The sequence below is a fragment of the Enterococcus sp. 9E7_DIV0242 genome (assembly GCF_002140975.2).
In the GTDB taxonomy this organism is placed as follows: Bacteria; Bacillota; Bacilli; order Lactobacillales; family Enterococcaceae; genus Enterococcus_L; species Enterococcus_L clewellii.
The window spans coordinates 3,952,672-4,010,342 of the sequence record NZ_CP147247.1; the positions used below are offsets into that span (position 1 = coordinate 3,952,672).

The following is a 57,671-nucleotide window of genomic DNA, read 5'->3' on the forward strand; positions in this document are numbered from 1 at the left end:
TTGCTGCAACAGAAACAAATTACAATTCAACGGAAGCTGCAGGGTATTGGTCGTTTATTAATGGAGACACATCTACAACGACGAACTTAAGGTCTGATAACTGGTACTTCCGATTTGGCAATGTTTCTACTGACTTTGATCAATCTAAATATAACGGGCTAAATACAAGTTATACCAATGTAGGTGGTCGATTTGCTAGAGCAAATTCGGCTGAGGTAACGATGTATGGTTACAATGTATTGGTAACAGGTAGTGAAAACTTCTATCTAGGAAGCATGATCGTTGAAGACAACACAGTTTGGAAAGGCACGAATGATCGTACCAACTATTCAGTTTGTTGGCATGTAGAAAGACAAAGTGATGGTTCAACAGGAATAAATGGTGAATTTACAATTGGTAAAAATGCTTTCGTCTATTTGAGAAATACAACGACTTATACTTCCTATCCAGCCGTCTATGCCCATTATTCTACTATAACTGTAGGAGAGGGTTCGTATTACAATGCAAGTATGCAAGGAAGAGCACTTTCTAATTATGCAGCGTTGAATGGAACGAATAGATACGCACAAAAGAAGTTTGTTGCGAAAGAAGGTTCCCACATTAATTTGTTGTCCAGAGGATCTGGTCCTGTTGTTAGATTGACTGAAACGACCAATGGAACAACAGCAAATATGGAATTTTTATCAGAACAAAATTCTGAGGTCTTTATCTATGGTAACACTTCAGATGGAGTCATCCAAATGAATGGTAGTGGAGCCAAATTTGAAATAGTCAGTCCAAAGCAATTTGAGATTCGAAATAGTTTAGCTTCGACAAGCGGAACTTCTGCTCGATTTTTGACTATCACAGCTGGAAATACCTTTGGAATTTATAATAGTGATATAAATTTGTGGAGAAATGCAACGGCTGTTTCAGCAACCTCTGATTACACCTACGAGAAGGTTAATTACTTTACAGGAGATGGAACAACATTTACGTCTTCTAACAGTGATCTTCAAAGCACTTTTGTACACAACGGTTTCCGAAGAATCAACGGGTTGAATGTGGCACCAGAAGTTGTATGGGACCCTGTAACGGATGCGCAAAAATCTTATCAAGCTAGGGTAAGTCTTGGTAATTTACCGACTGGAGCGTTTGATAATGATGGTGTTCCGATTATGGAAGAAGTGTTTGCGCAAACCGGACAGGCCTTGGTTACATTTACAGATACACGAGGCAATGTTCGAGCAAATATTCCAATAGATGGAAACAAGTATGCAAAATACACCGATACAGAGTTTCAAATCGCACCTTTAGAGATGAAAGCAACTGCAACAAGAGGAGAAACTTGGGTCAGTGAGGAAACTCCAGAACCTGTTATTGATGTCACGCCTCCGGAACCAGCAACACTTATGGATGAGAAAATTACAAATGCGACGAAACAGCTTTCAGCTGAAAATCTTGAAGTAGGAGCTAATGTTCTCATTTCGATAAATGGTGGAAGTTTGATAGGGGTTGGAACGGTTGGCAGTGATGGTAAATGGCTTTATAATTTGCCAGGCTACCTGAATGCTGGTGATACTGTGACTATCTATTTAGAAGATAATGCGGGAGATAATCCAACGACTATCACTCCACCTAGCACAAACAGTGCGGTGGGAAGTAATACAACTGGGAATATCAATCCATATCCTAGTGCGGTGTCTTATATTGATGCCATTTTCCAACCAGCAAAACGCTATACAGTTATAGATATCATCCCAGATGCCCCTAGTTTGATCAAGGGTTCAGCTTCTAGTGGTGGTACTACAACCTCTATTGGTGATGAAGTGACCTACACGCTGACTGCTAAAAATGATAAAGCAGATTCTGTAGATTGGAAAGACGTTGTCTTGGAAGATGTATTAGCTGCGGGGTTAGATTTTGATACTGCTGATCATGGGATCACGATTAAACAAATCGATGCTTCCGGCACAGAAACGACTATCCCGTTAGCGGCTGATACCTTTGACTACAATGAAACAACCCGTTTGTTGACGATCAAGCTTGGTGATATTCCTGCCAAGTACAGCTATGTCGTGACCTTTAAAGTAACGATAGGAAACGATGCTACAGTGGATCAGGATATCATGAATAAAGCAACGGCTAAAGGGTATTCGCCACAAGAATCGCTAGACCCATTTGTTCCGGGACCAATTACCGGACCATTCAAGGTGATCGATGTCACCTCAGATGAAGTCGGACTCCCGGGTGGGACGTTGTATGGCATCCTACAGTTGACTTCCGCACCAACAGTTATCGATTTCAAGACACACACAGTCACAATGAATGACACACGGGTGGAAGAACCGGAGTTGAACATGCCTCTGACCGTTTCTGATAGTCGGGGCAATCTGAAGAGTTGGACATTGACAGCGACATTAACGAAGGAAATGGCGCATATGGGGGATACGACAAAAATCCTACATGACGCAATTAAATTCAATAATGGCACGACAGAAGACGCTTTGGATGGGGATTCGACCTTGATTAAGACGTATACACATCCGTCTGCCGGAGATTACGTTGTCAGTAATGACTGGAGTTCCGGAGGAACCGGGCTCAAGCTGGAAGTTCCAGCCGGTTCGGTAAGAAAACTTGGACAATATCAGGCGGAAATCACTTGGCATTTAGGTGACACGCCTTAAACATGGGGAGGAGAAACATGAAAAACAACATCATTCATCTGATTCGACTCTCCATGCTCCTGTTGCTGACTACCGCTTTTACAGCTGGTGCACCAACCAGTATTGCGGCAGAGAACGGTGGAGCAGTCCAAACCAATGGAGTCATTCAGTTTTATGAAGAAACAACGAGTAGTACGACAATACCCAGTACGTCTACCTCAACACCTGTCACAGAGACGTCCTCTTCGGTGTTGCCAGTCACAAAACCTGCTGGGAAATATCCCTCTACAGGGGAACTGGTGAAAAAAAGTCTGGCTATCAGTGGGTCCGCACTTGTTGTCCTTGTGCTTCTGTTCTTTTTCTGGAAGCGCAGAAAGGATGAAAAGGAGGCAGACAGCCGATGAAACAGAAACTATTTTCAGTCAGTCTGCTTGCCCTACTTTCTTTCGGAGTGAGCCATTCCGGAACGATTGCTTATGCAGATCCTAGTGTGACGAACCATGGCGTTGTAGAATTTGAAGGCGACTATGGCAAGGATGTACGAGATCCGGAAAATCCCGGAACGATCGTTGATCCTGGCCCAAGTCCCAGCACCGACGGTCCTTTACGGATTGAGTTTGTGCCTCAATTAGGCTTTGGACAAAATAAGATCACGAAGGGCGACCGCCTCTATGAAGCGAATGCGCAGCTGTTCTTTGGAGACACCAATCCTAGAGGAAACTTTATTCAAGTCTCTGATTATCGGGGAACCGGCGGCGGCTGGACGCTTCAGGTGCGTCAGGAAACTCAGTTTCAAAATGCCAACACACTCAATAATGAGCTGAAGGGTTCAGTCATTTCCTTTGATAAATCCTGGGTCAACTCGACATGGGATTTGTCAAAAGCGCCGAGCGTGTCTAAAGATGTCGTACGAATCAACAACATCGGAGAAACGTATACATTGGCGGAAGCGTCTAAAGGCAATGGGGAAGGAACGTGGCTGATTGAATTTGGTGCCTCAGAAGAGAATACCAATGGTCAGACCAATACGTTAAGCCCTAGACTGACGCTAAACGGCGAACAGGTGGTAGACCCTGCATTTGAGAACAAGCCTGTTTATAAAAACAGTGCAGTCACTTTGTCTATACCGGAGGCAACTAAAATCGATCCGGTGCCTTATACTACGGTGTTAACTTGGATTCTATCTGAGTTGCCATAAATGCAACAAACAAAATACACACACATATCTTAGGAGGAAACACACATGAAAAACACACACAAATTATGCGGCGCTGCCCTATTAGCAGTAATTGGATTCGCAGTAGCAGCACCAAGCGCAACACAAGCAGACTGGAAAGGTGACGGTATCGTAGAATTCGAGAAAGATACAACACCAGATACAATTACACCACCGGATACTGACGGACCAGTATTGCCTTACCCACCAGTAAACCCAGATCCAGCGGATCTGAAAATCGTTGCGGTAACACCGTTAGACTTCGAAAAACATGCGATCCTAACAGACGGAAGTGACCAAACTTACACAGTAAAAGCATTCAACGATGCAGCTTTCGGCGACATGGAAAACTTTGTAGAATTCAAGGATGTTCGTTCCGTTGATGAAAACACCTACAAAATCGAAGCAGAATTGACAACACAATTCGCAAACGGAAGCAGTGTGTTGACTGGTTCATCAATCAAGTACAACAACGTTCGTGTATCAACAAACGGTTCAGCTGGTGCGATTGCATTGGCTCCAGAAGGCGTTGTAACGTCTCCTGCTGCTCTTGAATTGGGCAACAAAGTAACTTTCTTGGATAATACAAGCACAACTAAAGGTTTCGGACAATACAAACTAGCTTTCGGTCAACGTGGCTTAGCTGCAACTGACGCTGGTTCACCTGAACAATCAGTTAAATTGAATGTTTTGGGAACAAACGCTAAAAAAGTTGGTACGTATAAAGCTGAAATTACATGGTCAATCACTGCTGCGCCATAGATCGCAGAGTAAAAAAGAAAGACAGTAAAGTAATGAGTCCCCCCGATAGTATCGGGGGCTCATTTCTGATTGAAGGAAGGGAAATTATTTTGAACAAAAAATGGCCGGTTTTACTTTGTTTGGTATACATATTTTCATTCATTGGGTTTGGAATGACCGCTTATGGGGAAGAAACAGACGCTGATATCACGAATGCCGGAGGCTTCAGTTTTGAAGTGATCCAGCCGGAGAATCAGCGTGATAGCAGCAAAGGCTATTTCGATTTACGAATGACTCCAGGGCAACAGCAGACGGTCCAAGTCAAATTAGTCAATCCAACAGACATAGAAATAACAGTAAGTGTAAAGTTAAACGGAGCGAAAACAAATAAGAACGGTGTGATCGAGTATGGTCCGAATACCTTTGAAAATGATGCTTCATTAACGTATGATTTTGTAGACGTTGTGAAAGGTCCGGAAGAAATCAAGATTCCGGCAAACGGTGAGACAACATTGGATTTGGCAATCAGCATGCCGGCAGAACAATATGATGGTGTGATCACCGGTGGGATCGAGTTGCAGAACTTGAGCGCTGATTCGACTGAAAATCAAACAGGTTCTGTTATCAATAAGTATGCCTATTTGATTGGCATGGTGCTATCAGAAACGGATACCGAAGTTATGCCTGATTTAGCCTTGAATAAGGTCTATCCGGAATTAAGCAATTACCGCAATTCAATCTTTGTGAACTTTTCCAATACACAGGCAGTTATTGTCGATGATATGACGGTGGATGCACAAATTACAAAAAAAGGCTCTGATGACGTCCTTTATGATACGAAAGTAGCCTCCATGCGGATGGCACCCAACTCAATGATCGATTTCCCTATTTCGATGCAGGGTGACCGAATGGTAGCGGGCGATTATACAGCCAAAATCGTAGTAACAACAAAAACTGATCGTTGGGAATGGACCGAGGATTTCAAAATCACCGACGATGATGCCGATAAGTTTAACAGCGAGGACCTAGGGTTGCTTCAAGAGCAAGGGGTCGATTGGACACTGATTGCCATGATCGTAGGCGGCGTATTCTTAGTGGTTGTAATCATTTTCGTGTTGATTCGCCGATTCGGTAGTAAAAAGAGCAAAAAGAAGCGCGGAAAAAAACGTCCCAAAAAGAAGACAGGAAAAAAATGAGTGATGGATTTGGAGGATAGGTAAATGAGTGTATTAGATTGGTTGTTCATTGGCTTACTATCGAGCGCTATCCTCTTTCTATTATTTATGGTTTTAGTGAGCGTGGGTGCTTTACTGACCGGACGTAATGTAAAGAAGTTAAAGCAAAGAAAAGTCAAAAACAAAAAGAAACGAAAAAAATTGAAGCGTGCGATCCGTCAGATGCAGGAAAAGCGAAAGCAGCAATGGATAAATGTACTTCTGCTATTGGTTCTTTCTATTGGTCTGGGGGGAGGCGCCATCTATACGCGCCATTATCAAGGAACGACATTGGGCGAAAGAGATTCAGATGCGTTGACACAAGGCTATTATTTGGTAGATGAGATCAAAGGACAGCTGGAAGGTGCGGAGAGCGCAGAAAGTAAAACAAAGGTTGCCAAGAACATCAAAGACCTGTCCGGGCGACTTTCCAGCTATGGAACGCGTGTGGCCAGCCAACGGCTGACGTTAGAGAATCAGAGTATGTTGAACAAGCAATATAACTACATGATGGAGCTAGGCGTTAATCTGAATGCACAAACGGAAGAATTTCTGAGCGATCCGGAAAAACTGGCTGAGTTTGAAGCTGACTTGGAGAAAGTGCGTACGCATCAGCAACAAGTGTTGAAGCAGTTGAAAATCAGTGAAGATTCTCTAAAGAAAAAGGATAGATAAGAGTTGAGGTTCAGCGATGAAAAAGCCCAAAAAGCGGAAGCAAAGAATAGCCCCTTCGTCACCTACTCGCAGAACGAGCGCGACCACAAGTAAAAAAGCAGACAGCGCCAGCTTGTCTAGAAAAAAGAAAAGAACCATACAGAAAAAAAACAGCGACCGGCATCCCCAAAAGAAGACACGGCCGACTGCTCGTCAACGGAAAAAAGAACCTGAGAAAGCAATCAAAAGGATCCTGCTTCAATTAGGACTCAGTATCTTTTTGACGATCGGCTTGGTTTACCTCATCTCCTTATTCACTTTTACCATCCAACGGATGGAAGGCTATATGATGGCTCCAACAGTTACGGATAGAGAGGTCCTGTTTGTCAACAAGCTCGGAACGGTTCGCCGTTTTGATTTGGTGTTGATTGAGGATGAGCAGGGGATACGGTCTGTTCGGCGTGTTGTCGGATTGCCAACGGAAAGCATCTCCTATAAGAACGATGAGCTCTTTATTAATGGTACCTATCAAGTCGAGCGTTTTTTAGAGAAGAAGCTGTACGAGACCCATCAGATGGGGATGATTTTAACGAAAGATTTTACGATATCCCAGGTTACAGGAGAAGCCATGATCCCCAAAGAAGAATATTTTGTCTTGGGCGATAATCGAGCCTATGCGCAGGATAGCCGCGATTATGGGACGGTAAAGAAAACGCAGATTGTCGGTATTGTCAAAGCCCGACTATTTCCCTTTCACAAACTGAGTGGATTTTAGTTTCTCACTATAAGGAGTAACGTTATGGAACAGAAAAGGAACAGAAGAAAACGAAAAAAAGGGACGGGCAATAGACCCTACAAACAAAAGAGAAACGTACAGAAACAAGCGTCCAAGGAACCGCAGTCATGGCTGGTCAATGTTCTGATGGTGGTGTTTCTTGCCGGGCTTCTCTTTTTTTTATTTGCTTTCCAAAAGCACACCGTGGATGGGATTTCGATGGACCCAACCTTAAAAGATGGTGATCGAATCGTCATCAGGAAAACGAAAAAAGTACAACGCTACGAACTGATTACTTTTGAGCCAAAGGACCAACCGGGAAACTCATTTGTTAAACGAGTGATCGGGTTTCCGGGAGACCACATGAAGGTCGAAGAGAATACCTTGTATCTAACTAGCGGTCGATCCTTCGAAAATCAGAGTGATCTGCCGGATGGGACCCTCAAAGTATCGATTGCTTCCGAAGTCCAATATGCCTTGAGTGGTCTGACAGAAATCCCGGAGGATCACTATTTTGTTTTGGGTGATAATCGAGAGAAGTCAAATGACAGCCGCAGTTTTGGATTGATTACGCAGGATCAAATCGAAGGGGTCGTTGTTTTTCGTTATTTCCCATTTGCTTCGATTGGCTCACTTCGTTAAGTCGTTTGGCCGGTTGCTTGTGAGCCGTGGGTGAAAATTGAAAGAGAAAGGGAGACTTATGGATAGAAAAAGAAACACGTTTATAAAGGAAAAAGGGCGTTGGTTAGTGTTAGGCTTTGCCTTACCGATCATTGTATTGGTTATTGCGTATGGGCTGATTGGGATTTATCCGGGTAGTGAAAAAAGTATCATGGCCAGTGATTCCTTTAGCCAGCTGGGCAATTTCTTTGCCAGCTACAATACCATGTTAAAGGGAGAGGAGAGTATCTTCTATACCTGGTATGCTTCATTTGGATTGAACTACTGGTCGCTTATTTCTTATTACTTAGGCGGGGTGTTTACACCGTTGGTGTATTTCTTTGATAACCAGCAGATACCGGAATTTCTCTATTTCTTAACCTTGCTTAAATTCGGGTGTTCCGGTTTGGCGTTTTGTTATTACAGCTTGGAGACCTTCAAGCTGCCGAAATGGGGGCATGTCGGGCTAAGTATTTCCTATAGTCTGATGGGCTTTGGTTTGGCCTTTTCAGAGATGGTGATGTGGTTAGATACCTTCATTTATTTGCCATTGATCATCCTGGGGATTCATCGGATCCTGGAGAAACGAAAACCAACACTGTTGTTTGTTAGTTATGTCTTGTTATTTATTTCCAACTTCTATATGGCTTTCATGGCCGGGCTCTTTACGTTTCTTTATTTCTGTGCACGAGCACTATTGTTGCAAAAAGGGCAACGAAAACAGCCGATCGTTATGTATCTGACGACCTCCTTATTAGCAGGTGGGGCATCCATGGCGATGTTGTTGCCCACCATTCTGGATTTGAAAAACAATGGGGAAGCGATGTCGAAGGTACAAACAATCTTGACCGATGGCACCGGTCCATTGGACCTGATTGCCAAGAATTTCGTAGGGGTCTATGATACGACGATGTTTGGGGCAGTCCCTTTTGTATTTGTTGGGTTACTGTCTTTGATCCTCTGTCTGTATTTCTTTGTCAGTAAACAGACCACGAAACGAGAGAAGTTGGTTTATGGCGGTTTATTCGCTGTTCTGATTCTCAGCTTCTACTTGGAGCCGTTGAATCTGTTCTGGCATGGTCTGCACACGCCGAACATGTTTCCGTTTCGTTATAGCTTCGGCTTTTCTTTTCTAGTGATTGCCTTAGCCGGTTACGGCTGGGAGCGACTGGACAAACAGGGAATCGATCGGCTATTGAATATCGTGTTGGTGCTCGTTTTACTGTTTACCGGGGTCAAATTAGTCGGTTCCTATAGCGGTTCGTATCACTATGTGACCTTGTTGTCCTTTGGGGTGACAGTGGTTCTGAGCTTTGGTTATTTAGGTCTCTTGTTCTTACAGAAGAAGCGTCCTACAAAATGGTTAGGCCTGCTCTTTGTTCTTGTTATTAGTATAGAGAGCGGCATCAATGCCTATAGTATTTTTTCTGGTATTGAAGGGGAGTGGTCCTATCCAACGGTGGCGAAGTACAACGGTTCTTATTCGGACATCAAAACGCTAGTCGATCAGACGAAGGAAGAGAACGCCTCGTTTTATCGAATGGAGACCTTGGATCCTGTTACAAAAAATGACAGTTTAGCCTATGGCTATAGTGGAGTTGGCATGTTTTCTTCGATTCGTAACCGTCATTCCTTGTCCTATCTAAATGATCTGGGCTATCGTTCCTGGGGAACGAATCTACAGATCAATTATCTAAACAACACCTTATTAATGGATGTTATTTCAGGAATCAAGTACAACCTGACAAAAGAAGACATGCATAAGTTCGGATTTACTAAACAGGCGGAAAGCGGCGAGTATGCGCTCTATAGTAATACATACGCGATGCCACTAGGTGTATTGACGAATGAACAGGTCTATGAGGAAGGAAAAGTGCGGAGTCAGACCTCTCTGTTCAACCAATTAGCGGAAAAAGATTTTGAGTACTATACGTTTATGGAGCCGGAATTAGTCGAGCTGGATAATGTAAAGCTGGAAAAATCTGAAGGGTTGGTTACCTATCGGGCAAAAGATGAAGAGAAATATTCAAAAAAAATCGTCACTTGGGAAGCTGTGATTCCGGCAGGAAAACAGGCCTATCTTAGTTTAGCCCCTTACAATTACGATGATCTGGGTACGGCGAACATTGAGCTGAAGGTCAATGGGACCAGCCAAAAGACCCGAATCAACATGACGGGTCAATACTACGATTTGGGGATGTATGAAGAAGAGACACTTGTAGAATTTTCAGCAACGCTAACAGGTAGTACGGTATTCAGTTTCTTGACACCGGATATTGCTTTGTTGGATCTTGACTTGTTTGAAGAGGCCGCTTCATCGATTCAGCAAAAGGGCGTTGCTTTCACAGTCTCTGGACGTACAGCAAAGGCTGAGGTGGTAACGAACGAAGAGCAGGTGCTGTTTACTACGATTCCTTATGATCAGGGCTGGACAGTCTCTGTAGATGGGAAGCAGGCAGAGATTCCACGTTTCAAGGATGCCTTTTTAACCGTAAAGATTCCAGCCGGGACCCATACGGTAGAATTTGTCTATCTGCCACCTGGCTTGACAAGCGGCACCCTACTAACCGTTGGGAGTGTGCTTCTCTTTGGTGGTTATCTGTTTGTTTTAAGGAAACGAAAAGGCGATCTATTCTATCAGGTGACGACAAGCGGCACAAGCAATGCTGATTTCGAAACGAAGACTAAAGGGGCAGATGATGCACCGCTAAATGCTTCAGTGGAACTGGAGCTAGAGAACCCAACCGCTTCAAATACAGCAGAAGAATCAGTAGAAGAAACCTCCACAGAGCTGTCTGATGCAGAAGCATCTGTAACTTCTACGAAAGAAAAAAAAGTAGTTGAAGAAGACTCAGAGGATTCCTCTCTCTTGAGTCAGTTTAGCTTTAGTGATGAACAGAAGGGTTTTGGTTTTTCTCTCCATACCGAAACAGAATTAAAAGAAGAACCGCAAGATTCTAAAAACGAAGACAATTAAAATAAGAATAAGAGAGTCATGAGCTTGGGGCAGAAAATGCCCAAGCTCTTTTTATACACGCGAGTTGAAATATCCCAATTAAAAGTGAGATGGAAGAATGGCAAAAGACTGGCAGGGTCATTACTGTTTTTTTGAAGGTTTGGTATGAAGAAGAGCAAGATGAAAAAATGAAAGCATTATCAACAGAAAAATCCGTTAATGCTTTTTGTTTTTGTTAACAGGAATATGTTAAAATGGAGACTGTAGCTAAAAAGAAATTGACTGATAGATGGTTTGAAATAATATTGTTACCATTATATGTTACGAAAGGAAGTATAGAGAAATATGCAATATCCAGAACCAATTGCCAGATTGATTGAAAGCTATATGAAGCTACCCGGTATTGGACAAAAGACGGCAACTCGTTTAGCTTTTTATACGATAGATATGAAGGAAGAAGATGTCAATACCTTCGCTAAGTCATTGATTAGTGTGAAGAGAGATTTACATTTTTGCAGTGTCTGCGGCAATATTACAGAGGAAGACCCTTGCGATATCTGTAAAGACCAGACGCGTGATCGTAGTACAATTTTAGTTGTTGAAGAATCAAAAGATGTGATGGCGTTGGAGAAGGTCAGAGAATATCACGGGTTGTACCATGTACTGCATGGTGTTCTTTCGCCAATGGAAGGAACGGGTCCAGAGGATATAAACATCCCTTCATTGATTCAACGACTTCATGATGATGAAGTTCAGGAGGTCATTATTGCAACGAATGCGACGACTGAGGGAGAAGCGACAGCGATGTACTTGTCTCGTTTGATCAAACCGGCGGGAATCAAGGTCACTCGATTAGCACATGGCTTGTCAGTTGGTAGTGATATTGAGTATGCGGATGAAGTTACCTTATTAAAAGCAGTAGAGGGACGTAGAGAGCTGTGATTGGTATATTAGACAGAGCTCCCCTTTTCAAGTAAAATAAACTTATTAAATCAGCTTTGAGAGTTGATAGTTAAAGAGAGTATGGAGGCAGAAATATTTTGCAAGGATTATTTATAACAATAGAAGGCCCAGATGGTGCAGGAAAAACAAGTGTATTGGAGGAGCTATATCCTAAACTGGCACTTGCAGCAACGCAGAAAATAGTGAAAACTCGGGAACCTGGAGGGATTCCGATTGCAGAAAAGATTCGTCAGATCATCTTAGATCCAAAAAATACAGAGATGGATGAACGAACAGAGGCGTTGCTTTATGCAGCAGCGCGAAGACAACATTTAGTGGAGAAAGTATTTCCTGCACTTGAGGAAGGCAGCATTGTTTTGTGTGACCGTTTTGTAGATAGCTCTCTTGCTTATCAGGGAGCCGGACGAAAAATTGGAGTGAAGCCGATAGCTGAGATCAATGAGTTTGCAATAGAAGGGACGGTTCCCGATTTCACGGTTTACCTGGATGTTGATTCAGATACCGGCTTGCAACGTATCCAAAATCACAGAAAAAATCAATATGATCGATTAGACTCTGAAGGGTTGGAATTTCACCAGCGAGTACGTCATGAGTATTTGCGTATAGTGGAAGAAAATCCGCAAAGAATTGAAAAGATTGATGCACGGATGAGTTTAGAATCAGTTGTCGAAGCAACTTTTAAAGCAATTGTTGAGCGTTACCCTAATTATTTCAGAAACTAGAAAGGTGATGTCCTATGAAAATTATTCTAGCAATCGTTCAAGACAAAGACAGCAATCGTTTAGCAAATGAGTTTATTGATGCAAATATTCGAGCAACGAAGTTATCTTCAACGGGTGGCTTTTTGAAGGCCGGAAATAGTACGTTCATTATCGGGATTGACGATGATCGAGTGGAAGAAGCGCTTGAGCTGATCAAAAAGACTTGCGAATCACGGAAACAGTATGTTTCAGCCCCTGTAACGTTGGATCTTACCATGGAAGGTCAGGTTCCTTATCCTGTAGAAGTTGAAGTCGGAGGCGCCACTGTCTTTGTTCTACCGGTAGAAGGGTTCCATCAGTATTGAGTATGGAAGAGTATAAGCAGCTGGAACAACAGCAGCCCTTACTATATAAACAGCTTCAAAAGAGCTTTGAGCATGGTCGTATTGCCCATGCTTATCTTTTTGAAGGGGATACAGGTACCGGAAAGCGTGCTTTTGCTTTGTGGCTGACAAAACGTATTTTTTGCCTTGATATAATAGAAGGAAACCCATGCAATCATTGTGTCAATTGTACCCGTATCAATGAAAATGAACATCCAGATGTTTTGTTTGTCCGACCGGATGGGCAAACGATCAAGGTGGATCAGATTCGTCAATTGAAAACGGAGTATAGTAAAAGTGGGATGGAAACACAGCAAAAAGTGTTTATCATTGAACAAGCAGAAAAAATGAGTATTGGTGCTGCCAATAGTCTTTTAAAATTTTTAGAAGAGCCGGAGGGAAAGGTCGTTGCAATTCTTGAAACGGCATCGATTGGGAAGATTCTTCCGACTATTCAGTCACGCTGTCAGGTTCTTCATTTTCAGCCATTAGATCGGAAAAAAATGGTGTCTTTATTAAAAGATGAAGGGATCGGTGAGAAAACAGCGATTCTTTTAGCAGCATTGACAAATAGTTTGACTAAAGCGGTTGAAATCTCGCGTGATGAATGGTTTAATGAGGCTAGGGAAATCATCAAGCAGTGGTTTGATTATCTTGAAAAGGATGACCTTCAAGCGTTTATTTATGTACAAAAAAGAATGATGAAGGTGTTCAAGGAAAAGGATCAGCAGAAACTAGCGTTTGATTTGCTGTTGGCTTATTATCGTCAGCTGCTTGCACATCAGGTTTCAGAAGGAAGATTGAAGTCTGAACTCAGAAAGACTGCTGGACGAGTAGAAGTAATTCTGACAGCCTACCAGAAATGGGAGGCAAATGTTAGCTGGCAAAGTGTTTGCGAACAACTTGTCATACGAATGATACACCCTAAATTAGCTATAGGAGGATAATAATGGTTGAAGTAGTAGGCGTTCGTTTTAGAGATGCCGGACATATATATTACTTTTCTCCAGGTAAGGCAGAGTATGTCTATGAAGAAAAAGTCCTCGTAGAGTCTCAACAGTCCAAGCAAATTGCGACTGTAGCTATACCGAAGAAATCTATTGACCCTGAGGATTTACCCGAAGAGTTAAAACCGATTTTAAATAAAGCAACTTCCAAGGATTTAGAAAAAGAACAGAAGAACGTGGAAGATGCGGCAGCCGCTTTTTCAACTGCAAAAGAAAAAATCAGTGAGCATCAGCTGGAAATGAAGCTGATACGCGTAGAATATACCTTTGACAGAAGTAAAATGATTTTCTATTTTACTGCGGATGGACGCATTGATTTCCGTGAATTGGTCAAAGACCTGGCCGCTATATTCAGGACTAGAATCGAATTACGCCAGATTGGTGTAAGAGATGAAGCCAAGATTCTTGGTGGAATTGGTCCTTGTGGTCGCCAGCTTTGTTGTTCTACTTTCTTAGGTGATTTTGTTCCCGTTTCTATTAAAATGGCAAAGGATCAAGGTCTATCGTTGAACCCAATCAAGATTTCCGGCTTATGTGGCCGCTTGATGTGTTGTCTGAAATATGAAAACGATGAATACGAAGCAGCGAAAAAAGAACTGCCTGATTATGGAAAAGAGGTTGTGACACCGGATGGCAAAGGAAAGGTTATTGGCTTGAACCTTCTGAGTCGGATTGTCAGAGTTCGTTTGTTTGGCCGCGAAACACCAGTCGAATATGAGTACGAAGAAATAAAGGAAGCGATGCAACAAGCTGCTGCAGAGAAGGGTGATTGATATGGATAAACGATCCCTGTATGACGGTTTTAGTTCATTGGAAGTGGAGTTAAGAGAAACCTTACTTCGCTTAGCTGAAATGAAAGAAGGACTTCATGAGCTTGTTGAAAAGAATACAACATTGGAGATTGAAAATCAGCGACTAAGAGAACATCTGCAGGAATTGAACCAGCTTTCGCAAGAATCTGAGGATTCTTCCAAGCAGGAATTATCAAAATCGCGTATGAATCTTGAAAAATTGTATGAAGAGGGCTTCCATGTATGTAATATTTTATACGGCTCTCGCAGAGAAAATGACGAGGAATGTGCGTTTTGTCTGGATGTTATTTACGGAGAACGTACGAGATAACCAATAGTAAAAAATCGGGACAGAAGCATTGTGCTTCAAGAAATAAAGCAGAATAGCCAAAATTTATTTCATATATATTTCGGTGTTCAACTTATTTCTTGGAGGCAGCTTCTGTTCTTTTGTTTGTAATGAAGGAATAGAACAGGAGGGTAATGATGCAGAAGCAAAAGAGCTATATAGATGGGATTCAAGGAAAGTTATACTTAGTACCGACGCCAATAGGGAATCTTGAAGATATGACATTTCGCTGTATTCGTCAGCTCAAAGAAGCAGATCTAATTGCTAGTGAAGACACACGAAACACCAAGAAATTATTGACGCATTTTGACATTGAAACGCCTCAGATCAGCTTCCATGAGCATAATTATAAAGAGCGAATCCCCCAATTGATTGAACGACTAAATAATGGCGAAACGCTTGCACAGGTCAGTGATGCAGGGATGCCTTCGATTAGCGATCCCGGACATGAATTAGTTCTTGCTTGTATTAAAAGTGACATTGATGTGATTGCATTACCTGGAGCGTCAGCCGGGATTACCGCATTGATTGCATCAGGGATTCTTCCTCAGCCATTTACCTTTTATGGGTTCTTACCGAGAAAGGCGAAAGAGCAGCAAGCTATTTTTGAAGAAATCAGCCAGTTGCCTCCAACTCAGATTTTTTATGAATCGCCGCATAGAGTAGCGGCAACACTGAAAAATATGATGCCTATTTATGGGGAAGAAAGACAGGCTGTGCTGTGTCGAGAATTAACAAAGCTACATGAAGAATATTTGCGTGGTACGATTGCAGAGCTAGTGACTTATCTTGCAGAGCATACAATCAAAGGGGAATGCTGCTTGATTATTTCTGGTGGTCAACCGGAAAATGAGCCAATCTCATTTCCTGACTCGATTATCGAACATGTGGATCAGCTGATTGCTACGGGTATGACTTCAAAAGAGGCAATTAAGGAAGCTGCCAAAGTGCGAGGCGTAAAAAAACAGGAAGTGTATAAGGTCTATCATACAGAGTGAACTTTGCATAGGTACAAAGGAAAAGGCATGCTTCAAGTGAACAACTCAACGAATGAATAGAAGGAGATCTTTGATTGGCTAGGGAAGCTTAATCAGAGGTCTTCTTTTGACTATTAGGGTTTGTAAGAATGTAAAGTGAAGAAATCCCGATAGAGCGATTGATGGATAGTTTTTTTATAATATAAGGGTCTTGCTTTAGGAGTTTTCTTAGCTTTTACATCTATAACTCATTTCTTAAATCATGCGAATGTTAGTTTATATCACGTGAATAGTCATTAAATTCAGAAAATTTTGAAAAATAAATGGTTTTCTCTAGTGGTTATACAAAAAATATGTTAGGATATCTAACATAATCAAAGTGAAGGTTGATTATAAATTGAAATTGGAGGGATCGGGCAATGGATATGGCAAGCGTAGCATTTATTATTATTTGTACAGCAATGGTGTTTTTAATGACTCCTGCACTGGCATTCTTTTATGGAGGGCTGGAAAGAAGAAAAAATATTCTTAATACCATGATGATGGTCATTTGTGTAATGGGGTTAGCTTCTGTTTTATGGATTGGGTTAGGCTATTCCTTATCTTTCAGTGGAGAGGAATCGTTTGTTGGGAATTTTGATAAGCTCTTTTTTAACAATGTTTCAATGACAGAAGGAGAAGGAATTCCAGAAGGGCTGTTTGCGGCATTTCAAATGATGTTTGCATTGATCACAACAGCAATTATTACTGGCTCTGTCGTTGGAAGAATGCGTTTCTCAGCTATTTTTCTTTTTATCGCTATTTGGTCAATCGTCGTATATTATCCGATGGCTCATATGGTTTGGGGGGGCGGATTTTTAGATGCGATTGGCTCCGTCGATTTTGCCGGAGGAAATGTTGTCCATATCAGCTCCGGGATATCCGGTTTGGTATTAGCAATTGTATTGGGCAGACGACGTGAATATAGACAAACAGAGTATCGTCCGCATAATATTCCTTTTGTTGTTTTAGGTGCGGGTTTGTTGTGGTTCGGCTGGTTTGGCTTCAACGCAGGTTCAGCCTTAGCACCAAATGGATTAGCCGTTCATGCGTTGTTGACCACAAATACAGCAGCTGCAAGTGCAATGCTTTCTTGGATGTTGATTGAAAAGCTGATCAATGGAAAACCGACTGTTGTTGGGGCATGTACCGGTGCTGTTGTCGGTCTGGTCGCGATTACACCTGGTGCAGGCTTTGTTTCTCTTTGGAGTTCACTGGTAATCGGTGCTTTAGTCAGTCCATTTTGCTACTATTTTATCTCTGTTATCAAGCATCGGTTTGGCTTCGATGACGCGTTGGATGCTTTTGGTTGCCATGGTATAGGTGGGATATTCGGCGGCATCATGACGGGTGTTTTTGCAGATGCTTCTGTTGGTGGTAAGACAGGCTTGATTTATGGAGAAACACAACTTTTTATTGCTCAGTTGGAAAGCATCTTGTTTACACTCGTATTTGCAGGTCTGGCAAGTTTTATTATCATTAAGGCAATTCAATTAGTTATGCCAATTCGGGTGACACCGAAAGAAGAAGCGCTTGGAATGGACCGGATCGAGCATGATGAGACGGCGTACCCGACCTTTATGGGGTTGGATTCGTAGAAAGGACTTAACACAGCACTTTTTTGGAGAACGACTATTGAATGGAGCGTTGTGATAGAGAAGTATTCACTCATGACAAGCTCAGACAGAAAAGAGGGAAACAATGAAAAAAATAGAGGCGATTATTCAGCAAGATATGCTGGAGGAATTAAAGGATGCAATCGATCGTGAAGTGGAAATCAGCGGCATGACAGTGATGCAGGTTTTAGGCTGTGGGAAGCAAAAAGGCCTGAAAGAATATGTGCGTGGACAAGAAGTTATTACCACCCTTTTGCCGAAAGTGATGGTCAGTTTCATAGTAAAGGATGAGCAAGTGGAGGATATTATCGCGCGTATTCTGGATATTTGCCAGACAGAGGAAGTCGGTGATGGGAAAATATTTGTATACCCTATTGAAGAAGCTGTCCGAATTCGTACGAGAGAACGTGGAACTCAAGCGATTTGAGTCTATAGAAAATTTGCTATATAAGAGATGTTGATCAAGACGAAGAGTAATTGTAGAGCAGCTATCATGTGTTAAAACTAAATATATAAATACCCTTATTTCTTATCTAACTGTCGAACAAACAGGAATCGTCAGTTGAGTAAGAAATAAGGTTTTTTTATTAGGTATTTCAATTTTGTGAAAAAAAACATAAAATTCAGATAGACTTTTTGGATGAAATAATGTAAATTTAAGATTGAATAATTGTTTTTTAGGAGGATGAAACATGGGGATGAAAAAGTGGTTAGTGATGATTGTTTGTTTATTGGGGACAGCAGTTAGTCTAGATACATTGGAAACAGAGGCGGCTGCAAACAATACAATCACAGGTTCTGTATATCATGATATCAATGGAAATGGTGTACAAGAGTTAAGTAAATTGGAAGTTGGGTTGGCAGAGCAAAAAGTAGTGCTTTATCAGAATTTGGAGGATGCTCAAAATAGCCGAAATATGTTACGAACAGTTACAACCAACGGATTAGGCATATTCAGCTTTTCCAAGCTTGAAAAAGGCAGCTATTATTTACGCTATGATCAAAACGAAGGATACACTCCGACAATATCTGAAAACAATGTAAGTGATGCGTATGGTCAAAGGATTCCGGGAATCGTTCAGGTCAATGTGGATAAAAAACTACAATTGGTTTATACGACAAAGCTATCGTTGAGAAGAGCGACTTCTTTGAACATCCTGCCATTTGGCGATGTCAACTGGGATGGTGTGATGAATGCAGATGAGGAAATCGTCAATGGAAAAACAATGATTATTTTAGATCTTAGACGTCTATCTAATGTATTGAAGTCAGGTGAATTGGCTTCTATTGATCTTCCTTCATTATTGTTGAATGCTGTTAATGGAAACGTTGATATTGCAAATTCGATATATTTGAGAACAACAAAAAATGGAGAAATCATCAATATGCCTGATGTTGAATCTGGGTTTTATGTGATGATTCGTTCACCATTTAATTTAACGTTATCAGGAATGTTGGAAAATACAGCCAAGATTTCCGCAATTTTGGATATCATTCAAGGGAAGGATATTACTGGTATTTTGGATCATCCGGAATTGGTTTCAACTGGAGATATCGATACAAATTCTGATAATCGATATATCAAGTTATTGGCACAGCTCTTGCCGCAAATTGCGAATGAGTTTGATAAAATTGATTATGCTTCCTTATTAGGTGAAGAAAATGCAGCGACGATTTATGAATCGACAGAAAAATTACGAAAACTCGGCCATTTGATCGATCAGCTGCCAGCAACACGTTTTGTCAAAGTCAATTACTTTGGGCATGCGTATGACCTGACAGGATTGCAATTCAAGAAAACAAACCAATTTTTCTTTGGTATCAAAGAATATGCAGCAATTACAGGTCAAGTATTTACAGATACGAACTTGGATGGGAAAAAAGGAACCCTTGAATTTTTGAAAGCTGTAACAGTAACGGCTTATGATGAAAGTGGAACTATTTTAGCGCAGACAACATCTCCCGGATTACTTGGCGAATATAAATTAGACAAATTGCCTTATGGTCAACCGATCTATCTAGGTGTTTCTGAAAGTGCTCCGGTGTATCCGGAAGTAGTTGATGGTAAACCGCAAGCATTGGCTGATAAGAAAATAGCCGCAGTCTATGAGTTTGGACGAACAGATAATGTGACGACGATTTCGCAAAATATCGGTATTGCTTCATTATCGGATATCACGGTAAGTGTGAAAACGAGAGACGAAGCGAAAAACACTGCTACATTGACGTTTTCTAACAAGAATAGTGCGGCAGTGACGGTAAATTATGAGGTGAATAACGAGGCTGCTGGATCGTTTGATATAAAGGCAAAAGGGTTATTTGCAAAAGAAGCGGTCTACAATTTACCCTTGGATTCATTGAAAGCTATCGGTGAAAATCAATTGAAGGCGAAGTGGACTGTTGGAATTTATCAAGGTTCGTTGAAGCTGTTAGACTTCTAAAAGAACAAGCTGAAGAGTGCAATAGACTTGTGGATTATTGCTTAATGAACGGAGAATTACCGTGAGGCACACCAGCTTTGTTAAAGACAAAATGCTTTTTGAATAGCTTTTAGTTAGTGGAGTATGGGCCTGTGTGACCTATACTCTGCTTTTTTATTTATAACTAATTGTAATTCTTGGACTAAATCATTATAGATGTTCCATAATTTCAGTCTTATTGTACGTAAGCTGTTCAAGCTCATTCCGCCTTTCGTGATGCTCATAGTTAAAGTTCGACTAGATTGAATATGAACAAATGTTCGTTTATAATAGAAGGTAAGGGAGGCAGGAAAGATGAGTGAATTGCGATTTCCATTAAAAAAAGATACGTCAAGAAAAATTATTCATATCGATATGGACGCTTTTTTTGCTTCTGTAGAAGAGCGGGATCATCCGGAGCTTGTCGGTCACCCTTTAGTTATTGCGCGTCATCCCAGTGATACAGGAGGACGAGGCGTTGTTACTACGGCAAACTATGAGGCGAGAAAGTATGGGATCCATTCTGCAATGAGTGCACTAAAAGCATTCGAGCTTTGTCCTGAAGCGATATTCAAAGAAGGGAATCATCAGAAGTATACGGAGATATCTCAGCAGATTCGAAAGATTTTTCGACGGTATACAGATATTATTGAGCCTGTCTCAATTGATGAAGCTTATTTAGATGTAACAGAGAATAAAATCAACAGCAAATCTGCAATCAAAATTGCGAAGCTGATCCAACACGATATTTGGATAGAGCTGCAGCTGACTTGTTCTGCCGGTGTCAGTTATAATAAATTCTTAGCGAAGCTAGCTTCTGATTTTCAAAAGCCTAAAGGATTGACCGTGATTCTGCCGGATGAAGCAGAAGGATTTTTAAAGGCACTTCCTATCGAGAAATTTCATGGGATTGGCAAGAAGACGGTTCCTAAAATGAATGAGCTGGGGATTTACACTGGTGAAGATTTGTATAATATGGATGAAATGGCTTTGATCCGTCATTTCGGTAAAATGGGTTATTCTTTATACAGGAAGGTACGAGGTATTCATGATTCGCCAGTCAACATCACGAGAGATCGAAAGTCAGTCGGTAAAGAGCATACATATGGCACACCTTTGGCAACGGAAAATGAAGTGACTACACAGTTGCGGATATTAGCAGACAAGGTGGAGCAGTCTCTTCGACGCGTACAGAGACATGGGAAAACAATTGTATTGAAGGTTCGTTATACAGATTATTCGACGATTACTAAAAGGAAAACATTACCTAATTACATTTTGGCAAAAGAAGAGCTTTTCTATCAGGCAAAACTTATTTGGGAAGAAGTTGGAGGCTTGGAAAAAGGCATTCGATTGTTGGGGATTACTTTGACCACGTTGGATCCGTTAACTTATGAGAACATCACTTTGCCTTTATGGGAAAAAGTGGATTATCAAGAATCAGAAGATACATAGTCCTTAGATAAAATGACGAGGATAGAAGGAGTAAAAAATATGGGGTTGCATTTTGAAAAAGCAATGGCGTTAGATAAAGAGTGGTTGACTGAAGTAATGATAGTGGCTTTCAATTTCGATACAGCTCGCCATCGAACGGATACAGAGGAAGACGGCCCGCCGGGATATAATGATGGAACATTAGCTGAGAAGATGCTGTCAACAGTTGGGCTGACGAACTATATCATTGTAGCAGACCAGCAGCGGATCGGCTGTCTTAGCTTTTGTATAGAGGGAATGACAGGAACTGTAGAAAAATTCTGTTTGTTCCCAGAATACATCGGTCAAGGCTTTGGTACAATGGCCTGGCAGCTGATAGAAAAGCAGGTAGCGTGCAAAACGTGGGTACTGGAAACACCGGATTATTCAGTAAGTAACCACCAGTTTTACGAAAAATGCGGGTTTAGAAAAAAAGGAAAGAAGCGATATGCTGAGGACAGTCACTCAATAATTTTTGAAAAGAAGTGTGAGTAACTAGAAGACAGTATGTATTACTTACTAACATAATAAGAACTTTGTTTGAAAAAAATCCGAGCTTAAATCAGCTCGGATTTTTTGATTTGTTCGTAAGAGGTTTCGGCATCATGACACTTATCCCAAATCACGGCTTCGCCTATGGCCAGCGATTTTTTTACATCAATGATCCGTTGATTGCTGCTGCCTCTGAATTGCAGGTTAAGGTTGCGCTTGCTTAGTTCAAAACGTCCATCTACTAAAACGTCAATTTTATCAAGCAGCTCAAGCTTATCCGGTGTTTCCAATAACAGCTCTTCAAAGGTGTAACCGGTCCATGACCAGATATCCTTTTTATCACCGAATACTTGATGAATGCGGTCAACGACCTTCAGACATACTTCGGTATTTAAAAAAGGCTCTCCACCAAGGAGGGTCATTCCTTGGACATAATCGTGTGACAAATCTTCGATGATTGTGTCTTCCAACTCTTGTGTGAAAGGTTTGCCATAACGAAAATTTTGGACAGCTTTATTAAAGCATCCTTCGCAGGCAAACAGGCAACCACTGACGTAAAGGCTATTTCGAACACCTTCTCCGTCAACAAAGTTGAATGCTTTGTAATCTGCAATATAGTTTTGACTATAATCTTGTGCGCGCCATTCTTTTGGGTGCGGATTGTTCATTGCGTGATCATCCTTTCATTGACTCTCTTTACACAAAAATGATGCAAGAAAATTTGAGAGTCCAGGGGAAGTCTTCTAATCAAAAGAGGGAGGCTTCCGCGTTTATTGCTTCTTGGTATGAGGGTATGACAAAAGCGCTTAGCTACAAGCATCAAGTAGCTGCTTTGGGTACACCATTTATTCAGTTCTATACAATGATAATGCATGATAAAGACAAGCCGAGAGAAGCATTCGCGACTTTTCTTTAAGATTCCTGTCCTATGGAAAAGGGAAAGAAAAAATTCCTCATCCCACAAGGCTGAAAAAATAGTGGGACAAAAACTGCTTCTGCGCCTACGGGTCTCGCTTCGCTACGACCTTGGAAGCTAGAAGAGGTTTTGTCCCAACATTGTTTTATTTCATATGTTTCACACGAGAGGAAATTTCTTTATGTCGTCCATGAACCATCGGACGTGCTTGTGGATTTCCTAAATAACCACATGTTCTTTTTACAACATCACATGATTTTGGATCATGGTTGCCACATTGCGGACATTCAAAACCACGTTCTGTTGGTTGGAAATCACCTTCAAAATCGCATTCATAGCAGTGGTCGATTGGTGTGTTCGTTCCTAGGTAGCCAATACGATCGTAGGCATAATCCCAAACAGATTCGAGAGCTTTCGGATTTTGCTGCAACACAGGGTATTCACAATAGTGAATGAAACCACCGGAAGTGTACTGCGCGTAATCTTTTTCAAAGTCCAGTTTTTCAAACGGTGTAGGATTTTTACGTACATCATAATGGAAGCTATTTGTGTAATAGTCCTTATCAGTGATATTTTCAACAGAGCCAAATTTTTCTGTATCAAGACGGCAGAAGCGGTCTGTTAAGCTTTCACTAGGTGTCGAATAGACACTGAAATGATAGCCATAATTATTGCCCCATTCGTCTGCGTGTGCTTTCAAGAATTTTAGAATATCAAGAGTCAGCTCTTTCGCTTCTGGATTGTTTTCCCATTCGCCACCGAAGAAAGCCGCAGCAACTTCGTAAAGACCGATATAACCCATAGAAACGGTTGCCCGTTTGTTTTTAAACAGCTCATTGACTGAATCTTTTCTTGATAAACGTTTTCCAAAGGCACCATACATATAAAGAATTGGTGCGTTCGCAGGGGTTGCTTCTTTACAGCGTTCTACACGATAGACCAATGCATCCTTCATGATTTCCAGACGTTCTTCTAATAAGGACCAGAATTTATCAATATTACCTTGTGACTCCAATGCAATTCTTGGCAGGTTTAATGTGACTACCCCAAGGTTCATTCGACCAACGTTGATTTCTTCGCCATCTTCATCCTTCCAGCCTTGTAGGAAGGAACGACAACCCATTGGAACTTTGAAGCTTCCTGTCAGTTCGATCAATTTATCATAGCTCAAAACATCTGGATACATTCTTTTTGTTGCACACTCTAATGCTAACTGTTTCACATCATAGTTAGGGTCTTCAGCATTCAGGTTCACGCCTCTTCTCAGTGTGAAAATCAGTTTTGGAAAAATAGCTGTACGTTTTTCGCTACCTAGACCGTTGATTCTGATTTGTAAAATCGCTTTTTGGATTTCACGTTCAAACCAGCTTGTTCCAAGACCAAAACCAAGAGAAGTGAATGGTGTTTGTCCATTTGAAGTAAACAATGTATTGATTTCATATTCCAGACTTTGCATCGCATCATAGATATCTTTTCTAGTTTTTGCTTTTGCGTATTCTTCCTGACGTTCTTCACCATCGATCCATTCTCTCGCATCCTCTAGGTGTTTGAAATAGTTCAATTCGGCAAATGGAGCCAATAGCTCATCGACACGGTCAGCAGAACAACCGCCGTATTGACTGGAAGCCACATTAGCGATAATCTGTGAGATTTGTGCCGTGGCTGTTTGAATTGATTTTGGAGACTCCACTTCGGCATTGCCGATTTTAAACCCATTGTTTAACATCCCTTTAAAGTCGATCAAACAACAGTTAGTCATTGGTGTATACGGATGATAATCCAAATCATGGTAATGGATATCCCCCTTTTGATGGGCGTTTGCTACATGAGCCGGCAGCATTTTCAGGCCGATTGATTTACCAACGATCCCCGCAGTCAAGTCTCTTTGCGTGTTAAAAACATCACTGTCTTTGTTGGCATTTTCGTTGACCACTGTTTGATCTTTGTTTAATAGCTTACCGATAGTAAAGTTGATATCGGTTGCTTTGCTTCGCTCGAAGTCACGACGAGTACGGTAATTGATGTATTCTTCTGCAAGTGCGTATTCGTTTCTTTCCAATAGGATGTGTTCAACCACGTTTTGAATTTCATAAATCTTTACATTAGAAGTAAAACGTTCTGAAATTTCCTGATCGACACGTTCAACAATTTCTTGGATACGTTCATGTGCCAAAGGTTCCAGTCTTCCATGAATTTTTTGTTCAGCTTTGATCAAAGCATCATAGATTTTTTGGTCATCAAAATCAACCAATCGCCCATCTCTTTTGATAATCTTGATATCGTATAGAGATGAAGCAGTACTACTTAATGAATCTTTTTGTCCTATTTCCATCATAAATTTCCCAACTCCTCGATGACTTATTCCTCATCTATCATAAAACAATTCCTTTTTTCTTTCAACCTATATATAGTGTTATTTTTTAAAAAAAACAGCGAAAAACATCTATATATTGTGTGTAGTCTTCCTGAAAATACTATGAAAACAAGTCTTATAAAGGTTTGAAAGAATTCGTCATGTTGAAAAAAAACTGTTGAAATACATTCAATGACAAAATTAATTTTTTGAGAATTCCGAGCAAGAAAATGGATTGATGACATTCTGCTATTTTTAGTTGAACTACTTAGGAAAATAAATAAATTCATGCGATATTGTTTGTATTTCGACAATAATTATGTGAATAAATGTTCAAAAATAGATGTTCTTACAAAAGTGATAGATGCAAACATACGAAAAAATGTTCAGTAGCAAAAAATATTGGTAAAATAAAAGCAATACATGCGATAGGCGGAGAAGTAATGAAAAAAATTATTGATGTTCAACATATTAGTAAATCTTATGGGTATCTACTAAACAAGGCCACTGTTTTGGATAACCTCTCTTTCTCTGTAGAGAAAGGAGAATTTGTTGGAATCATGGGTCCTAGCGGTGCAGGGAAATCCACCCTTTTAAATGTTATTTCGACAATAGAACTCCCTTCGGCTGGTAGTGTAAAAATAAATGGAAAAAGCATTCTGGAGATGAGAAGCAATCAGCTGAGTGATTTTCGGAGGAAGGAAATTGGGTTCATTTTTCAGGACTTCAATCTTGTGGAATCTCTGAATATAAAGGACAACATTTTATTTCCTCTGGCTGTTGACCATATATCGGTGAAGGAAATGGAGACGAGGTTGAGTAGAGTAGCGGGTATCTTGAATATTGAAGGGATCTTAGACTCTTATCCCACAGCCATTTCAATTGGTCAAAAGCAGCGAGCTGCGGCTGCACGTGCATTGATTACAGCGCCTAAAATTATCTTTGCAGATGAACCGACGGGCTCGTTGGATTCTAAATCTGCCGCAGAGCTGTTGCAGTATATGACGGATATCAACCAACAAGATGATGCAACAATCATCATGGTCACACATGATCCTTATACTGCCAGCTACTGCAATCGGATTATCTTTATCAAAGATGGTGCATTCTTTTCAGAAGTCGTTCGTCAAGGGCCGCGAGAAGAGTTTTTCAATCAAGTGATCGATATGCAGGCAACGATCGGAGGTGGCAAACGATTTGATGCTTTCTAAGCTTTCTTGGAAAAGTGTTCGTTCACAATATTATCATTATGTGGTTTATCTGGTAGGAATGATTTTTGCCGTTGCCATCTACTATAGCTTCAATGCAATTACCTATGATAAGGTTTTGTTGAAAAGTGTTGGTAGTGAGGTTAGTCTGAAAGCATTTCTAAGCTTTGGCGCATTGTTGATTGCGGTAATGATCTTGAGCTTCATGTTTACGATCAATCGTTTTTTCTTTATGCGACGAGCAAAGGAAATTGGTATTTATCAATTGATTGGTATGAAGAAAAGACAGATTGCGGGATTGTTTTTTTCGGAAATTTATAGTCTTGGTATAGCCGCGTTAATCATCGGCATTTTTTTCGGTATTATTTTCTCGAAGCTGTTTTCCATGATTTTGATTAAAGTGATGGTTTTAAATGTGGAAAGTTCGATAAATTTTTCGATCCCTTCTATAGTAGATACTGTGCTCGTTTTTCTATTGCTGTTGTTCTTTGTTTCATTGCATAGCAGTTATTTGATATACTCCTATCGTTTATCCGGTTTTTTTAAGCAAGAGGATCAGCCGGTCATTGAAGCCAAGCAATTGACGGTTCGACAAGCAGCTCTAGGTACGGTTGGGGTCGCATTGATCCTGTTCAGCTATTTTATTTCTATGAATGTCCTTTCGTTTTTATTTGATGAAACTGTTGGGACCTTAGGGTTTCTACTGCTGCCCTTTGTTTTGATTGGTCTTTGTGCGGTTGGCACCTATTTGATTTTTAAATACACGATTCATATTTTTATCCATTTATTTATTAGGAAAAAAGGGGGCTATTATCAAGGGTTGTCCATGCTGGTTGCCGGAAATACGCGGTTGCATTTGTACAAGGGAAGCAATACATTGACCACAATCACCATATTTATTGCCTGTTCATTGGGGATAATCGGCGGTTCGGCATCTTTTTACACCTTGGGTATGGATAATGTCAATGCGACGAATCCTACAGACTTTATCGTTAACAGTGCTCTATATGAGCCTATAATGGCGCATATCGATCAGAAAAAGGCAGTTACCGAATCGGTCGAGTTGCACTTTAAGGCTGTTGGAGGAGTGTACCGTTATTATCTCAGCAAAGAAGAAATGACAATTCTTGAACCCATTAATATTCTTTCGTTGACAAATTACAAAGAATATCAGCAAATCAATCCTTATTTGAAGACTATTGCATTTAATGGAAACAATCAGGCAGTACTATTGGCCCCACGAACGCAATCCATAGCGAAGTATGATTCCGTATTTCAATTACTTGGAGGAATAACGGTCGAAGTGACTGACACTATTCCAGACTATCTGGGAGATACATTACTCCGGTATAATCGTCCGACGTTGATTGTACCAGATAAGCTGTTCGACCAAGTGAAGGATGCTGTGTCTTACCGTTTAACGGCATTCAATGTGCTAGAAGATCAAAACAGCACCATCGCAGAACAGATTTCTCAAAATTTTGCTAAAGAATGGCAGTTTCCAATGTATTATGAATTGAATCAGGCGAAGGCGGGACTCTCTGGATATGTATCAGAGAAGCCGAAGAAGACAGAAGGTGAAGCGTCTGGGAATGAAAGTGAGAGCTGGACATTGAATTATACCAGTCGCACGACAGAGTTGGTATACAGCCGCAAGCTTTTAGGTGCATTGATTTATATCGTTCTGTTTTTGGGTATTTTTGCCCTGATCATCTCCGGTAGTGTGTTGATGGTTCGACAGTTTGCCGAGGCTGAAAGAGAACGAGGAACCTATCGTTTACTTGAGCGATTGGGGATTCCGCAAAAGCAAATTCGTCGGCTTGTTTATCGGCAAAATCGGATCATTTTCTTTTTGCCTATGTTTCTTGGGATTTTGCATGCCTTTTTTGCAGTCCGTTTGTTCAATCAGCTGGTTCCAAGCTCAGGCTATCGATTGGCGTATATTTCCTGTGGTCTGCTCATACTGATCTATATGGTCTATTATGTACTAACTTCAAGAATCTATTATTGGATTATAGAAAAGGTGGAATCTACCTGAAATACTGGGTGGATTTCTTTTATTGTGAAGGTCAACTTGTTGTGACGGTCTTGACTTCAAAAGGAGAAATCAGCTGTTGGAGGTACTATGCATAGGGAGTGAACAGAGGGGCTGTTGCTTTTACTATTTTTAAATGAGAAATGAATGTTATAATACTTTAGATAAGATTTTTGAGAGGAGCTATTATTGTGGATAAACGTGAAGAAGAATTACTAGTCGAGTTGGTCTCTGCAAATGGAGTACCGGGGAATGAAGACGAGGTAAGAGCTATTTTCAAAAAGCATGCAGAACCTTTTGCTGATAAAATCATGTACGATGGGTTGGGTAGCATTATTGCTAAACGAGTGGGTGCTAAAGAAGGTCCTAAGATTTATTTTTCAGGACATATGGATGAAGTTGGCTTTATGGTCACACAGATTACAGAAAAAGGCTTTATCAAATTCCAGACACTTGGTGGCTGGTGGGGGCAGGTCATGCTTGCACAACAGGTACAGATCACGACGACTGAAGGAAAAATCTTTCATGGCGTAATCGGCTCAAAACCGCCTCATGTACTGACTCCGGAAGTACGCAACAAGCCATATGAAATGTCAGATATGTTCATTGATGTTGGTGCTTCAAGCGATGAGATGGTTAAAGCGTGGGGAATCAGACCAGGAGATATGATTACACCTTATATCGAATACCGTAGAATGAACGACACGAAATTTATGCTGGCTAAGGCGTGGGATAATCGGGTCGGAACAGCTGTTTCGTTGAAGGTTCTTGAAAATCTGGCGGCTTCCGGACATCCCAATGTTGTATTTGCCGGAAGTGATGCACAAGAAGAGGTTGGGCTTAGAGGGGCACGAACAAGTGCAAACTTAGTGGATGCAGATATCTCTTTTGCATTGGACACGGGGACGGCAGGAGATACACCGGGAATGACGCCGGAGGAAGCAGACTCTGTATTGGGTGAAGGGCCGCAAATACTGATTTATGATGCTTCAATGATCCCTCATAAAAAACTGAAGGAGTTCGTAATCAAAGTAGCGGAAGAAAACAATATCCCATTCCAATACACAGTGATTGCGGGTGGTGGAACAGATGCCGGACAAATGCATTTAGCGAGAAACGGTGTACCTTCTTTGGCAATTACTGTTCCTGTTCGTTACCTGCATTCTCATACATCGATCATTCATGAGGATGATTATCTGAATACAGTCAAGCTAGTTACAGAAGTTGTCAAACGTCTGGATGAAGAAACGGTTCGCAAAATCAAAGAGTATTAAAAAAGAAGATTAGAGGAGTTTTAAAGTTATGAATAATCAAATGACAAATGCAATGCACAGAGAGAGAGCCAGAAAGGCACTTTCCGGTAAATGGGGGACAATGGCCCTGATCGTTTTAGTTAGCGTGTTGATTGAGACAGTTGTCAGTACCTTGGTGGGGAACACAACAGGCGTAGCTGGCGACAGTACTGGTGGTCGATTTATCAGCTTTGTGTTGAGTAATCTGATTTTCTTCGCCTTGACTTATGGGTTGTACAATGCAGCATTACAAGTTATAAGAGGACGCTCAATTGAAGTAGGGATGGTACTATCCATCTTTAAAGGCGAATACTATGTTCCTATGCTGTTGATCAACCTCGTTCAATATTTTGTACAATTGCTGGCTAACTTGATTTTCTTGTTACCGGTTTTGATTACGTATGGAGCAACCATTTATTTCGGGATGATGTTTAATACAGTATCGATTACACAATACCAAAATGAAATGGCTTCTGATGTGATTTTTGCTCTGTTTCTGTTTGCATTCTCAATTCTGTTATTGTTGCTTTCGCTATTTATCAGCGGCGTGTTCCAATTTGCTGTCTGGACTAAGATCGATCATCCAGACTGGGGTGTCGGTACTAGTTTGAAATATGCATTAGATTTAATGAAGGGACGTTTCAAGCAGTATGTTTTTCTTGAATTGTCTTTCGTCGGCTGGTACATTGTTGGTGCATTAGCAATCGGTATTGGGTTATTGTGGGTCATCCCTTACAACCATGTAGCACTAGCAAGCTTTTATGATGAAGCACGTGATGAAAAAGATTTGAGCATTTAATTATTGATTTGGGCGTGTCTGAAAACTATTAGGGGAACAAGCTTTTCAGACAGGGCCTACTATGGAACAGGAGGGCAAGAATATGAAAATCACTGTTTTAGGCTGTCTGGGTGCTTATCCATACAAGGATCAGGGAACCAGCTCCTACTTATTGGAAGCTGAAGGCTTTCGTTTGTTGCTAGACGCGGGAAGTACGACATTGATCAATTTGGAAAAACATATGGATCCCCTTGAACTGGATGCAGTTATTTTGTCTCATTACCACCATGATCATATTGCAGATTTAGGGGTTCTTCAGTATTACCGACAACTATATCCTGCAAAGGTCCCTGTTCCAGTTTTACCTATTTATGGACATACTGAGGATGCCTCACATTTTTCAGCATTAGATCTGGACGGTGTCTCCAAAGGAATTCCATATTTTGAAGCAGAGGAATTGAAGTTGGGCCCATTTTTAGTAACGTTCATGAAGACCATTCATCCTGTCCCTTGTTATGCTATGCGATTTGTTGAGGAAAAAACAGGAAAGGTTTTTGTCTTCACAGGCGATTCCGGTTATTTGGAAGAGTTTATTTCCTTTGCTGAAAAGGCAGATATTTTTTTAGCCGACACTTATCTTTTTGAAGGTAACGAAAAGCATCATGCACATTTTACATCAAAGGAGGCTGGGGAACTGGCTAAAGCAGCTGGAGTCAAAAAACTGATTTTGACCCATCTGCCGCAGCATGGTTCTTTGGAAGAACTGAAAGCACAAGCTCAAAAAGCAGCAGGTGATCAAGTATCAGTACTTCTAGCTGAAAAAGATTTAGTGATTGAATTATAGTGGAAGGGGAGTTGAATCAAGTGATATTTGTACCTAATGAAAACAATGATCCGCGAGTGAATCTTGCAATTGAAACATATTTATTAAAGGAAATGCCATTGGATGAACCGATCTTGCTTTTTTATATCAATGATCCATCTATTATTATCGGGCGAAACCAAAATACGATCGAAGAAATCAATAAGGAATACGTGGAGGAAAAAGGCATCCACGTTGTCCGCCGGTTAAGTGGTGGTGGTGCTGTCTATCATGACCATGGTAATCTGAATTTCAGTTTTATCATGCCTGATGATGGCAATTCTTTCCGTGATTTTGAAAAGGTAACAAAACCAATTATTCAGGCATTGCATGAGTTAGGTGTCTCTGGGGCAGAGCTCAAAGGGCGCAATGATTTAGTGATCGACGGAATGAAGTTTTCCGGTAATGCTATGTATGCAACCGATGGAAGAATGTTTGCACATGGAACACTGATGTTTGATAGTGATATCGACGAAGTGGTAAATGCGTTGAAGGTGAGAAAAGACAAGATAGAATCAAAAGGAATCAAATCGATTCGTTCGCGCGTGACAAATATCAAGCCGTTTCTTCCAAAAGAAAAACAAGAAATGACGACGGAAGAATTTCGTCAGGATATTCTGCTGAAAATCTTCGGTGTTGACTCTGTTGATGACGTAAAAACCTATGAGCTGACAGAGGAGGATTGGAAAAAAATCAACCAGATTTCTGACGAATACTATAGAAACTGGGCCTGGAACTATGGAAAATCACCTTCTTTCAATCTTGAGCGTAGACATCGTTTCCCTATTGGGTCCATCGAGGTACGTATGAATGTTGAGGATGGGTTAATCAATGAAATCAAAATCTATGGTGATTTCTTTGGTTTAGGTGAGATCAACGATGTTGAGCAAAAATTGACCGGCATCAACTATGAGAAACAGGCTATTATCGAAGCTGTCTCTACAATCGATGTCAAAAAATACTTTGGAAATATCGAAAAAGAAGAATTCATTGACCTACTTTATTAAGTAGCTTTGAGTAAGTTGTGCAAGAAATAATTAAACAAAGAAGGAATGGAAGAAATGCGTAATGAAATGATGCACCGACCAGTCGTAAAAGAAGAGCTTGTCGCGTTTATGCGCGAACGTCAGAAAAAGCTGCCTGGTGAATTAGGTGTTGTAGAGGAAGAAGCTCATCGTGATGGGATACCGGTTATTCCGCACGAGACAGTCGTGTTCCTGCAGTTTTTTCTAGGGCAGCTGAAGCCAAAGAAAATATTGGAAATTGGTGCAGCAATCGGTTTTTCATCCAGCTTGATGGCGCAATATGTTGGTGAGGATGGACATGTGACAACAATCGATCGATTTGATGTCATGATCAGAAAAGCGAAAAAGACGTATGAACGTCTGGGTTTAACTGAAAAAGTCACGTTGTTGGAAGGGCAAGCAGCAGATATCCTGCCTGAGCTAGATGAACAATATGATTTCATTTTCATGGATAGTGCGAAGTCAAAATATATCGAATTTTTGCCGGAATGTCTGCGGCTATTGAAAGTCGGCGGTGTATTGATGGTCGATGATGTCTTTCAAGGTGGAACGATTCTTGAACCAGTGGAGGATATCCCAAGAAGTAAGCGGGCGATTCATCGCAAGCTGAACCAATTTTTGGATACAGTGATGAGCCATCCAGACCTGACATCTTCACTACTTCCACTAGGTGATGGCGTTATTATGATCACAAAGGAAAAAGAGACAATTGAGCTATAAAAAAATCTCTCGCTGCTAAAAAAGCAACGAGAGATTTTTTATTTTAGGGTAACTAGTTTTTTCAGTGGTTCCATGCCGAACAGCTTTTCCTGATGCAGTAAGATTTCCGCACAGGCTCGGCTATCTTCCAATGCATCGTGGTGATTATCTAACTGGATATTTAGATTTTCACAGACCGTATTTAGCTTATGATTGGGAAATTCCGGAAACAGTTTGCGGCTGGTTTTTACTGTGCAAAGAGACAAATAGCTAGGCTGCTCAATATTGTAGTAGTCGAGACAACCGGCAAGTACACCACAGTCAAAGCCGGCATTATGGGCTACGACCAGACTATTTGAATGGAAGCAGGCTTGGATTTGCTTCCATACATCTGGAAACTTTGGAGCGTCTGCGACATTTTCAGGTCGAATACCATGGATTTGAATATTTTTCCAGAAAAAATCAGTTTCAGGTTTGATCAATGAGTAATACTCACCGACAATCTTACTGTTTTCAACTTTTACTAGGGCAACAGAACAGGCACTATGTTTTGCATAGCTAGCAGTTTCAAAGTCAATCGCATAAAAGTTCATCTTAAAGACTCCTTTATAGTAAGTAGAATGTGACAAGCATTGAAGCGTTTAGCGTAGTTTGTTGCTATGAGACAGCCTCGCTTGATGCCACAGATCATTTTTTTACAAAATTTATAGATTGAATACTTCCCTTACTAGAAAAAGGCAATTCATCTTTCTGCCATTTATTCAGTCGTATTCATACATTACTTATTATAACTGATTTATTCTGGAAATCGTCAAGTAGATTAGAAATGATAAAAAAATTTAACATTATAGCCTATTAGAAATCTTCAATAACTACTTCTACAGGGCAGTGGTCGCTTCCGATAATTTCTGTATGAATAGTGGCAGAAACCAGTCGGTCGTTAAGGTCGCTTGAAACTAAGAAATAATCGATACGCCAACCGGCATTGTTTTTACGTGCGTTGAAACGATAACTCCACCAAGAATAAACCCCTTCTTTTTCCGGATAAAAATAGCGGTAAGTATCTGTGAAGCCACTATCCAAAAGTGTGGTAAATTTTTGACGTTCTTCAGGCGTGAAGCCGGCATTTTTTTGATTGGTTTTCCAATTTTTTAAATCGATGTTTTGATGAGCCACATTCAGGTCTCCACAAACGATCACGGGTTTCTTTGCTTTCAAGCCATCAAGATATTGACGGAATGCATCTTCCCAAGTCATACGATAATCCAGTCGTTTCAACTCATTTTGAGAATTGGGTGTGTAGCAAGTAATCAAAAAATAATTAGGGTATTCTAAAGTGATCACGCGTCCTTCTTTGTCGTGCTCCTCCATACCAATTCCATAGGAAGCGTTAAGCGCTTCTTCCTTGGCAAAAATAGCTGTTCCGGAATACCCCTTCTTCTCTGCGTAGTTCCAGTACTGGTGATAGCCGGAAAACTCAATATCGATTTGCCCTTCTTGAAGCTTTGTTTCTTGCAGACAGAAAAAATCTGCATCAAGTTCGTGAAACACCTCGGTAAAATTCTTTTTAACAACGGCTCTCAAGCCGTTTACATTCCATGAAATACATTTCATTTTATTCACCTCTTCATTCTTTCATTGTAACGAAAAGTAGGAAGTAGTCAATGATCCTGCTACTTTTTGATTTTTTAACTACTTCAAAGGTAATCAAGGCGGAAATATAGTAAAATAGACATACTAACTGAAATGAGGAGGTTCTTATGAAAATAGGTGTGATCGGACTTGGAAATATCGCTCAGAAAGCGTATTTGCCGGTTTATAGTGAGCTGCGGAATGAAGGAACATTTATTTTGGCAACTCGAAATAAACAAACACGTGAGCTTTTGCAAAATAGATATGGGTTCAAGGATGTTGTAGAAACGGTTGATGAGCTAATCAACGAAGGAATCGAGGCGTGCTTTGTCCATGTGGCAACCGAGGCTCATGTTGAGATCGTGGATAAGCTGTTGAAAGCTGGTATCCATGTTTGTGTGGATAAGCCGTTAAGTGAGAATCTTGCCGAGGTCCAGCAGCTTCAGACCTATGCGAAGGAAAATCAGTTGATCTTGATGATTGCTTTCAATCGTCGCTTTGCGCCTTTTGTTGAGGAATTAAAGGCAATTGAAAATAAAAACTTGATCATTATACAGAAGAACAGAATCAATTCGCCGGGAAATACTGGCTTTATGATTTATGATTTATTTCTGCATGTCATTGATACAGCCGTGTATTTATTAGATAGCCCAATTCAACAGGTTCAGACAAAAATTATAGAGAAAAATGGAGAGCTGCAACGTGCCTTTCTTCATTTGGAGACAGAAGAAACAACGGCTATCTGTTCGATGGATTTGCTTTCCGGTGCCAACACAGAAACCTATCAAGTGACGTCACTGCAAGGAACGTATTGTCTGGAGAATTTGACTGAACTAACGATTCAAACTGCAGAAGATACGAAAAAAGAAAGCTTTGGTGATTGGGTAACGACATTAGAAAAAAGAGGGTTTGATCCATTGATCAGAAGTTTTATAGCTGGTGTGAAGGCTGAAAGTAATGAGCAGTTGAAGCAGGAAAAGGTCTTTTTAAGCCATGAGCTGTGTCAGAAAATGCTGCATGATCATCAAAAGCATATTTTATAAAAAGAAACATTCCTTAATAATTTGGCTATGACTCAACTTTTCAAACACATCTGAAGTATGTGAGAAGGCCGCTTCTTGTGTAAAGAAATCTTTTGCCTGATCTATATAGGCTAGAAAGTTCTTTTAGGACATGCTAGAATGAAAAAGATGTTTGAGAGAAAGGAAACGGCAATCAATGAATAAAGAAAAAATACAAAATGAACTACCGGAAGTAACGATTTTATTTAATGAACCTTTGAAGAATTTCACCTTTACTAAAACTGGCGGACCGGCAGATATGTTGAGTTTTCCAAAAACGGCAGAGGAAGTTCGACAAATTGTTCTTTATTGTCAGGAAAATAGTGTTCCTTGGATGGTGCTAGGCAACGCGAGTAATCTGATTGTCCGAGATGGTGGGATTCGGGGCATGGTTGTAATGCTTGCGGAAATGAAGGAAGTAACGATTGCAGATGGACGTGTTACTGCTGCTGCCGGAGCAAAACTGATTGATACAACATATGAGGCTTTAGCCAGTAACCTGGCTGGCTTTGAATTTGCCAGTGGGATTCCGGGCAGCATCGGCGGAGCTGTTTATATGAACGCCGGTGCTTATGATGGAGAGATCAAAGACGTTTTCGAGTCTGCGGATTTTTTGTTACCAAGTGGTGAAATCAAAAAGATGACCGCAGAGGAAATGGATTTTTCTTATCGCCATAGTGCTATTCAGGGGATGAAAGGAATCATTCTTGCGGCTACTTTTGCATTAAAGCATGGTGATCATTCCGTAATCAAGGCGCGAATGGATGAGCTGACAGAACTGAGAACTTCTAAACAACCACTGGAATATCCGTCTTGTGGCAGTGTGTTCAAAAGACCTGTAGGACATTTCACTGGCAAGCTGATTCAAGATGCTGGGCTGCAAGGCTTGAAATGGGGCGGTGCTCAGATTTCAGAGAAGCACGCAGGCTTTATTGTTAATATCGATCAGGCTACAGCAACTGACTATGTTGAATTGATTGCACATATCCAGAGCGTCATTAAAGAACAATTTGATGTTGATTTAGAAACTGAAGTCCGTATCATCGGTGAGGAAAAATAGGGAGTGAATCTATTTGGAAAAGCTGGACTATCGTTATGGAGAAGAGAAGGATCTATCGCTCATTTTGCAGTATATCAAAGAGATTGCTGCATACGAAGGGCTTTTAGAAGAGGTAAAGACGGATGAGGAAACCTTAAGGAAATGGCTGTTTGAAAAAGAAAGAGCAAAAGTCCTGTTTTCTTTAATCAACGGACAACCAATCGGCTTTTGCGTGTACTTCTATAATTTTTCTACTTTTTTGGGACGATCTGGATTGTATATAGAAGACATCTATATAGAGGAGCACTATCGTGGAAAAGGTTATGGTAAACAGCTTCTTCATAAGATGTTCCAAATAGCTAAAGATGAAGGTCTTGGAAGAGTGGAATGGGCTTGCTTGAATGATAATGAACCTTCTTTTGAGTTTTATGTGTCACAAGGAGCAGAACCAATGTCTGAGTGGACCGTTTTTAGGGCGGATGCTCTAGATCAGTAAGAAGAAAGTATATCAAAAACAGTCTTAAAAATGATTTAAAGAGAAGCTTCAGCCAAATCGGCTGAAGCTTCTGTGTTTACTTTTTAAGGTCTTCAATTTCGACAACTTTAAAATTCTTTCTTTCAAGCTGCTCAACGATAGATGTACAGCTTTCTTCTGATGTCTCAGAAGGTAGTGTAATCAATGTACGGCGAATGAACTCACCTTCACCAATATCCAACGTGATACAACTAGCAATACTGCTGTGTTTAGCGATGATCTTTGTGATACTTGCTAAATCACCTTGCTTACCAGTCGAAGCGATCGTCAGTACATAGCTGCCTCTTTCAATATTCCATGATTGTGCCAGAATATTCAGTAATGTGCTATGTGTTAAAATACCATAGAAATGATTGTTTTCATCCAATACAGCAATATAAGGTAATTCTTTGATAGTGAAAAACACTTTGAAGAACGACGTATTGACGAAAATGAATTTTGTTGCATTTTTTAATAAATAAGTGACTGGCAGATTCATGTCTCCACCATTGGCTTTATGTCGATAGATATGCATTTTGTAAATGTTGCCTCGGAAGATTTTACCTGACTCATCCAAAATTGGAACACAGCGATAACCTGATTCTTCAAGGATATTCAACGCCTCTTCCAATGTACAGGATTCGTTAACAGTGGTAAGATTTTTCTTTTTGAGAACGACAGATTTTAATAGCATGCCTGACCCTCCTTAAATTAAATACTTCTGATAGCTCAATAATAACATAACTTGAAAAAAAACAATAGTGTGTTGAGGAGAGGCCATCCGAAAGTCGATTGAGTAGTTGGGAAAACGACCGGTTATTGACTTTTTTAGCAATCAGTGATAATGTTAATAGGTGATTTTATGAACAGAGGAGGAAGAACTATGGCGGTAAAGAAATCAGCTCTTGCCTGTTCAGTGTGCGGTTCTCGTAATTATTCCAAAGCAATAACTGAGGGAAAACACGGAAGCCGATTAGAGGTTAAAAAATTCTGTAAATACTGTAAACAGCATACATTGCATAAAGAAACGAAGTAATTATTGGAGGAGTAGAAATGAAATTTATAAAAAGTGTCAGAGATGAAATGAAAAAAGTTACTTGGCCTAGTAAAAAACAACTACGTAAAGATACATTGATCGTTATTGAAACAACTGTATTGTTTGCGATTTTGTTCTTTGTGATGGATACAGCGATCCAAACAGCTTTCGGTTGGATTCTTCGTTGATTCTAACTGGAATTTTACTGAAATGAGTGCTATAATAGGTCTGTTAGAAAAACTTCGGGTAAGCTGAGGTTTTTTTATTTTCCTGAAAAATTGAATGTAATAGAGTTGACTATAATATAAGGAGCTAAAAGAAAATGGAAACCTTTGAAAGAAATTGGTACGTATTACATACGTATTCTGGTTATGAAAACAAAGTAAAAGCAAATATTGAATCACGGGCACAAAGCATGGGCATGGGTGATTTCATTTTTCGTGTCGTTGTTCCAGAAGAAACAGCGACAGAAGAAAAAAACGGTAAGAAAAAGGAAGTTGTTCATAAAACATTCCCTGGGTACGTGTTGGTTGAAATGGTCATGACCGATGATTCATGGTATGTGGTTCGGAATACGCCTGGAGTAACTGGGTTTGTAGGCTCTCATGGGGCTGGTAGTAAACCTGCACCATTATTACAAGAAGAAATCAACCACATCTTACGTTCTATTGGTATGAGTGCTCGTCAAACAGAGCTGGAAGTAGAAATTGGTGAAGTGGTTCAAATTATCGAAGGTGCATTCTCTGGTTTAGAAGGAGAAGTCACTGAGATTGATGAAGAGAAACAAAAACTGAAAGTAAACATCGACATGTTTGGTCGTGAAACAAGTACTGAACTGGACTTCGAACAAGTAGATAAAATTTAATGAGTAAAGGCTAAAATAATGTATATTGTTGTTTTAGCTAACTCAAAAAGCAGAACGATCTCAACACAGATGATCGTTCTGCTTTTTTGTATTGTTGTGGAAGTACACTAAGCAACATAACGGTTTTATTTGTCCATCAGTAGTATATCATTTGCAGAAGAATAGAAAGTGATTTTGTTATTTTTTGTTATTCGCGTTGATTAATGTTCGTGTTTTGCTAATGATTCATAGTTAGAAAAATAATATGTAAGTATATCAGCCGACTATTAATTGCGAAATGTCGGGTTAAATAAGCTGTATGCGTGTTATTGTAGGTTTTTAAAGTTATTAAATACTAGAAATAGAATTGAATTTGACTAAAAACAAAGAAAAATCAAGACGAATAAATTGTTTGAGATACTAATCATCCATCGGTAAAAATCGATTTTTTATGAAAAAATAGAAAAAATCCATTGAAAATGTTCGTGTTTTTGATTATAATGTTACAGAAAAACGAATGAGGAGAGGTAAAATGAAACGGAATGTTCCGTATTTGATTGTAACCCCAGGGATTATTTTATTGTTATTTTTCATGCTGCTGCCTTTAGTCAACAGTATCTGGCCGACTTTCTCTACAGAAGGCGGCATTAGTATCCAGTCATATGTGGATTTTTTGACAGATGACTATAATTTGAAAATACTTTTTCGAACAATCAAGGTATCAGTTATCGTTACGTTGATTTCGGCTGCGTTGGGCATTCCAGCTGCCTATTTTATTGCAGGAGTTAGCAAGAAATGGAAAAGCCTGTTGATGGCGATGACCATGTTTCCTTTATTGACGAATTCGGTTATTCGAAGCTTCGCTTGGATCAATATCCTTGGGAAATCGGGTGTAATCAACAGCTTATTATTGAAGATTGGAATTATCGACCAACCATTGACACTGCTATATACTGAGTTTTCAATCATTATTGGGTCTGTGTATCTATTTCTTCCTACCATGATCATGACACTTGTCGGCGTGATGGAAAATATTGAAAGAGAGACTTTAGAAGCCGCTGAAACATTAGGCGCAAGTCCGTTTACTGCATTTTATAAGATCGTTTTACCGCTTTGCACACCAGGTGTGATCGTTGGTAGTATTCTGGTGTTTACAGGCACGATGACTGCCTATACGACACCTCAATTGTTAGGTGGAAATAAAAATATGTTGATGGCAACATTCCTGTACCAAAAAGCATCTACCTTAGGCGACTGGACATCTGCCAGTGTCATTGCTTTGATAATGATTGTTACGACATTAGTTGTGAATAAAGTACTGAACATGGCGGCGGCCCGTTTGGATCGGAGGGAAATGAATCATGCGTAAACAAAAGGGAATGACCCTGATTGCTATTTTAGTTTTTGCTTTTCTTTTCCTACCGCTAGTGGTTATCGTTGTTACTTCCTTTGGGAAAGCCTCGACCATCCAGTTTCCCATTGAAGAATTTTCATTGGACTGGTATAAAAAGGCACTGACATCGGATACGTTTATGAATAGCTTCAAACTGAGTCTTACAATAGGGATGGGGGCGACCTTCTTGGCGCTATTGATTGGTGTACCTGCATCCTACGCACTGTCTCGTTATAATATGAAAGGAAAGAATCTATTGAAAAGCTTCTTTCTGTCACCGACGATGATTCCAGGAATCGTTGTTGGCTACTCATTGTTTCAGTTTGTTGTGATTCAACTGCGACTACCGGTGATCCAAGGATTATTGATTGGGCATTTTCTAATCAGTTTGCCTTATATTATTCGTGTTGTTGGCTCTAGTATGGAGCAATTGGATTTTTCCATTGAAGAGGTAGCTTGGACCTTAGGCTGTACCAGAGTTCGTGCCTTTTTGAAAATTGTTTTGCCGAATGTCTCGTCAGGGATTTTCGCTGCGTTCATGTTGGCTTTTGTTAATTCTTTTAATAATGTCCCTGTGTCGATGTTCCTTTCAGGACCGGGTGTGACGATGCTGCCGACTTCCTTGTTGAGCTACATCGAATACACGTATGATCCGACAGTTTCGGCTATTTCAGTCATGATTATGCTGTTGACGATTCTGTTGATGTTCATTGTGGAGAAGACAATGGGGCTGGCCTCTATTTCTTAGAAGATAGAGTGGCTTATTAACTAGAAAAATTCTTAAACTTTCAACAATGAAGAAAAGAGGATAACCTGTGAGCTTTGTAAATTTGAATAATATTCGTGTCAGTTATGACGGAAAACAAAATATATTGGAACAACTGAATATCTCTATGGAAAAAGGCGAATTGGTTTCTTTACTGGGACCTAGTGGCTGTGGGAAAACAACGACACTGCGTGTGATTGCAGGACTGATTTCACCGAATGGCGGGTCTTTTGTTCTAGATGGGCAAGAGTTGGTTAAGGTTCCTGTACACAAGCGCAATTTCGGAATGGTTTTTCAAAGCTATGCGCTGTTTCCACATTTGACGATTGCTGAAAATGTTGCTTTTGGCTTGAAGCTTCGTAAAGAATCAAAAGAGACAATCAACAAGAAAGTAGCCGATATGCTTGAAATTTGCGGGTTAGGTCAATTTGGGGACCGTTATCCAAAACAGCTGTCAGGCGGACAGCGTCAGCGTGTCGCATTAGCACGAGCTTTGGTTATTGAACCAAAATTACTTTTGTTGGATGAACCACTGAGTAACTTGGATGCCAAATTACGTGTCCAAATGCGTATCGAAATCAAACGTATCCAACAAAAGCTTGGGATCACGACCGTTTTTGTCACACATGATCAGGAGGAGTGCTTCTCCATTTCTGATAAGGTAGCGGTCATGAACAATGGAGTGATCGAGCAATATGATACACCGGAGACGATCTACCGCAATCCGAAAACAAAATTTGTTGCGCATTTTATCGGTTTTGAAAATTTCTTTGAAGTAGCTCCTGTATCAGGCAGCCGCTATCAAGCGCAGGAAGTAACCATTGAAACGGTATATGCGGAAGCACCGGCTACTAAACTAGTTGCTACGATTCGTCCGGAGGATATTGAAATCGCCACAGACGCAAATGAAAATATTGTCAAGGGTCAAGTAGAGGTTCGAACATTCCTTGGCAAGAGTTACCAATATGAAGTAGTAACGCCTCTAGGGAAGTTTCTTGTTAATGGAACCGATAAACAAATTTATGAAGCAGGCGACACGATCGCTTTGTATTTTCCAAAAGAAAAAATTGTTCTTTTGGAAGACAAATAAAATAAAAAGGGAAAAGAGGAAGAAATTGTGAAAAAACGATTTGCAGCAGGAACATTGGTATTGGCGAGCGTGTTTGCACTAGCAGCATGTGGTGGGGGAAGTACAGATAGTTCTTCGGATAAAAAAGAATCAAAAGATTTAGTCGTTTCGACGTTTGGTTTAAGTGAAGATATCGTAAAAAGTGATGTTATGGCACCTTTTGAAAAAGAGTTCGATGCAAAAATCACATTGGATATCGGAAATAGCGGGGATCGTTTTACGAAGCTTGTCAGCAACCCAACAGGTATTGACGTGATCGAACTAGCACAGGCTAACTCAGCTGACGGAGCATCACAAGAAATGTTCGAAAAGTTGGATGAATCAAAAATACCGAATATTGCGGACCTGACAGATGGTGCAAAAGAAGTTTTTGACAGCGGTGCAGGTGTTCCAATTGCTGTAAACAGTGTCGGAATCGTTTATGACAAAGAAAAAGTTGGAAAAGAAATCACAGACTGGTCAGACCTTTGGGATGCGTCACTAAAAGGAAAAATTTCAATTCCGGAAATCACGACGACTGCTGGACCATTGATGATGTATATTGCTAGTGATTATAAGGATCAGGATATTACAAAAGACGACGGCGAAGCGGCATTTAAAGCTTTGGAAGAGTTGAAACCAAATATCGTAAAAACATATGCAAAATCTTCTGATTTGGCAAACATGTTCCAAGCGGGAGAAATCGAAGCAGCTGTTGTAATGGATTTCGCTTATGATGTGATCAAGGGAGATTCTGATACGATCGAATACGTTGTACCGGAAAGTGGTACGTACGCAAACTACAATACGATCAATATTCCTAAAGAAGCAGCGAATAAAGAGTTGGCTTATGAATTCGTCAACTACAGAATCAGTGCCGATTCTCAAAAAACAAAAGCTCTCTCTTTGAACGAAGCACCAACAGTAAGCACTGTTGAGCTGACAGATGAAGAAGCTGGAAACATGACCTATGGTGCGATTGCAGATCGTGCAGCGACTGTTGATTTTGACTTCGTGAACGGTCAATTAACAGATTGGATCGACCAATGGAATCGTCTAATTAACCAATAAAAAAGAGTGTGGCTGGGATAGCATTAGATGATTCCCAGCCATTTGATTTTGTTGAGAACAATAACATAAAACACGTTATACTGGAAGATAGGGTACATAATAAAATAGTAAGGAGAAAGCTGCGTATGAAAATCGATTTATTGATAAAAAATATCAATGTTTATAATACAGTGAAGCAACTATTTGAGGAAAAGCATGTAACAATCAGTGAAGGGAAATTTTACTATATCAGTTCAAAGGATCTGACATATCTGAACGCTGAGAAGGAACTGGATGGGCAAGGACGCTATATGGTTCCTGGATTGATTGATAGTCATATGCATATCGAAAGCTCGATGACGACACCAACTATTTTCTCAAAGGCTGTTTTACCTCATGGGGTCACAACCGTTATTGCAGATGCTCATGAAATGGCGAATGTTTTCGGCATCGATGGATTGACAGAGTTCATGGCAGCAGAAACAGAAATCGATATTTTTCATGCGATCCCTTCCTCTGTTCCTTCGACGACGCCCGAACTGGAAACAACGGGCGGAATCATTGGTCTACGAGAGGTAGCGGAGCTTTTGGAAAACCCGAAGATTATTTGTCTAGGTGAAGCAATGAATTTCAAAGGAATTGCAAGTGAACCAGATTCGCTGATTCGACAAATCATTGATTTATGCAAAGAAAAACGACCAACCATGCCACTGGAAGGACATTGTCCAAAGATTTATGAAGAAGAATTGGCTGCCTTTCTTTATAGTGGTATTTCTTCCGATCACACGCACCAGTTTCCTGAATCTTTGGCAGAAAAAATTGAAAATGGGATGTTTATTCAATTTCAAAATAAGTCCATCACGCCTGAAAATATAGCAGTGATTGTTGAGAATAGCTATTATGACTATGCTTGTCTTATTACCGATGATGTAATGGCAGATGATCTTTTGGAAGGTCACTTGAATGAGAATCTGAAGAAGGCAGTTGCTGCAGGTCTACCTATAGAACAAGCAATTTACATGACAACCTATACACCGGCAAAAAGGATGGGGCTGCATGATCGAGGAATGATTGCACCGGGAAGAGTTGCTGACTTTTTACTTTTGGATGATTTAGCTGCATTTTCTATTGATGAAGTGTATAAATCTGGGAAATTTGTTCATAAAAAAGGCGACACGATCGCGTATCCAGAGACGATTGAACAATTTCCAACGTCTTACAGACAGTCTGTTCAATGTAAGCAGTTGACAGAAGAAGATTTGAAAATTCCAGTAAGAACAGCCTTGGAAAAGGTCCGCTGCAACGTGATTCAGAAGCAGGAAATTGGTACCTTTACAGAGCGTATCACAAAAGAGATTTCTGTGAAGGAGGGCTTCCTTGATTGGGAAAGCTCAGATTGTGCGTTGCTGCTTGTGATGGAGCGTTATGGAAAGAATGGCAACATTGCGTATGCATTGATGGAGCAGCCAATTACTGAACAGGGCAGTATCGGTACGACTTGGGCGCATGATCATCATAACGTCATGGTTATGGGCAATACTAGCCAAGATATCCTGACAGCACAGCATGAATTGCTGCGTATGCAAGGTGGCTATGTGGTCACAGAACAAGGAGAAATTCAGGCAACCTGTCCACTGCCAATCGGTGGGATTTTATCTCAAGCACCTGTCGAAGAACTGGGAAACGAGTTGAAGCAGGTACGTCGTGCGATGCAAAAGCTAGGCTATAAGAATATGAATGAGATAATGTCGTTTTCGACATTATCATTACCTGTATCACCGGCAATCAAAATGACGGATAGAGGTATGATGAATACGAAAACACAGGAATTTTATCCACTGGTCTTTCCGGAGGATGGGGTGATCATATGAAAACCTTGATTCATAATGTCAATGTACTGACTATGGATGATCAGATGAAGGTGTACAAAAAAGGCTATGTACTAGTTGACGATGAAGAAATCAGTGCGATAGGAGAATGGTATGGACAGGAAATTTCAGCAGACAAAGTGATTGATGGGCAAGGCGGTATACTGTTGCCAGGCTTTGTTAATACACATACACACGTAGGGATGATGCCTTTTCGATCACTTGGCGATGATGTCCCTGACCGCTTGAGACGGTTTCTATTCCCGCTTGAAGCATATATGACAGAAGAGCTGGTAGCAGCAAGCAGTGCCTATGCAATCAGTGAGATGCTGTTGAGTGGGGTGACAAGCTTTTGTGATATGTATTATTTTGAAGAGCAAGTGGCAGAGGTTTGTGACCGTTTTGGCGTTAGGGCGATCGTTGGCGAAACAGTGATTGATATGCCTACCTGTGATAGTAAGGTTCCGTCAGGTGGTTTGAGCTATTGCGAAAGTTTTTTGCCCAAATGGAAAAATCATCCATTGATTACGCCGGCTATTGCTCCTCATGCACCGAATACGAATTCCTATGAAGCACTGAAAAGAATTGTTGAGCTGAGTAATGAGTATCAAGTACCGATTACTATGCATGTAGCAGAAATGGACTATGAACTGGTAGAGTTGGCGGAGGAATATCAGAAAACACCGTTTGAATTGTTGGAAAGTCTAGGCTATATGGAACGACCGTTTATCATGGCACATTGCATTCATATGACAGAATCAGACATTGCGTTGGTTGCTGCTCATGCTGATCATACGCGAGTTGCTCACTGTATTGGGGCAAATACCAAATCAGCGAAAGGCGTGGCACCAGTAAAAAATATGTTGGAAGCGGGCTTGACTGTTGGTTTAGGAACGGATGGACCAAGTAGTGGCAATACACTGGATCTGTTTGCTCAAATGAAGCTGTTCGCAAATTTTCATAAGACCTACGAAAAGGATCGGGCATTATTCCCGGCAAAGGAAATTGTACGGTTGGCTACTAGAGGTGGAGCAGAAGTGCTGGGATTTGAGAATATTGGTTCGATAGAAGTTGGGAAGCAAGCTGATATTACGCTTATTGAAACTCAGTCTGTCAATATGTTTCCAATCTTTGATCCTTATTCCGCGCTAGTTTACTCAGCAAATCCATCGAATGTCCAACATGTCTGGGTCAATGGAAAGCAGCTGGTCAAGGACCATCAGCTTGTAGCGCATGATTTGCAAGAAATCAGAGAGACGCTTTATAGTCAGATGGAGCAGTTTGTTGTAGAAGCGAAGAAGAGAATGTAGGAGTAAAGTATCTGAATTGGAATAAAAAAAGCTGTTTGAAGCTTGCAAACTCCAATTCGGTTAGTCGCTTCAAAATAGAACCCATCATTTTGGATTATTGTTGAAGTCCTTCAACTGCTAATCTAAAATGATGGGTTTTTATTGTTTGCGCTAGGTGAGTAAAAGCTAGTCTTTTTTCATTAGTAGTTCTTTTGTCAGTCTTTTCGCTGTTGGTGTTACGGCAAGCCCGCCTTCTGCTGTTTCCTTGAAAATCCCTGGCATTTGCCGACCTACTTGGTACATGGCTGCTACGACTTCATCAGGAGGAATCACACTTTTAATTCCTGCAAGCGCCATATCAGCAGAGATAAAGGCCTGAGAAGAGCCTAGCGCATTTCGCTTCACGCAAGGGACCTCAACCAATCCAGCAACCGGATCGCAAATCAAGCCCATCATATTTTTCAGTGTGATAGCAACTGCTTGAGCTGCTTGTTCAGGTGTGCCGCCAGCTGCACAAACTAGAGCAGCACTTGCCATCGCACTTGCAGAACCCACTTCAGCTTGGCAACCACCTTCAGCGCCGCTGATCGAGGAGTTGTTGGCAATAACCAATCCAAACGCACCGGCAGTAAAAAGAAAATCAAGCTGCTGTTCATGTGTCAACTGCAATCGATCCACTGCAGCCAGTAAAACGCCCGGAACAACACCGGCGCTACCTGCTGTTGGTGTGGCACAAATCAAGCCCATTTTTGCATTGACTTCATTAACAGCGACGGCATTTTTGACTGCCGTCAAAATCGTTTCTCCACTTAAAAAACTGCCACTTTCAATATAGCTGTTTAGTCGCGCGGCGTCGCCACCAGTAATTTTAGTTACAGAGGTAACACCCGCAGTTCCTTCTTCGATTGATTGTTTCATCACAATCAGATTTTTTTCCATTATTTCAATGATCCGCTCACGACTACAGTGATGGGTTTCCATCTCTACTGCAATCATTAATTCTGCAACAGAAGGAAAATCTGCCACTTGTTTCACTAATTCTTCGATAGAAAGAAACATCATTTTTTGCTCCTTTAATAAATTTCAGATCAGTCAAAGTAATTGACGTTATGGATATGCGGGATTTTACCTAAGGTATCAACAATGGTACCAGCTTCGTGCTGATCCACTTCGATGATCATAATGGCTTTTTCCCCTTTTGATTCGCGTGTAACAGTCATTGTCCCGATATTTATTGACATATCAGAAAGACAATTTGTTACTTTAGCGATCATCCCTGGAACATCCTGATGGACAATGATGAAGGTCGGAACCCCCATGTTCAACGAAATCTTAAAACCATCCAGTTCAGAGATTTGAATATTCCCACCACCGATCGAGATACCAGTGACGGATAGCTTACGTTTTCCTTTAGAGACCAATAGCTTCACAGAGTTTGGATGCTCAGCTTTTTCATTTTTAGGAACGAAAAGAACTTCCATGCCTTTTTCATGGGCAATTTTCAATGAGTCAGCTAACGCCGGATCATCAGGTTCCATCCCGAGAAGGCCGCCAACTAAGGCGATATCGGTACCGTGACCACGATAGGTTTTTGCAAAAGATTCATAGAGGTAGATGTCCACACTATCAGGCTGTTCTCCAAAAATATTTCGAACGATTTTACCAATACGAGCGGCACCAGCTGTGTGTGAACTACTCGGGCCGATCATCACAGGACCGATGATATCAAAGACGCTTTTATAGCGTTGCTGTTCCATGTGTTTCTCCTTTCGATTAATAGACTGTAAAGATAGGCATATCAATTTGTAGTGTTTTTCAGGATAGTTTATTAATTATAGGGTTGTTCTATTTAAAAGAGGTTGCTTTTATCCTATCGTTTATTCAGATATAAGTGTAGATAGGACGTGGAAGTTGCATTCTGTCCCAGTCACGAATAAACGAACTGGAAGTAGTTTAACATAAGAGGCTTGGAAAAGTGAATATTTCTTCTAAAAAAACAGTGAGAATCTTGTTCAAGCAGTTCAAAATAGAAAATTCAAGCCAGCTGTTCTTCAAATAGATAGTGGTAGAAGGATTGACAACTAGATATTCATGATATATAGTTTATCTAAAGAAAGTAGGGGATACACTTGTCTTATTCTGGAGCAACATTTCAGGGAGCCTCGATCTTGGTGTTTATCCACTTCAAATCAGAAGAGGAAAAATATGATTTTCTTTCAGCAAAAGTGATTTCAGAAATGCTCAATATCCCAACACCTACTGTTGTAAAGATTCTTGGGAAGCTAAAAAAAGCGGGCTTGATCGTCACAAAGGAAGGTGCACGTGGTGGAAATCATTTAGCTAGACCAATTAATGAGATGACCTTATATGATGTATTCCATGCAGTTGAACAGGGAACAGAATTGTTTCGTACTTATCGAACCTTTAATATGGATTTCGATAATTTAGATGCGATGGTGGAAAAAGGCATCAGTAGCTTGAAAAGAGCAGAAAAAGCAATGGAAGAAGAACTGGCGAGCGTCAGAATATCTGATTTGATCGACTAAAGGACGATTTTGTCCGTTTTTCTTTCGTTTTAACTATATATACGATGTATAAAGAATATTTAGTAAGGGAGACGTGAAAAAAATGACACAAACCGTATTTATCACCGGAGCTTCATCAGGAATAGGAAGAGAGGCTGTATATTATTTTATTGAGAGAGGCTGGCAGGTCATCGCAGGCATGCGTAAACCGGAGCTGGCAACAGAGTTGAAAAATCATGAAAGACTGCTGTTGGTTAGGTGTGATGTGACAGATGAATATAGTATTAAGCAAGCTGTTCAACAGGGAATAGCGAAATTTAAGCAAATCAATGTTTTAGTCAATAATGCAGGCTACTATCTCTTCGGTCCTTTAGAAGAGGCAAGTGATAAACAGATCAAACAACAGCTTGATACTAATTTATTGGGCGTTATAAATATGACGAAAGAATGTATTCCTCATTTCAGAAAGCAATGGTCAGGACGTATCATAAATATTTCCTCTATTGCCGGTAGAACCTCACTGCCAATGCAATCGGTTTATCATGCGACAAAATGGGGAATCGAAGGATTAACAGAATCGCTTCAATACGAGCTGAAGCCTTTTAATATAAAAATGAAGCTGATTGAACCAGGGGTGATCCGGACAGATTTTTACGAACGCTCTATGCAAACCACTGCGTTGAAGGGGGAATATGAAAGACAGGGGAAGACGATAAAAGCCAACGTTGTTGCGAACGGTGAAAAAGGCTCCTTACCAAAAGGCGTGGCAGAAGTGATTTTCAAAGCTGCGACAGACCGACGCCGTAAGTTGCGATATACAGTAGGGAAAAGTCGCCAGTTGATCCATTTGAGAAGTCTTATGCCGCTTCCAATGTACCAATCACTGGTTGGACGAATCATGCTGCAAAGAAGCTAAAAAAGGAAGAAAAAATAAAGAAAAATATTGAATTAATAGCAGAAAGGCTGTATACTATCTAAGTGTGCATTTTTGTACACGTCTATTCTTGGTATTTTCAAGAAAGACAGTGGGAGGAGAAATATGTATCTCCAATTAACCACATCACGGACTCAAGGAGGTATGTCTCGTGGCAAAAAAAGTAGAAAAATTAGTTAAATTGCAAATTCCTGCAGGTAAAGCAACACCAGCACCGCCAGTAGGTCCTGCACTAGGTCAAGCGGGTATCAACATCATGGGATTCACAAAAGAATTCAATGCTCGTACAGCTGATCAAGCAGGCTTGATTATTCCAGTGGTAATCTCTGTATACGAAGACCGTTCATTCACATTCGTTACAAAAACGCCACCAGCTGCAGTATTATTGAAAAAAGCAGCTAAAATTGAAAAAGGTTCTGGCGAGCCTAACAAAAACAAAGTAGCTAAAGTAACCAGCGACCAAGTAAAAGAAATCGCTGAACTTAAAATGGCAGACCTAAACGCAGCTAATGTTGAATCAGCTATGCGCATGGTTGAAGGAACTGCACGAAGCATGGGGATCACTGTAGAATAATAGATCATCTGCAACCCTGAAGAAGTAGCTTCTCAGTCGGCTTCATATTGAAAGATATGAATTACGTGGGAGGTTCTACCGTTATAACCACAATCAAGGAGGAAACAAAATGGCTAAAAAGAGCAAAAAAATGCAAGATGCATTAAAAAAAGTTGATACTACTAAAGCTTACACAGTAGCAGAAGCGGTAGCTTTGGCTAAAGAAACAAATACAGCAAAATTCGACGCAACAGTTGAAGTTGCTTACCGTCTAAATGTAGATCCTAAAAAAGCAGACCAACAAATCCGTGGAGCAGTTGTGCTTCCAAACGGAACTGGTAAAACACAAACTGTTTTAGTATTTGCTAAGGGTGAAAAGGCGAAAGAAGCAGAAGCTGCTGGCGCTGACTATGTTGGCGATGCTGACATGGTTAACAAAATTCAACAAGGCTGGTTCGATTTCGACGTAGTTGTCGCAACTCCGGACATGATGGCTGAAGTTGGTAAATTAGGTCGTGTATTAGGTCCTAAAGGTCTGATGCCTAACCCTAAAACTGGAACTGTAACAATGGACGTAACAAAAGCAATCAACGAAGTAAAAGCTGGTAAAGTAACTTACCGTGTTGACAAAGCTGGTAACATCCATGTTCCTATCGGTAAAGTATCATTCGATACAGACAAACTGATTGAAAACTTCAACACAATCAACGATGTACTGTTGAAAGCTAAACCATCAGCAGCAAAAGGTCAATACATCAAAAACATTTCAGTAACAACAACATTTGGACCTGGAATCCACGTTGACCAATTTTCATTTTAATTAACTGAAAACTATTGACTCAACTACCTTATTTATGATAAGGTAGTTGAGGTTAATAAATAACTGTACCGAAGACAGTAGGTGGCGCAAGTCTTAATTTCCTACCGAGGACAACGATTGATTAAATTTTGTCAATGAGTCCCTCTATGTCAACGGTGGCATGGAGTTTTTTGTTGTTTATCAGCTTAAAACTTCTCCATCATTATTCAGGAGGTGAAATAAATGAGTGAAGCAGCAATCGCTAAAAAAGCAGGTTTAGTTGATGACGTAACGGAACAATTCAAAGCAGCAGCTTCTGTAGTTATTGTTGACTACCGTGGTCTTACTGTTGAAGAAGTAACAAACTTACGTAAACAACTTCGTGATGCAAACGTTGAAATGAAAGTTATCAAAAATTCTATCCTTTCACGTGCAGCAAAAGCAGCAGGCTTAGAAGGTCTTGATGAAGTATTCACAGGTCCTACAGCTGTAGCATTCAGTAACGAAGATGTAGTAGCACCAGCTAAGATTATGGATGAATTTGCTAAAGATGCAAAAGCATTGGAAATCAAAGGTGGAGTTATCGAAGGTAAAGTATCTTCTTTGGAAGAAATTACTGCACTTGCGAAACTACCAAGCCGCGATGGTTTACTATCTATGTTGCTATCTGTTCTACAAGCACCAGTCCGCAACGTTGCCTACGCTGTCAAAGCAGTGGCAGAAAAACAAGAGGAAGTTGCCTAATCGCAGCTTAACTTTAGTATCATAAAAAAATTATAGTTTAATTGAACTTTAAATGGAGGAAAACAAAAATGGCATTGAACATTGAAAACATTATTGCTGAACTAGAAACAGCAACTATCTTAGAACTAAGTGAATTAGTTAAAGCTATCGAAGAAAAATTTGACGTATCTGCAGCAGCTCCTGTTGCAGCAGCAGGTCCAGCAGCAGGTGGAGCAGCTGAAGAACAAACTGAATTCACTGTAGAATTAACTGCAGCTGGAGATCAAAAAGTTAAAGTTATCAAAGCAGTTCGTGAAGCAACTGGTCTTGGCTTGAAAGAAGCTAAAGCTGTAGTTGACGGAGCTCCTGCACCAGTTAAAGAAGGCATTTCTAAAGACGAAGCTGAAGCTTTGAAAGCTGCTTTAGAAGAAGTTGGCGCTTCTGTAACAGTAAAATAATTCTTTTTAATGAAGAGTTTCGCCTCAACCTTTGTACGGCAAGGGTTGAGGCTTTTTTTATATCTTAATAAACTTTTTTTGATCATCTTCTTATCTTTGGTATTAAAAAGTTTTGTGTATTTTTCAGTCTTATTGATGTATAATTCGTTTATAAAATAAAAAGGAGTGTATGTAATGAAAATAAAACGGAAGATTGTTGTAGGTTTGTTTACACTAGGAACGATGTTATTGTCTCCTGTAGGAGCGAATGCAGAGCCAAGTGATTATATTCGATTCAGTAGTAATGATTTGATGGATGAATTTCAGTCTAATTATCGAAAATTTTATGCTGAAAATCAACAAAGGGAAGAAATTGATTTGCTAGACGAGAAGTATGATACTGGTGAATTAACAGATGAAGAATACGATGAAGCGGTTGCTGCTGTTGAACAGAAGTGGGAAGAAAAAATTGCTTTTACAGATGAGTATGGTATTTTTCCTAAAGAGTATATAGCTTCTGTTGAAGGCATTTCTCCAGATTGGGTCGATGATTATACCAATTTCAATGGATTGGAGAATGCAACAAATCTTAAAAGCTTGACTGGTGAAGAAGGTACGACAAAGGATTTGCGCCCTTTGAGAAAGCTAGAGCAGTTAGAAGAAGTAATGCTTGAGGTAACAAATCAGGTCAATTTATATGATTTGAAAGATGCTGAAAACTTGAAATATCTCCGTTTAAGTACCTCTGGAGTTGGTAACCATGACGATGAGGACGATAGAGGGAAATATACACAAGCTGTTTTAACAGATATCTCAGACATATCCGATTTGACTGGATTGAATAGAATCAATATCGATACAGAAGGTATCATGCCTACTATTACACTGAAGCAAGGAACGACTTCTTATCAACTATACGATCCTGTTGTTCCATCTTCACAGTTCACTGGTGCAACTATTAGTTATAGATCTGATATTTCTAGCAATGAATGGGTTGAATGGAACAATTTAACTGGGGAAGAAGAGTACCTGACATTCAACTGGGGAATATCAAAGGGGAACCATAGTTATTCTGGAGAAGCACAAATTCCTATTCGTTGGAAATAGGAGCTAAAATTTTCTGTCTAGATTCAACTGTTAAAAAACATCGAAGTAGGAGAGAAATCTCAAACTTCGATGTTTTAATTATTAAAATTGTAGATTCGTTTTATCTGCTGAAACTACTGATTAACAGCCTTAAAACAATTTCCAAAATGTTAAATTAAGAGCTAAGAAATTTCTTAATTCACAAACAAGATCGTAACCAAAACGAACATCAAAACAGTACCAATGGCAGAGATGATTATCAGATATTTGTCTAATCGGGCGCCATTTTTACTGATTTTCTTTAACAAAAGATAAAAGAGAATCCCACTGACACCACCTATTACATTCATCAATATATCTGTGATGTCCGAAACTCCGATTGCAAAAATGTATTGAAGAACTTCAAAGGCAATGCTCCCAGCTGCAATAAAGAGAACTTGACTCAGATAAGGAAGCTTCCAGGGAATAAGGTTGAGATAAATACCAAAAGGAACAAATATGATGAAGTTGCTGAGAACCTCAGAAGTATTGAACTTTCCTGCTTTAAATGAAGAATCTCCAAATGGAATGAGATTAATATGTTGAAGGTCGGGAAGTTTATCTAAAGATAACTGAAATTTAAAAATAATGGCCCAAATCAAAAAAATAAAATAGACAGTGGTCAGAACCACAGCGGTCTTTTGGATAAATGAATAGTTCATATAAGCTTCCCTCCTGTCAGGTGATTTGCTTGATTGCCAATGCAAAACTAGCATTCTACGCTTCTTATAGTTTACAGAAAAAATTCAGAAATGATTCCTGAAAAAGCTGGTTATATAACAGTATATCAAACAATCCATTGAAAAAAAGTAGGAAAAGTATAGCTTAGAGAAATATTAAATGATTCCTGTTATTTTCTGTTTATTATATATCGAATACTGCATGTCTTTCATACACTTCGGTAGTTTGATAAAATGAAAATTGGGCAGAGAGATGAAAATAGTAAATCGTCCTGAATAGTGAAATCAGGACGATTTTTCATATAATCAGTTAGGCCATAAGCATGATATTGGTCAGAATCAATGTTAAGGCTGTGCCAATAGCTGCGCTTGCTGTTAGGTATTGATGCAAAGTGTGCTTATTTGCTACACATTTTTTTAGGGCGAGATAGAGAAGGATGCCGGTGATCCCACCAAACGTGTTGGTTATCAGATCAGTGATATCTGTTACACCTATAGAGAAGATGTACTGAAGAAGTTCAACGACCAAGCTTACGGTGGCAATTAGAACAACCTGTTTGGCGTAGGATAGCTTTGTCGGTAATAAGTTTAAGTAAATTCCAAATGGAACAAAAATGATGAGATTTCCCAATACTTCAAAGGTGTTAAATGCTCCGGTCTGAAAGGAGGATTCAGCAAAAGGAATAAGATTGATGTATTGGAGATTTGGAAGATAGCTTAGTGATAACTGAAATTTGAAAATGATTGCCCAGAATAGGAAAAGAAAGTAGATAGTTGTGAGGGCAACTGCAAGTCTTTGTATCAGTGATATTCTCATATAGAATGACCTCCTTTAATAAGTCATAGCAACAAGAACAGTTGAACCAATTATTGGTTATGGAAACTGCTTGATGCTTGCCAGATAACTTTTCTAAAAAGTGTTAGTACGAAGTATAGCAAATAATTTTATAGAAAATGGTAAGTTACTTACAGCTTAGAAAAATGTTAACCAAACATTTCTGAAAACTTAAAGAATAAAAAGATAGGTACTGATAAACATTCTAAAGAGTGAAGATATTGAAAATAGTACATATACTTTTAATTTTTGCCTTATTAAAACAAAAAAGGAGATGAGTATGTTGAAAAAGAGCTGGATGCTTCTAAGCATTTTTATGATTACACTCATTTTATTGGGATGCCAAAAATCAGATACTCTGAATGATCAAACGGTAAAGAGCACTATTGAACCATCAACAGGTAAAATAATGAAGAGCGATCAAACATCTCCAAGCCACTCAATCGGTAGTGAGGATTTCAGTGATATTCCTGCTGGCAGCCTCAGTGAAGATGATCCTGTATTTGATTATGTTGAGGACAATGTGTTTATAGGAGAAGTTTTGGAAGCTGAAAAAAGTGAAACAGTGCTTGTAAAAGTAAAAATCAGCGATAGCTTTCAGGAATGTTATATTCCTATTCACGATGCGGTAGAGGTGAAAAAGGGGCAGGTCATAAAAATCAAAACAAACGGTATTGTATTGGAGACTTTCCCGGCCACATTTGCCGAGGTGTACAGTGTTGAAGTGATTAGATAGAATAAAAGACGTAAGAAGCTTCCTTATTTACTAGTGCTTCTTACGTCTTTTGTTTTGAATGTTTATTTTACGCGATACTCTTCAGTGGCTTCATCACAAACTCTCGGACAAAGGAATTTGGGTTTCTGACGATGAACTTTTCAATCACAAACTGATTGCGCACATTATAATGACCAAATACAGAAAGCTCAAAGGTATTATTTTCCAGAAACATCACTAGGTTTGCCAGCTCACGTTTACCAACAAGACAATTGATATCTTCTTGTGTGGTGTGAAGCGTTAGGCGTACCAACATGTTTGGAAAGGCTGAAACTAGCCTGATTTTATCGGCAATTCCTACATAGCTACCTGTTCTCATACTTTTTTCCTCCTTTAGACCTCGCTCCATTTATGGAAGCTTTTCAATGCAACATGTCGAATCTCTTCATAAAGTACGAGCTTTCCATCAACAAGTATACCTAGTTCATCAAAGCCCATAAGCTTTCCGGTGACATCTTCAAAGTAATTATTATCTGTATCCTTCATTTCCAGTTGAATAGCAATCAGGAGTTGTGATTCATAGGCAGAGGCCAACACCTGTTGGATGTCGTACTCAGACATTTTTTCTTTAGGTACTATCACATGTTCTTCCTCCTGCTGTTCTTTCTCCATTTCAGCTGTGTGCTCTGAAAGATACATTCCTTGCCATTTCATGATTCCACGATCGACATAATCATGGAAATAAGAATCGCTCCAATCAATTTCGTTTGGCATCATATTCACTCCTTAATCCGTCCATTCCACCGGCGTGTCCACCGATTAAAGAAGCACGGCTAATTGCAGTTCCACCCTCCATCAGGGAATTAGCATGTACAATAGAGGTGAAGCCATATTTTTTTCTGATGGCATCAATCAATAAATCGAGTTTATGATCATTGATGGGGGTGTCAGCTTCATTAAACAGATCCAATTGAATTGCTTCTGTGTAGGTCAGCTTAGAAAATGAAATTCCTACGCGACGCACTTCTGCTCCTGTCCAGTTTCGGCGAAAAATTTCTATTATGTATTCTTTTAACAGTTTCGATCGGTTAGTTGGAGGAATCTTCATTTGTTGGTTGAAGCCTTTGTTTCCCTGTTTTCTGTACCAACTGGAATAGCCTATGTAAAGAGAGACACACTGCGTTTGCGCATCATGCTGCCGCAATCTAGCTGCGACTTGGTCAGAAAGCTCCTGAAGAACAATCTCAATTTCCTGTTGAAAGCGATAGTCGCGAGGCAATATCTGATTGTTATTAAAGGATTTTTCCATCGGTTTGTAAGTGTCGGACAACTTTGTTCGATCAATTCCACAAGCATGGGCATGGAGCTGAACACCAATTACGCCCATCTCTTCTTTTAGTTTTCCTAAGTCAGCATGAGCCAAATCAAAAACAGAGCGAATATTTAGTTTCTCCAGACGTTTGGCA

Annotated in this window: 60 protein-coding genes and 1 other annotated feature (2 of these 61 only partly in view); of the genes, 48 read left to right on the forward strand and 12 right to left on the reverse strand. The window is 40.1% G+C overall.

Features of this window, described 5'->3' with window-relative positions; all coding sequences use genetic code 11:
* The 21 genes from A5888_RS18490 to A5888_RS18590 form a co-directional block, all read left to right on the forward strand.
* A protein-coding gene (locus A5888_RS18490) for a WxL domain-containing protein (protein ID WP_339101772.1) crosses the window boundary here: on the forward strand, window positions 1-2,666 show its 3' portion. Its footprint begins 676 nt before the window's first position; 2,666 of the gene's 3,342 nt are visible here — the last part of the coding sequence; its start codon lies beyond the left edge, outside the window; the stop codon is at window positions 2,664-2,666.
* Between the two features lie 17 nt (window positions 2,667-2,683).
* On the forward strand, window positions 2,684-3,049 hold the full coding sequence (locus tag A5888_RS18495; RefSeq protein WP_339101773.1) for an LPXTG cell wall anchor domain-containing protein: 366 nt from the start codon (window positions 2,684-2,686) through the stop codon (window positions 3,047-3,049).
* On the forward strand, window positions 3,046-3,843 hold the full coding sequence (locus A5888_RS18500) for a WxL domain-containing protein (protein WP_339101774.1): 798 nt from the start codon (window positions 3,046-3,048) through the stop codon (window positions 3,841-3,843). The genes A5888_RS18495 and A5888_RS18500 overlap by 4 nt, the downstream gene beginning before the upstream one ends.
* A 45-nt stretch (window positions 3,844-3,888) precedes the next feature.
* Complete coding sequence (locus tag A5888_RS18505; protein ID WP_339101775.1) at window positions 3,889-4,623, forward strand: WxL domain-containing protein; 735 nt, start codon at window positions 3,889-3,891, stop codon at window positions 4,621-4,623.
* 89 nt (window positions 4,624-4,712) lie between these two features.
* The gene (locus A5888_RS18510; RefSeq protein WP_086351143.1) at window positions 4,713-5,798 is read left to right on the forward strand and encodes a DUF916 and DUF3324 domain-containing protein; all 1,086 of its coding nucleotides are present in this window, start codon (window positions 4,713-4,715) and stop codon (window positions 5,796-5,798) included.
* A 24-nt stretch (window positions 5,799-5,822) separates the two neighbouring features.
* The gene (locus A5888_RS18515; protein ID WP_086351139.1) at window positions 5,823-6,491 is read left to right on the forward strand and encodes a hypothetical protein; all 669 of its coding nucleotides are present in this window, start codon (window positions 5,823-5,825) and stop codon (window positions 6,489-6,491) included.
* Window positions 6,492-6,507: 16 nt separating this feature from the next.
* Complete coding sequence (lepB, locus tag A5888_RS18520) at window positions 6,508-7,245, forward strand: signal peptidase I (protein ID WP_086351140.1); 738 nt, start codon at window positions 6,508-6,510, stop codon at window positions 7,243-7,245.
* A gap of 24 nt (window positions 7,246-7,269) precedes the next feature.
* Window positions 7,270-7,887 carry a signal peptidase I gene (gene lepB / locus A5888_RS18525; protein ID WP_086351141.1) on the forward strand — a complete coding sequence of 206 codons (618 nt, stop codon included), beginning with the start codon at window positions 7,270-7,272 and terminating at the stop codon, window positions 7,885-7,887.
* 58 nt (window positions 7,888-7,945) lie between these two features.
* Complete coding sequence (locus tag A5888_RS18530; RefSeq protein WP_339101776.1) at window positions 7,946-10,882, forward strand: YfhO family protein; 2,937 nt, start codon at window positions 7,946-7,948, stop codon at window positions 10,880-10,882.
* 324 nt (window positions 10,883-11,206) lie between these two features.
* On the forward strand, window positions 11,207-11,803 hold the full coding sequence (gene recR, locus A5888_RS18535; RefSeq protein ID WP_086348934.1) for a recombination mediator RecR: 597 nt from the start codon (window positions 11,207-11,209) through the stop codon (window positions 11,801-11,803).
* Between the two features lie 98 nt (window positions 11,804-11,901).
* The gene (gene tmk / locus A5888_RS18540) at window positions 11,902-12,546 is read left to right on the forward strand and encodes a dTMP kinase (RefSeq protein WP_086348935.1); all 645 of its coding nucleotides are present in this window, start codon (window positions 11,902-11,904) and stop codon (window positions 12,544-12,546) included.
* Between the two features lie 14 nt (window positions 12,547-12,560).
* Entirely contained in the window at window positions 12,561-12,890 is a 330-nt protein-coding gene (locus A5888_RS18545) for a cyclic-di-AMP receptor (RefSeq protein ID WP_086348936.1), read from the forward strand.
* 2 nt (window positions 12,891-12,892) lie between these two features.
* Complete coding sequence (gene holB / locus A5888_RS18550) at window positions 12,893-13,855, forward strand: DNA polymerase III subunit delta' (protein ID WP_086348937.1); 963 nt, start codon at window positions 12,893-12,895, stop codon at window positions 13,853-13,855.
* A 2-nt stretch (window positions 13,856-13,857) separates the two neighbouring features.
* Window positions 13,858-14,688, forward strand: a complete 831-nt coding sequence (locus A5888_RS18555) for a PSP1 domain-containing protein (RefSeq protein ID WP_086348938.1) — start codon at window positions 13,858-13,860, stop codon at window positions 14,686-14,688.
* A 1-nt stretch (window position 14,689) separates the two neighbouring features.
* Window positions 14,690-15,037, forward strand: coding sequence for a DNA replication initiation control protein YabA (locus A5888_RS18560; protein WP_086348939.1), 348 nt, complete (start codon window positions 14,690-14,692; stop codon window positions 15,035-15,037).
* Window positions 15,038-15,192: 155 nt separating this feature from the next.
* On the forward strand, window positions 15,193-16,053 hold the full coding sequence (rsmI, locus tag A5888_RS18565) for a 16S rRNA (cytidine(1402)-2'-O)-methyltransferase (RefSeq protein WP_086348940.1): 861 nt from the start codon (window positions 15,193-15,195) through the stop codon (window positions 16,051-16,053).
* A gap of 398 nt (window positions 16,054-16,451) precedes the next feature.
* Entirely contained in the window at window positions 16,452-17,669 is a 1,218-nt protein-coding gene (locus tag A5888_RS18570) for an ammonium transporter (protein WP_086348941.1), read from the forward strand.
* Window positions 17,670-17,772: 103 nt separating this feature from the next.
* Window positions 17,773-18,114 (forward strand): P-II family nitrogen regulator, encoded by a 342-nt coding sequence (locus tag A5888_RS18575; RefSeq protein ID WP_086348942.1) that lies wholly within the window; start codon window positions 17,773-17,775, stop codon window positions 18,112-18,114.
* 265 nt (window positions 18,115-18,379) lie between these two features.
* Entirely contained in the window at window positions 18,380-20,128 is a 1,749-nt protein-coding gene (locus A5888_RS18580; protein WP_086348943.1) for an SdrD B-like domain-containing protein, read from the forward strand.
* Window positions 20,129-20,461: 333 nt separating this feature from the next.
* On the forward strand, window positions 20,462-21,601 hold the full coding sequence (dinB, locus tag A5888_RS18585; RefSeq protein ID WP_086348944.1) for a DNA polymerase IV: 1,140 nt from the start codon (window positions 20,462-20,464) through the stop codon (window positions 21,599-21,601).
* Between the two features lie 39 nt (window positions 21,602-21,640).
* Window positions 21,641-22,114, forward strand: coding sequence for a GNAT family N-acetyltransferase (locus A5888_RS18590; RefSeq protein ID WP_170924760.1), 474 nt, complete (start codon window positions 21,641-21,643; stop codon window positions 22,112-22,114).
* 62 nt (window positions 22,115-22,176) lie between these two features.
* On the opposite strand, the gene nrdG is transcribed toward A5888_RS18590, so the two are convergent.
* On the reverse strand, window positions 22,177-22,779 hold the full coding sequence (nrdG, locus tag A5888_RS18595; protein WP_086348946.1) for an anaerobic ribonucleoside-triphosphate reductase activating protein: 603 nt from the start codon (window positions 22,777-22,779) through the stop codon (window positions 22,177-22,179).
* A 393-nt stretch (window positions 22,780-23,172) separates the two neighbouring features.
* Window positions 23,173-25,362 carry an anaerobic ribonucleoside-triphosphate reductase gene (nrdD, locus tag A5888_RS18600; protein ID WP_086348948.1) on the reverse strand — a complete coding sequence of 730 codons (2,190 nt, stop codon included), beginning with the start codon at window positions 25,360-25,362 and terminating at the stop codon, window positions 23,173-23,175.
* Window positions 25,363-25,823: 461 nt separating this feature from the next.
* Between nrdD and A5888_RS18605 the strand changes: the two genes are divergently transcribed.
* From A5888_RS18605 to A5888_RS18635, 7 genes are all read left to right on the forward strand, one after another.
* The gene (locus tag A5888_RS18605) at window positions 25,824-26,591 is read left to right on the forward strand and encodes an ABC transporter ATP-binding protein (protein WP_339101777.1); all 768 of its coding nucleotides are present in this window, start codon (window positions 25,824-25,826) and stop codon (window positions 26,589-26,591) included.
* On the forward strand, window positions 26,581-28,626 hold the full coding sequence (locus A5888_RS18610) for an ABC transporter permease (protein WP_086348950.1): 2,046 nt from the start codon (window positions 26,581-26,583) through the stop codon (window positions 28,624-28,626). Before A5888_RS18605 ends, A5888_RS18610 begins: the two co-directional genes overlap by 11 nt.
* Before the next feature lie 188 nt (window positions 28,627-28,814).
* Window positions 28,815-29,897 (forward strand): M42 family metallopeptidase, encoded by a 1,083-nt coding sequence (locus tag A5888_RS18615; RefSeq protein ID WP_086348951.1) that lies wholly within the window; start codon window positions 28,815-28,817, stop codon window positions 29,895-29,897.
* A 28-nt stretch (window positions 29,898-29,925) separates the two neighbouring features.
* On the forward strand, window positions 29,926-30,714 hold the full coding sequence (locus A5888_RS18620) for a DUF975 family protein (RefSeq protein WP_086348952.1): 789 nt from the start codon (window positions 29,926-29,928) through the stop codon (window positions 30,712-30,714).
* An 82-nt stretch (window positions 30,715-30,796) separates the two neighbouring features.
* Window positions 30,797-31,537: an MBL fold metallo-hydrolase gene (locus tag A5888_RS18625; protein WP_086348953.1), complete on the forward strand. Its 741-nt coding sequence runs from the start codon at window positions 30,797-30,799 to the stop codon at window positions 31,535-31,537.
* Between the two features lie 20 nt (window positions 31,538-31,557).
* Window positions 31,558-32,562, forward strand: coding sequence for a lipoate--protein ligase (locus tag A5888_RS18630; protein ID WP_086348954.1), 1,005 nt, complete (start codon window positions 31,558-31,560; stop codon window positions 32,560-32,562).
* A gap of 54 nt (window positions 32,563-32,616) precedes the next feature.
* Window positions 32,617-33,300: an O-methyltransferase gene (locus A5888_RS18635; protein ID WP_086348955.1), complete on the forward strand. Its 684-nt coding sequence runs from the start codon at window positions 32,617-32,619 to the stop codon at window positions 33,298-33,300.
* 38 nt (window positions 33,301-33,338) lie between these two features.
* On the opposite strand, the gene A5888_RS18640 is transcribed toward A5888_RS18635, so the two are convergent.
* Together A5888_RS18640 and A5888_RS18645 are read right to left on the reverse strand one after the other, a co-directional pair.
* Window positions 33,339-33,872 carry a 3'-5' exonuclease gene (locus A5888_RS18640; protein WP_086348956.1) on the reverse strand — a complete coding sequence of 178 codons (534 nt, stop codon included), beginning with the start codon at window positions 33,870-33,872 and terminating at the stop codon, window positions 33,339-33,341.
* A 262-nt stretch (window positions 33,873-34,134) separates the two neighbouring features.
* Complete coding sequence (locus A5888_RS18645) at window positions 34,135-34,893, reverse strand: exodeoxyribonuclease III (RefSeq protein WP_086348957.1); 759 nt, start codon at window positions 34,891-34,893, stop codon at window positions 34,135-34,137.
* 146 nt (window positions 34,894-35,039) lie between these two features.
* Here A5888_RS18645 and A5888_RS18650 point away from each other — a divergent pair, with 146 nt between their 5' ends.
* From A5888_RS18650 to A5888_RS18660, 3 genes are all read left to right on the forward strand, one after another.
* Window positions 35,040-35,954 carry a Gfo/Idh/MocA family protein gene (locus tag A5888_RS18650; RefSeq protein WP_086348958.1) on the forward strand — a complete coding sequence of 305 codons (915 nt, stop codon included), beginning with the start codon at window positions 35,040-35,042 and terminating at the stop codon, window positions 35,952-35,954.
* Between the two features lie 175 nt (window positions 35,955-36,129).
* Complete coding sequence (murB, locus tag A5888_RS18655; protein ID WP_086348959.1) at window positions 36,130-37,032, forward strand: UDP-N-acetylmuramate dehydrogenase; 903 nt, start codon at window positions 36,130-36,132, stop codon at window positions 37,030-37,032.
* 13 nt (window positions 37,033-37,045) lie between these two features.
* A complete protein-coding gene (locus tag A5888_RS18660) occupies window positions 37,046-37,507 on the forward strand; it encodes a GNAT family N-acetyltransferase (protein WP_086348960.1) in 462 nt (153 codons plus the stop codon).
* 76 nt (window positions 37,508-37,583) lie between these two features.
* Here the strand turns inward: A5888_RS18660 and cbpA are convergent, their stop codons facing one another.
* A complete protein-coding gene (cbpA, locus tag A5888_RS18665) occupies window positions 37,584-38,219 on the reverse strand; it encodes a cyclic di-AMP binding protein CbpA (protein WP_086348961.1) in 636 nt (211 codons plus the stop codon).
* A 189-nt stretch (window positions 38,220-38,408) separates the two neighbouring features.
* On the opposite strand from cbpA, the gene rpmG reads away from it, so the two are divergent.
* From rpmG to A5888_RS18710, 9 genes are all read left to right on the forward strand, one after another.
* Complete coding sequence (gene rpmG / locus A5888_RS18670; RefSeq protein ID WP_086348962.1) at window positions 38,409-38,561, forward strand: 50S ribosomal protein L33; 153 nt, start codon at window positions 38,409-38,411, stop codon at window positions 38,559-38,561.
* Between the two features lie 17 nt (window positions 38,562-38,578).
* On the forward strand, window positions 38,579-38,749 hold the full coding sequence (gene secE, locus A5888_RS18675; RefSeq protein ID WP_086348963.1) for a preprotein translocase subunit SecE: 171 nt from the start codon (window positions 38,579-38,581) through the stop codon (window positions 38,747-38,749).
* A gap of 134 nt (window positions 38,750-38,883) precedes the next feature.
* On the forward strand, window positions 38,884-39,426 hold the full coding sequence (gene nusG / locus A5888_RS18680) for a transcription termination/antitermination protein NusG (RefSeq protein ID WP_339101778.1): 543 nt from the start codon (window positions 38,884-38,886) through the stop codon (window positions 39,424-39,426).
* Between the two features lie 511 nt (window positions 39,427-39,937).
* On the forward strand, window positions 39,938-40,774 hold the full coding sequence (locus A5888_RS18685; protein WP_086351147.1) for an ABC transporter permease: 837 nt from the start codon (window positions 39,938-39,940) through the stop codon (window positions 40,772-40,774).
* Window positions 40,767-41,546: an ABC transporter permease gene (locus A5888_RS18690; protein ID WP_086351146.1), complete on the forward strand. Its 780-nt coding sequence runs from the start codon at window positions 40,767-40,769 to the stop codon at window positions 41,544-41,546. Before A5888_RS18685 ends, A5888_RS18690 begins: the two co-directional genes overlap by 8 nt.
* Before the next feature lie 67 nt (window positions 41,547-41,613).
* Window positions 41,614-42,654 carry an ABC transporter ATP-binding protein gene (locus A5888_RS18695; RefSeq protein ID WP_086351145.1) on the forward strand — a complete coding sequence of 347 codons (1,041 nt, stop codon included), beginning with the start codon at window positions 41,614-41,616 and terminating at the stop codon, window positions 42,652-42,654.
* Between the two features lie 27 nt (window positions 42,655-42,681).
* The gene (locus tag A5888_RS18700) at window positions 42,682-43,743 is read left to right on the forward strand and encodes an ABC transporter substrate-binding protein (protein ID WP_086351144.1); all 1,062 of its coding nucleotides are present in this window, start codon (window positions 42,682-42,684) and stop codon (window positions 43,741-43,743) included.
* 125 nt (window positions 43,744-43,868) lie between these two features.
* Window positions 43,869-45,593, forward strand: coding sequence for an adenine deaminase (locus A5888_RS18705; RefSeq protein WP_339101779.1), 1,725 nt, complete (start codon window positions 43,869-43,871; stop codon window positions 45,591-45,593).
* Entirely contained in the window at window positions 45,590-46,900 is a 1,311-nt protein-coding gene (locus A5888_RS18710) for an amidohydrolase (RefSeq protein WP_086348965.1), read from the forward strand. The genes A5888_RS18705 and A5888_RS18710 overlap by 4 nt, the downstream gene beginning before the upstream one ends.
* A gap of 165 nt (window positions 46,901-47,065) precedes the next feature.
* On the opposite strand, the gene sdaAA is transcribed toward A5888_RS18710, so the two are convergent.
* Together sdaAA and sdaAB are read right to left on the reverse strand one after the other, a co-directional pair.
* Complete coding sequence (gene sdaAA, locus A5888_RS18715; protein ID WP_086348966.1) at window positions 47,066-47,938, reverse strand: L-serine ammonia-lyase, iron-sulfur-dependent, subunit alpha; 873 nt, start codon at window positions 47,936-47,938, stop codon at window positions 47,066-47,068.
* Between the two features lie 29 nt (window positions 47,939-47,967).
* A complete protein-coding gene (sdaAB, locus tag A5888_RS18720; protein WP_086348967.1) occupies window positions 47,968-48,636 on the reverse strand; it encodes an L-serine ammonia-lyase, iron-sulfur-dependent subunit beta in 669 nt (222 codons plus the stop codon).
* Window positions 48,637-49,008: 372 nt separating this feature from the next.
* Between sdaAB and A5888_RS18725 the strand changes: the two genes are divergently transcribed.
* The 7 genes from A5888_RS18725 to A5888_RS18755 all read left to right on the forward strand — a co-directional run bounded on the left by A5888_RS18725 (window position 49,009) and on the right by A5888_RS18755 (window position 53,957).
* Window positions 49,009-49,425 carry an RrF2 family transcriptional regulator gene (locus A5888_RS18725; protein ID WP_170924761.1) on the forward strand — a complete coding sequence of 139 codons (417 nt, stop codon included), beginning with the start codon at window positions 49,009-49,011 and terminating at the stop codon, window positions 49,423-49,425.
* An 82-nt stretch (window positions 49,426-49,507) separates the two neighbouring features.
* The gene (locus A5888_RS18730; RefSeq protein ID WP_086348969.1) at window positions 49,508-50,320 is read left to right on the forward strand and encodes an SDR family oxidoreductase; all 813 of its coding nucleotides are present in this window, start codon (window positions 49,508-49,510) and stop codon (window positions 50,318-50,320) included.
* A gap of 169 nt (window positions 50,321-50,489) precedes the next feature.
* Complete coding sequence (rplK, locus tag A5888_RS18735) at window positions 50,490-50,912, forward strand: 50S ribosomal protein L11 (RefSeq protein ID WP_086348970.1); 423 nt, start codon at window positions 50,490-50,492, stop codon at window positions 50,910-50,912.
* A gap of 109 nt (window positions 50,913-51,021) precedes the next feature.
* Window positions 51,022-51,711, forward strand: a complete 690-nt coding sequence (gene rplA / locus A5888_RS18740; RefSeq protein ID WP_086348971.1) for a 50S ribosomal protein L1 — start codon at window positions 51,022-51,024, stop codon at window positions 51,709-51,711.
* A gap of 50 nt (window positions 51,712-51,761) precedes the next feature.
* Window positions 51,762-51,892, forward strand: a sequence feature (ribosomal protein L10 leader region).
* A 41-nt stretch (window positions 51,893-51,933) separates the two neighbouring features.
* Window positions 51,934-52,434, forward strand: a complete 501-nt coding sequence (gene rplJ / locus A5888_RS18745) for a 50S ribosomal protein L10 (RefSeq protein ID WP_086348972.1) — start codon at window positions 51,934-51,936, stop codon at window positions 52,432-52,434.
* A 68-nt stretch (window positions 52,435-52,502) separates the two neighbouring features.
* Entirely contained in the window at window positions 52,503-52,871 is a 369-nt protein-coding gene (rplL, locus tag A5888_RS18750) for a 50S ribosomal protein L7/L12 (protein WP_086348973.1), read from the forward strand.
* Between the two features lie 174 nt (window positions 52,872-53,045).
* On the forward strand, window positions 53,046-53,957 hold the full coding sequence (locus tag A5888_RS18755) for a hypothetical protein (protein ID WP_086348974.1): 912 nt from the start codon (window positions 53,046-53,048) through the stop codon (window positions 53,955-53,957).
* A 173-nt stretch (window positions 53,958-54,130) separates the two neighbouring features.
* Here the strand turns inward: A5888_RS18755 and A5888_RS18760 are convergent, their stop codons facing one another.
* The gene (locus A5888_RS18760; protein WP_170924762.1) at window positions 54,131-54,637 is read right to left on the reverse strand and encodes a VanZ family protein; all 507 of its coding nucleotides are present in this window, start codon (window positions 54,635-54,637) and stop codon (window positions 54,131-54,133) included.
* A gap of 328 nt (window positions 54,638-54,965) precedes the next feature.
* Complete coding sequence (locus A5888_RS18765; protein ID WP_086348976.1) at window positions 54,966-55,472, reverse strand: VanZ family protein; 507 nt, start codon at window positions 55,470-55,472, stop codon at window positions 54,966-54,968.
* 301 nt (window positions 55,473-55,773) lie between these two features.
* Between A5888_RS18765 and A5888_RS18770 the strand changes: the two genes are divergently transcribed.
* A complete protein-coding gene (locus A5888_RS18770; protein ID WP_139843856.1) occupies window positions 55,774-56,226 on the forward strand; it encodes a hypothetical protein in 453 nt (150 codons plus the stop codon).
* 67 nt (window positions 56,227-56,293) lie between these two features.
* On the opposite strand, the gene A5888_RS18775 is transcribed toward A5888_RS18770, so the two are convergent.
* The 3 genes in view from A5888_RS18775 to A5888_RS18785 are tightly spaced (at most 14 nt apart) and all read right to left on the reverse strand, a layout consistent with a single transcriptional unit that may run on beyond the window.
* Window positions 56,294-56,584: a hypothetical protein gene (locus A5888_RS18775; protein WP_086348978.1), complete on the reverse strand. Its 291-nt coding sequence runs from the start codon at window positions 56,582-56,584 to the stop codon at window positions 56,294-56,296.
* 14 nt (window positions 56,585-56,598) lie between these two features.
* On the reverse strand, window positions 56,599-56,979 hold the full coding sequence (locus A5888_RS18780; protein ID WP_086348979.1) for a hypothetical protein: 381 nt from the start codon (window positions 56,977-56,979) through the stop codon (window positions 56,599-56,601).
* On the reverse strand, window positions 56,963-57,671 hold the 3' portion of the coding sequence (locus A5888_RS18785) for a Y-family DNA polymerase (protein WP_086348980.1). 617 nt of this gene lie beyond the right edge of the window; 709 of the gene's 1,326 nt are visible here — the last part of the coding sequence; the start codon falls outside the window, past its right edge; the stop codon is at window positions 56,963-56,965. The genes A5888_RS18780 and A5888_RS18785 overlap by 17 nt, the downstream gene beginning before the upstream one ends.

Coding starts and splice junctions, on each gene's coding strand:
- nrdD (WP_086348948.1), bottom strand. CDS start 25,362: ATGATGGAAATAGGACAAAAAGATTCATTAAGTAGTACTGCTTCATCT.
- dinB (WP_086348944.1), top strand. CDS start 20,462: ATGAGTGAATTGCGATTTCCATTAAAAAAAGATACGTCAAGAAAAATT.
- A5888_RS18710 (WP_086348965.1), top strand. CDS start 45,590: ATGAAAACCTTGATTCATAATGTCAATGTACTGACTATGGATGATCAG.
- A5888_RS18500 (WP_339101774.1), top strand. CDS start 3,046: ATGAAACAGAAACTATTTTCAGTCAGTCTGCTTGCCCTACTTTCTTTC.
- A5888_RS18505 (WP_339101775.1), top strand. CDS start 3,889: ATGAAAAACACACACAAATTATGCGGCGCTGCCCTATTAGCAGTAATT.
- A5888_RS18570 (WP_086348941.1), top strand. CDS start 16,452: ATGGATATGGCAAGCGTAGCATTTATTATTATTTGTACAGCAATGGTG.
- A5888_RS18690 (WP_086351146.1), top strand. CDS start 40,767: ATGCGTAAACAAAAGGGAATGACCCTGATTGCTATTTTAGTTTTTGCT.
- A5888_RS18590 (WP_170924760.1), top strand. CDS start 21,641: ATGGGGTTGCATTTTGAAAAAGCAATGGCGTTAGATAAAGAGTGGTTG.
- A5888_RS18685 (WP_086351147.1), top strand. CDS start 39,938: ATGAAACGGAATGTTCCGTATTTGATTGTAACCCCAGGGATTATTTTA.
- A5888_RS18640 (WP_086348956.1), bottom strand. CDS start 33,872: ATGAACTTTTATGCGATTGACTTTGAAACTGCTAGCTATGCAAAACAT.
- A5888_RS18575 (WP_086348942.1), top strand. CDS start 17,773: ATGAAAAAAATAGAGGCGATTATTCAGCAAGATATGCTGGAGGAATTA.
- A5888_RS18625 (WP_086348953.1), top strand. CDS start 30,797: ATGAAAATCACTGTTTTAGGCTGTCTGGGTGCTTATCCATACAAGGAT.
- A5888_RS18730 (WP_086348969.1), top strand. CDS start 49,508: ATGACACAAACCGTATTTATCACCGGAGCTTCATCAGGAATAGGAAGA.
- A5888_RS18555 (WP_086348938.1), top strand. CDS start 13,858: ATGGTTGAAGTAGTAGGCGTTCGTTTTAGAGATGCCGGACATATATAT.
- holB (WP_086348937.1), top strand. CDS start 12,893: ATGGAAGAGTATAAGCAGCTGGAACAACAGCAGCCCTTACTATATAAA.
- cbpA (WP_086348961.1), bottom strand. CDS start 38,219: ATGCTATTAAAATCTGTCGTTCTCAAAAAGAAAAATCTTACCACTGTT.
- A5888_RS18610 (WP_086348950.1), top strand. CDS start 26,581: ATGCTTTCTAAGCTTTCTTGGAAAAGTGTTCGTTCACAATATTATCAT.
- A5888_RS18635 (WP_086348955.1), top strand. CDS start 32,617: ATGCGTAATGAAATGATGCACCGACCAGTCGTAAAAGAAGAGCTTGTC.
- murB (WP_086348959.1), top strand. CDS start 36,130: ATGAATAAAGAAAAAATACAAAATGAACTACCGGAAGTAACGATTTTA.
- A5888_RS18515 (WP_086351139.1), top strand. CDS start 5,823: ATGAGTGTATTAGATTGGTTGTTCATTGGCTTACTATCGAGCGCTATC.
- sdaAB (WP_086348967.1), bottom strand. CDS start 48,636: ATGGAACAGCAACGCTATAAAAGCGTCTTTGATATCATCGGTCCTGTG.
- A5888_RS18605 (WP_339101777.1), top strand. CDS start 25,824: ATGAAAAAAATTATTGATGTTCAACATATTAGTAAATCTTATGGGTAT.
- nrdG (WP_086348946.1), bottom strand. CDS start 22,779: ATGAACAATCCGCACCCAAAAGAATGGCGCGCACAAGATTATAGTCAA.
- A5888_RS18650 (WP_086348958.1), top strand. CDS start 35,040: ATGAAAATAGGTGTGATCGGACTTGGAAATATCGCTCAGAAAGCGTAT.
- rplJ (WP_086348972.1), top strand. CDS start 51,934: ATGAGTGAAGCAGCAATCGCTAAAAAAGCAGGTTTAGTTGATGACGTA.
- A5888_RS18620 (WP_086348952.1), top strand. CDS start 29,926: ATGAATAATCAAATGACAAATGCAATGCACAGAGAGAGAGCCAGAAAG.
- A5888_RS18780 (WP_086348979.1), bottom strand. CDS start 56,979: ATGCCAAACGAAATTGATTGGAGCGATTCTTATTTCCATGATTATGTC.
- A5888_RS18560 (WP_086348939.1), top strand. CDS start 14,690: ATGGATAAACGATCCCTGTATGACGGTTTTAGTTCATTGGAAGTGGAG.
- lepB (WP_086351140.1), top strand. CDS start 6,508: ATGAAAAAGCCCAAAAAGCGGAAGCAAAGAATAGCCCCTTCGTCACCT.
- rplL (WP_086348973.1), top strand. CDS start 52,503: ATGGCATTGAACATTGAAAACATTATTGCTGAACTAGAAACAGCAACT.
- rpmG (WP_086348962.1), top strand. CDS start 38,409: ATGGCGGTAAAGAAATCAGCTCTTGCCTGTTCAGTGTGCGGTTCTCGT.
- rplA (WP_086348971.1), top strand. CDS start 51,022: ATGGCTAAAAAGAGCAAAAAAATGCAAGATGCATTAAAAAAAGTTGAT.
- A5888_RS18645 (WP_086348957.1), bottom strand. CDS start 34,893: ATGAAATGTATTTCATGGAATGTAAACGGCTTGAGAGCCGTTGTTAAA.
- secE (WP_086348963.1), top strand. CDS start 38,579: ATGAAATTTATAAAAAGTGTCAGAGATGAAATGAAAAAAGTTACTTGG.
- A5888_RS18775 (WP_086348978.1), bottom strand. CDS start 56,584: ATGAGAACAGGTAGCTATGTAGGAATTGCCGATAAAATCAGGCTAGTT.
- A5888_RS18755 (WP_086348974.1), top strand. CDS start 53,046: ATGAAAATAAAACGGAAGATTGTTGTAGGTTTGTTTACACTAGGAACG.
- recR (WP_086348934.1), top strand. CDS start 11,207: ATGCAATATCCAGAACCAATTGCCAGATTGATTGAAAGCTATATGAAG.
- lepB (WP_086351141.1), top strand. CDS start 7,270: ATGGAACAGAAAAGGAACAGAAGAAAACGAAAAAAAGGGACGGGCAAT.
- A5888_RS18580 (WP_086348943.1), top strand. CDS start 18,380: ATGGGGATGAAAAAGTGGTTAGTGATGATTGTTTGTTTATTGGGGACA.
- nusG (WP_339101778.1), top strand. CDS start 38,884: ATGGAAACCTTTGAAAGAAATTGGTACGTATTACATACGTATTCTGGT.
- A5888_RS18705 (WP_339101779.1), top strand. CDS start 43,869: ATGAAAATCGATTTATTGATAAAAAATATCAATGTTTATAATACAGTG.
- A5888_RS18765 (WP_086348976.1), bottom strand. CDS start 55,472: ATGAGAATATCACTGATACAAAGACTTGCAGTTGCCCTCACAACTATC.
- A5888_RS18495 (WP_339101773.1), top strand. CDS start 2,684: ATGAAAAACAACATCATTCATCTGATTCGACTCTCCATGCTCCTGTTG.
- sdaAA (WP_086348966.1), bottom strand. CDS start 47,938: ATGTTTCTTTCTATCGAAGAATTAGTGAAACAAGTGGCAGATTTTCCT.
- rsmI (WP_086348940.1), top strand. CDS start 15,193: ATGCAGAAGCAAAAGAGCTATATAGATGGGATTCAAGGAAAGTTATAC.
- A5888_RS18530 (WP_339101776.1), top strand. CDS start 7,946: ATGGATAGAAAAAGAAACACGTTTATAAAGGAAAAAGGGCGTTGGTTA.
- A5888_RS18760 (WP_170924762.1), bottom strand. CDS start 54,637: ATGAACTATTCATTTATCCAAAAGACCGCTGTGGTTCTGACCACTGTC.
- A5888_RS18545 (WP_086348936.1), top strand. CDS start 12,561: ATGAAAATTATTCTAGCAATCGTTCAAGACAAAGACAGCAATCGTTTA.